Genomic DNA, 50,167 nt, shown 5'->3' with positions numbered 1-50,167 from the left:
GGCTCCGCCTCCGCCCGGACGCCGGACGCGCCGGCTCCGCCGCGGGTGCGTCGGCGCTGCGCAACGCCCCCAGCAGCGTGCGCAGCTGGTCGAGCGACGAGCGGCATTGGCCCTCGATCAGTTCCAGTTCGCGACGCAGCGACTCGCGCGAGATGGTTCCGTCGGACGCCGCCTCGGCCTGCGCGGTGATCCGGTCGAGACCCGCGGTGACCACCGCCTCGACGTCGTCGGCGATGCGGTTCCGCACGTCCGCGCGCTGCCGCGCCGACGCGTCCCGCACCGAGCGTTCCCGCTCCCGTCGCCGCTGGGCCGTGCGCAGGAATCGGCGGGCGATCAGGCCGATCCCGAGGCACACCGCCGTCAGGCCGATCAGGGTGGCGAACACCAGCAGCCCCCAGCCGGCCTCGAAACTCTCGGCCCGCAGCGAGAAGACGACCGAGTAGCCGACCAGGATCGCGACGGTCAGCCGCAGCCACAGCCCGGACTCGTGAGCGCCGGCCAGAATGCCGGCCACGATGATCAGCCACGGCTCGTATCCGGAGCCGCCGAATGCCACCGCGAGCACCCCGGCGGCGGCGCCGCAGACGATCGTGGCCGCCGCCCGGCGCCACAGCAGGGCGGCGATGCCGGCGGTGATGACGGCGAACTGCACGATGGTGATCAGGCCGTACCAGCCGCTCCGGGCGAGGCCCTCCGGCCAGGACAGCAGGCCGTTGGCGCACTCGATGGCCAACAGGGCGAGCACAGCCGGACGGAGCGAGGCGAGCAGCGCAGGGGCCTCCTCTGCGGGGGCCGCGGGTGCCTGGGTCATCGTTGTCGCCTTTCAGCCGGACCCCGCAAACGACGTCCGTCTCGGGCTCACCTTAACCGCGGTCGCGGCGAAGTCCGGGGCATCTCGGTGGTGGCCCCCGGCGTCCGGAACCCGAGGCCGGGACGATCGGCGCCCGCCCCGAGCTTTCATGTCAAGCATCCTTGACTGTAAAGCGACCTTGTCTGTACAGTTACCTTTACATCACGCCGAGATGTAAAGGAGCCATCATGAATCACGCGACGACGCCCCGCCGCCCCCGCAGCCGTTGGGGGCGTGCTCGCTTCGGTGGGGGCAGCGCCATGCTGCTGACCGTCAGCCTGCTGCTCGGTGGGCTGCTGGCGGCGGGCATCGGAGGGCTGCTCGCCACGTTCGGAGGCCAGGAGAACTGGCTGTCGGGGTTCGTCATCGGTGCCGTGGTCACGCTGCCGACGGCCTCGGCGCTCGCCTGGGCGGTGCTCGTCGACCGATCGACTCTTCGCGGTGCCGTCGATCGGCCTGAGGAGTCTGTAGAGAACACCTGGTACGACCAGGCGGCGTCGGGCGCGTTCAACGATCTGATCATGGTGATCGGGCTGGGTGCGGGCGCATTCTCGATCTTCCGTGTCGGCATAGCGGCATCCGCGGTGCTGATGGTGCTGGCCTTGCTCGCCGCGGCCGACTTCGGTCTGCGGTACTGGGTGGCGTCGAGGGCGGGGCGCTGATGCGCAACTCACTCGCGGAGCGGCGTCAGGAGAAGGGCTGGTCGCAGCAGCGGTTGGCCGAGGAGCTCGGCGTCTCGCGCCAGACGGTGATCTCGATCGAGAAGGGCCGGTTCGACCCCTCGTTGCCGCTGGCGTTCCGGCTCGCCGCCACCTTCCGCTGCCAGATCGAGGACCTGTTCACCCCGGACGCCGTGGAGCCGTCCGACGGCTGAGTGGCTCTCCAGCTGGTCAGCCGGGAGGGGCGGCCGTCGACCGGGTCGCCGTTGAGGCGTTGACCAGCGGTCAGTGCACGACCCGTCCGCCCAACTCCTTCAGCGCCTGCACATAGCGGTTGGTGTGGGCGAAGTGGATGTCGTGGGAACTGCGCAGCCGGATGGTGTGGTTGTCGGGCAGCAGGCTCTCCACCCGGTGCAGATCGTCGTCGCTCAGCGCGGCGAGCAGGATGCCCTGGCGGTCGTAGCGGGTGGTGGCCTTCAGGAACGCGGTCGGGCAGCCGATCGCCGCCAGCGTGGCTGCCTGGTCGAAGCCGGCGAACCAGCTGTTGTCGATGAAAGTGCTGGTGAAACGCAGGTCGTAGGGGTGGCTGATCGACTCCCAGATGCGGTTGATCGAGATCGACACCCACCGCACCACCGGAACGCACTGCGGGTCGGCTCGTCGTTGCCGGACCACGCTGCGGGTGAGCAGCGGCCAGATCGGGCCGAGCAGGCCTTTCCAGTAGCTGAACCGCATGTACCAGCACACCCAGTCGGTTTCGTCGTGCTGGGCCAGGAACGTCGTCACTGCGACGTTCGCGTCGACGGCGACGTAGGTCCGGGCCACCCGGTCGGGCTCGGTGGCGAAGAACGGCGGATCCTCGAAGAGCGCGGCCCGGACTCGGTCGGGACGAGTGGCGGCCATCCGGGCGGCGATCAGGCCGCCCGAGGAGTGCCCGGCGATCACCACCGGCGTGCCGAACACCTCGTCGACGACGCGGGACAGGTCGTCGGCGATCTGGGCGCAGGTGTAGTCGTCGGTGTTCCAGCTGCTTCGACCGTGCCCGTGGACGTCGACGGCCAGCACGTGGAAGGTGTCGGTCAGTTCGGGGATCGCCTTGGCGTACTCCTGCCAGATGCTGCCCTGACCCGGGATGAGCAGCAGCGGGATGCCGCCGGCCGGGCCCTCGGCCACGTTCAGCCAGGTGTGCTCGCGCAGCGCGATCCGGCGCTCCCGGAACCCGAGGGCTTCGACCCGGCGGACGTGCTTGTCGAAGTAGTCCCTGGTGGTGACATACGCGATCAGGACGCGGATTCCGAAGACCGCGACGATGCCGACAACCGCCAGGCCGAGGTTGAACAACACCACCGACCAGACGTCAGGCATCGCCGGGCCGCCGCGGGGGAGGGCCGAGCGTCTTGTCGATGACCTCGGCGTACTCGGACGGATCGACCAGGGCGATGCCTCGCTCCCGGTCGGCCATCAGCAGCAGGACGTCGCCCGGCCCGATGCCGAACAGCTCGCGAACCTCCTTCGGAATCACGATCTGTGACTTCGGGCCGAGCCGGACCATGCTGATCCAGCGACCCTCGGGATAGGGGCTGTCTGGCATGACTCCATGGTAACTGAAGTTGGAAAAGTAATACGGAGTTGCGACTGATCCGGCCGAGGCTCGTCCGTGAGGGCCGCAGCAGAGTCTCCGGATGGGGAGGATTCCCGACGGCATTCGTGACTTTCACGAGCGGCTCGACGCTGAGGCGCGGCCGATCTGCGATCTCCTCCGGGTGACCATCGAACGCGAGTTGCTGGACGCCGACCGGAAGGTGTGGCAACCGTGATCGTGGTCACCGACCACGGCCACGTCGATTCCGGCGGGCACGGCGGGGAGTCGGACGCCGAGCGCACCGCCTGGATCGCGGCGTCGGGACCGGGGATTCCCGAAAACTCCGCACTCGATGCCGAAAAGGTGGGCGACACGCCGGTGAAGAACAATCGAGTGGGAGATTTTCGGGTTCGCCCGGGACGACTGGAGCAGGCCGATGTCTGCTGTGCCCAGCGCACCACGCGATCGCCTATCGGCTGGCGGCGACGGAGGTGCCGGTGCGGATCAGTAGGTCTGGTTCTTCGACGGCTCCCCGGTCGTCGGTTACAGCCGGCTGAAGGCGTCCGTGACGGCCGCAGTAGGGGCTTCCGTTTCGCGAACCCGGACTGACTCCCAGCGGGCCGTCGAAGCTGCCGACGCCCGGTATAACCCCTCCGGACGAGGTCGACGTCGAGTCGCTGGAGCGCGGCTCGCTGAAGCGCGCGAGATCCAGTGGAATATGGGGGCATCCGCCGGAAATGGAGGGCTGGTCCCACTGCGTGGCGTGGCGACGGAGACGTAGGTTGGGGCCATGGCTGAGGAGACCATCGCTTCCCCGATCTGAGTCTGATCGAGCAGGTCGAGGCGCTGCTGGCTACCCTCGACCTTCCCCGCGCTCCGGAACACGCCCGACGTGGTGTTGATGGACATCCAGATGCCCGGCGGTGACGGACTCGACGCCACCCAAACCATCCTGGCCACCTGTCCCAACACACGGGTGTTGATCCTGACCACCTTCGACCTCGACGAGTACGTCTACCGGGCCCTTCGAGCCGGCGCCTCCGGGTTCCTGCTGAAAACTGCGTCCCCGGCCGAACTCGTCCGGGCCGTCCCGCAATGCGCAGCAGGTGACCGACTACTGGCGCCCTCGGTCACTGACCGGCTGATCGAACGCTTCATTCAGCACCCGCCGCCAGGTGGTGCGGTAGGTCAGCGGCTCGCCGGTCTGACCCCACGCGAGCTCGACGTGCTGCGAGCCGTCGCCCGCCGCCTCTCCAACGCCGAGGTGGGCGCCAGCCTCTACCTCAGCGAAGCGACCGTGAAGACGCACATGACCCGGATTCTCGCCAAACTCGGCCTGCGCGACCGACTCCAAGCCGTCGTCGTCGCCTACGAAACCGGCCTCGCCGACCCCGCCTCGCCGGACGGTCGGCCGCCCACGGACACTCGGACGCGCTGACTTCGGTCGACAGATCACACCCGACCCGCTGGGTGCCTGCGGCTGCTACTGGTCGCTGGACTCGTCCACGGCTGGCATGATCTGCCTACGGGCGATTCGCTCCCGGGCCTCCCGATAGATCTTCCTGATCTTGGCCTCAAGCTCGGCCTTAGGAGGGAGGGCCGTCCAGTACTCGGCGACAACGATTCCGTCCTTGTGCATCTCCAGCAGTTCGATCTGTTCCCGGCTCGCCTCGGTGCACAGGATGAGTCCGATAGGCGGGTTCTCGTCTGCTTGCCGTTCGAACCGGTTGAGCCACTTGAGGTAGAAGTTCATCTGGCCCTCGTAGCTTGGCTTGAACTTTCCGATCTTCAGCTCCACCGCGATCAGGCGGCGCAATGGTCGGGAGAAGAACAGGAGATCAAGGTGGTAGTCGTCTCCGTCGAAGCTGATGCGCTTCTGGCGTTCGATGAAAGCCCATCCCTGCCCGACCTCCAACAGCACTGGTTCCAGTGCTCTGACGATGGCTTCCTCGAGCTCGCCTTCTCGGAAGGAGTCGTGGAGCCCGAGCATGTCCAGGAGCATCGGGTCCCGGAACGTGTCGAGGGGGACCGCCGATCCTTCTGGGATCTGTGAGTCGGCGATCTCACGGCGCTCGAACGACTTGCGCTCGATCGCGCGACGTAACTCTCGAACGCTCAGGTTGCGCACGACGGCCTCGTTCGCGTAAAAAGGTCCGGGCCTCGGCCAGCGGCAGCGCGATGATCTCCCGGAAGTGCGACCAACTCAATCGTGGCGACAGTGTCGCCACAGTCTCGATGTCCGGGAAGGCCTGAGAGAACTTGATCATCCGGTACAGGCTCGACTTGTCGAACCCCCGCCCGAACCTCCCCGTCAAATGTGGCGACAGCGTCGCCACAATCTCCTGGTCGTACCCAGCGCGTCGCTCCTTGAGGATCTCGATGTCGATCATGCGGCCGATGTGCCAGTTCATCAGCGTCAATGCGGCGTTGGCTTGCGCGGCGACACCGTGCCGGGTCTGCTCGATCAGCGCCGAAACCCGATCAACGAGCTGGTCGGATGACGTCGCCCAGCTTGTTGCGCCAGCGACGCAAGGGTGCGAGACCGTCGGGGTTGACCGGGGTGATCGGCGGGCTTGATGACGTCCTCGTTCGCGCGAACTGGGGCGGCGGCGTCGCCAGAACCTGAAGGGTCACTCGATGTGACACTCTGCGCAGACGCCGAGCGCCAGGCTCCCGGGGTTGGTGAACAGCTTGCCGCAGGCGACGCATCGGACACCGCGAAATGTCAGCCGCGGAGTGCGTCGTCCTGCCGCCGTGGACGGCTCAACGGGGTAGGCCGCCCTCATGCGTTGGGCGAGGAGCGGGAGGAGGTCGCCTGTCTCGACACGATGTATCTCTTCGGCCGTGCACGGTTGGCGCGTGCGTGCCTTGGCCAGGCGACCGAGCACATTGCGGTAGGTATCGATGCTGAGTTGGTTGGCCAGGAAGAGGTCTGGATGGGCGGCCGACATCTGCAACCGGGACAGGTCTCGGGCTCCGAAGTCCTTGATGTTCTCCGTGATGATGAAGCTCGCTCCCGCGAGTGACGCTGCGGAAAGGATGGGCTTGTCCAGATAGACCAGGATCATCTGGTCTCAGAAGTCGTCGGCGAGTGCGCTGGCCATCTCGTCGAGGTATGCCTCTCGGAAGCGTTCGAACTCGGTGACGGGGATGCGGTTCCGGTTGCCGACCTTGATCACCTTCAGGTCTCCGGCCTTGATGCGGCGAGAGATGGTCGGGCGTGACACGCCGAGTTGCTTAGCCACCTCTTCCGGTGTCAGGAACGGCGCGTCTGCGGTTATCTCCACCGACGCTCCCGCCATCTCGGCCTGGCGCAGGAACGCAAGGACCGACTCGGCGGCGCGTTCGCGGTCAGCCAGGTCCGCCGGACTGAGGCGAAGTGCGAGACTCATGCGCCAAGCGTACCGCGTCGGTGAACACTTGGAGTTCCATCTGTTCATGGCGGACTGGGTCGCTCCTGAGATCCGCGCAAGCCGCGGTCGCGGACGGAGCCAGCATCCGCGCCCACCTGTGTGAGCAGTCACCATCGCGCACCACTCGCGAAACTACGTCTGGCCAGGGGCTATGTTGGGGGAAGCAACGGCCCGATCCAAGAATCTGGGCCGTTGCATCAGGGTGAGTAACGGGACTCGAACCCGCGACATCCTGGACCACAACCAGGTGCTCTACCAGCTGAGCTATACCCACCATGTCGTGGCGGTCGGGCGCCACGGCTAGGACAGTCTAGGTCACAGGCGTCGCGCTGCGCCAATCGCGACGCCTCGCTCACGCGCCGCCCATCGCGGGCGGCCCGCCCGGCGCGGTCCGGCGTCCGAGATCTCAGTCGTTGTCGTCGTCCTCCACCACGGGCTGGCTCAGCGCACCCTGGTGGGCGGCGGCGATCTTGCGCAGTTCGGCGGTGGACGGCCCGGGCTGGGGCACGAAGACCGCGTCGCGGTAGTAGCGCAGCTCCTCGATCGACTCGCGGATGTCGGCCAGGGCACGGTGGTTCCCCGACTTGGCCGGCGTGTTGTAGTAGGCCCGCGGGTACCAGCGGCGGGCCAGCTCCTTGATGCTGGAGACGTCCACGTTGCGGTAGTGCACGTACTGCTCGAGTTCGGGCATGTCGCGAGCCAGGAAGGCGCGGTCGGTGCCGATGGTGTTGCCGGCCAGCGGCGCGGTCCGGGCGCTGGGCACCTGGCTGCGGATGTAGTCGAGCACCTGCTGCTCGGCGGTCTCGATGTCCACCCCGGATTCCAGCAGCGGCAGCAGCCCCGACTTGGCGTGCATCTCGCGGACGAAGTCGCTCATCTGGGCGAGCGCCGCGTCGGACGGCTTGACCACCACGTCCACGCCGTCGCCGAGCACGTTGAGCTCGCCGTCGGTGACGAGTGCGGCGACTTCGATCAGGACGTCCCTGGTGAGGTCGAGCCCGGTCATCTCACAATCGATCCACACCAGAAGGTCAGCCACGGCGAACACTCTAGTGGCCCGTCGATGTTGCCCACGTGTCTAAGCGGCAGAGCACTGGGACCGGGCGTCCGAAACCAATAGGCTTGCCTTCCAGCCGAGGTGGGAGGACAGATGACGACGGACCTGGACGAGCTCCAGCCCGATGCCGACGACAACCTGCGTGAGTTCATCGACAAGCTGATCGCCGCCGGGTACACGGTGGCCGACAGCGAAGGGCCTGACCCCGAACTGATCGATCCGGGCGGCCGCGCCGTCGAGACCTGGCGCGAGGACTACCCCTACGACGAGCTGATGAGCCGCGACGAGTACGAGCAGGAGAAGTATCTGCTGCAGATCGAGTTGCTCAAATTCCAGTACCACGGCCAGGACCACGGGCTGAAGCACATCATCGTCTTCGAAGGACGCGACGCCGCCGGCAAGGGCGGCACGATCAAGCGGTTCATCGAGCACCTCAACCCGCGGGCCGCCCGCGTGGTGGCGCTGACCAAGCCGTCCAGCGACGAACTCGGCCAGTGGTACTTCCAGCGCTACATCCGGCACTTCCCGACCAGCGGCGAGATCGTGCTGTTCGACCGGTCCTGGTATAACCGGGCCGGCGTCGAGCGGGTGATGGGCTTCTGCAGCAACGACCAGTACGAGACGTTCATGCAGCATGCCCCGAAGTTCGAGCGGATGCTGCAGGAATCGGGCATCCACATCACCAAATTCTGGTTCTCGGTGACCCGTCGGGAGCAGCGCACCCGGTTCGCGATCCGGCAGATCGACCCGGTGCGGCGCTGGAAGCTGTCGCCGATGGACCTGGAGTCGCTGGACAAGTGGGACGCCTACTCGGCGGCCAAGGAGGCGATGTTCGCCCGCACCGACACCAAGCATGCGCCCTGGACGACGATCCGCAGCAACGACAAGAAGCGGGCCCGGATCAACGCCATGCGCGCTTTCCTGAACCAGTTCGACTACGAGGGCAAGGACCATTCCGTGGTCTACGACCCCGATCCGCTGATCGTGCGGCGCGGACGCGAATCCTCCGACGACTGAGGATTCGCGCCCGGTCGGCTGAGCGGTTCGGTCTACTTGACCGAACCGCTCATCAGTCCGCTGATGAAGTAGCGGCCCAGCGCGATGTAGACGATCAGGGTCGGCAGCGACGCCACCAGGACGCCGGCCATGATCGACGGATAGTCGGGATTCTGGCCGCCGGCGAGTTCCTGCAGCGCATAGGTGACCGGGCCGTTGCGCGGTGAGGTCAGGAACAGCGCGAACAGGAAGTCGTTCCAAGCCGAGGTGAACTGCCAGATCAAGGTCACCACGAATCCGGGAATGGAGACCGGCAGCACGATCGAGCCGTAGATGCGCAGCATGCCGGCGCCGTCCACCCGGGCCGCCTCGAGAATCTCGGTGGGTACCGCGGTCGCGTAGTAATTGCGGAAGATCAGCGTGCAGATCGGGATGCCGTAGATGGTGTGCACCAGGATCAGCTTCGGAATGCCGTCCAGCCAGCCGAAGCCGTGGGTCTGCAGTTCCAGCAGCATCTTCTGCAGCGGGATCATCACCGCCTGGTAGGGGATGAACATGCCGAACAGGAAGGCGGTGAACACCGCGTCCGCACCGGGGAACCTCCACTTGGCGAAGACGTAGCCGTTCAGCGAGCCCAGGATGGACGACAGCACGGCCGCGGCCAGGGCCAGGATCAGCGAGCGGCCCAGCGCGGGCGCCAACCGGGTGATCGCCGACGACCATCCCTCGGTGGAGAAGATGTGCGGCAGATCCCAGGCGGTGGCGGACGAGACGTCCGCGCCACCCTTGAAACTGGTCACCAGCACCACGTACAGCGGAATGAGCACGATGATCGCGAACAGCAGCAGCAACACGAACTGCACCGTCTTCATCGGGGTGATCCGGCGCTTGCGGCCGGGCAGTTGCGCCGAGGGCGTCTCCAGGGTCTCGATCGCGGCGGTCATGCCCGGCCGTCCTTCTCGGTCCGGTTGGTGTAGATCAGGTACGGAATGACCACCACGGCGACGATCGCCAGGATGATCGTGGCGTTGGCGGCCGCGCCGGTCGGATTCGACTGCGGGAACAGCTGGATCCACATGAAGGTGGCCGGAACCTCGGCGGTGTAGGAGTTGGCGCCGGCGATCGAGTAGATCAGGTCGAACATCTTCATCGACATGTGGCCGAGAATGATCAGCGCAGACAATGCCACCGGCGACACCTGCGGGAACAGGACGTGCCGGTACAGCTGCCATTCAGTGGCACCGTCCACCCGGGCCGCCTCGCGCTGGTCGTCGGAGATGCCGCGGAAACCGGCCAGGAACAACGCCATGATGTAGCCGGACAGCTGCCAGATCGCCGGAATCGCCATCGCCGCCATGTTGAAGGGTCCGGAATCCGACCACCAGCTGCTCTGCAGCCAGGGCATGCCCAGCTTGAGGAACAACTGGTTGAGCCCGATCGCCTGGTCGGCGCCCTGCGCCGGTGACAGCAGCCAGCGCCAGGCGACGCCGGCGGCGACGAACGATATCGCCATCGGGAACAGGTAGATGGAACGGAATACGCCCTCGCCAGTGACGCCGCGTTCCAGCAGCACCGCCCACAACAGGCCGAAGACCATGGTGCCGGCCATGAACACCACGGTCAGCACGAGCAGATTCCACAGCGCGTGCTGGTATCGGTCGTCACCCAGCAGGTTCGCGTAATTGGCGAAGCCGCCCGGATTGGTCACCCGTCCGGTGATCCGGTCCTTGGTCTGGGCCAGCGAGGTCTGCACGTTCACGCCGATCAGGCCGTAGACGAAGATGCCGACCAGAATGATCGAAGGGCTGACCAGCAGCAGGCCCGGGCCCCAGGTACGCAGCCGACGCATCCGGCCTCCTCACGTTCTGCGGGGTGCGTCCGGAACGAAACCGGACGCACCCCTATCGGAAACAGCGGTCAGGCCGCGTTCTTCTTGGCCGCGGCGGCGAGGTCGGAGACCAGGGTCGCCTGGTTCTTCGAACCGTAGAACTTCGAGATGGCCGAACTGATGTCGGAGTTCCAGGCCTGGCTCACGGCCGCGCCATGGGCGATCGACGGGGCGATCTTGTCCGACTTGAACGACGCCATCGCCGACTGCTGGTAGGCCGGGAAGTCGCTGGAGGGGACGTCGGTGCGGGCCGGGATCGAACCCTTGGCCAGGTTGAACGCCTTCTGGCCTTCGGCCGAGCCGATCAGCGCCAGCCAATCCTTGGCGCCGCCGGGATTCTTGGCGTTCTTGGGCAGGGTGAACGAATCGGCCAGGAAGTCGAAGACGCCCTTGGTCCCGGGCACCGGGAAGTAGGTGTAGTCCTCGCCGTCCTTCTTGTTCTTCGAGGTGAACTCGGCCACCGCCCAGTCGCCCATCACGTTGTAGGCGGCCTTGCCGTCGATCACCGCATCGGTCGCACCCGGCCAGTCATCGCCGTCGGAGGCGGTGTTGGCGTAGCTGAGCAGCTTGGCGTAGTGCGCGACAGCCTTCTTGACGCCATCGGATTCCCAGTTGGCGCTGGCCGCGAACAGCTTGTTGTACTCGTCCACGCCGAGGTCGGCGATCAGCACCGTCTCGAACAGCTGCACCTGGGTCCAGGTGCCGGCCACGCTCAGCGGCGCGGAGACCCCGGCGGCCTTCAGCTTGCCCAGATCGGCGATCCAGGCGTCCAGGTCGGCCGGCTCGGCGGTGATGCCGGCCTTCTTCAGCACGGCCGGGTTCACCCACACCACGTTGGCGCGGTGGATGTTGGACGGAACCGAGTAGATGTTGCCCTGCACGGTGAGCCGGTCGAGCAGGCTCTGCGGGAACACGCTCGACCCGCCGAGGGCGGTGATGATGTCGTTGACCGGTTCGATCTGATCGGCCCGGATGTAGTCCTGGAGCTCGGCGCCGGCATGCCCCTGGAAGGAGTCCGGCGGATTGCCGTTCTGCAGATCGGCGGCCAGTTTCGCCTTCGCGTTGGAGCCCGCCCCGCCGGCGACGGCCAGGTTCACGAAGGTGTCGTTGGCGTACTTCTCCTTGAACAGCTTCTCCAGGGCGTCCAGGCCGACCTTCTCCGAACCGTCGGCCCACCAGGTGAAGACGCCGACATCGCCACCGGCGCCGCCGGCGGGCGCGGTCGATGCGCCGGAACTTGCGGATGGGCTTGCCGCCGGTGTGCCGGAACTGCAGCCGACCAGCGAGAGTGCGGCCGCAAATGCCACGGCCACCAGTGCTTGAGCACGCATGGGGATCCTCCATTGGATCGCTCGAGGGAGCCTCGGTCGATGGGCTCCTGTGGGCACAAGCTATGGCTGCGACACAGCCCCGTCAAGACGAATTCCCCTTGTCGTTGCAGGGTCGTTATCGAACGGGTGAACCCCCGGAGAGGACGCCGTCAGCGCGGCTGAGCGGCCGGCTCGCGGACCCATCGCCACAGCCAGCCGGCACCGGTCAATCCGATCGCGCCGATGGTCAGCGCGGCCACGCCGAGCGGTGCGACGGCGGCGATCGCGGTGATCAACAACGGCCCGGCGGCCTGCCCGATCCCGGTGGTGAGCCGCCAGCCGGCCAGGAACTGGGGACGCCCGATCGCGGGGGAGGCGTCCGAACCGATGGTCATCACCACGCCCGCCGAGATGCCGTTGCCGAGCCCGAGGATGGCGGCGAACAGGGCCACCGCCAGGACGGAATGCGCCAACGGCAGCACTGCGAAACACGCCCCCATGATCACCATCGCCGGGACCGACACCCAGCGACGTCCGAACCGGTCCATCACCGAACCGCCGAGATAGAACAGGGTCATGTCGATGCCGGACGAGAGGGCGAAGACCAAGCTGGTCGCGGTGGCGTCCAACCCGATCTGCTCGCACCACAACGGCAGCAGGGCGTCGCGTGAGGTGCGCACCAGCATCAGCGCGGCGGCGCCGACACCGGCCGTGGCGTAGGTGTGCGCGTGCTGCCGCAGCACCTGCATCATTCGGACCGGCTGATCAGGCTCGTGTTCGGGCATCGGCAGGTCGGGCAGCGCCATGGTGACCGAGGCCGCCAGCAGACTGGTGCCGGCGGCCACCAGATAGGCGGCCTGCAGTCCCCACAGGCTGACCACCGCGGCACCCATCAGCGGTCCGAGCAGGGATCCGATCCGGAACACGCCGCCGAGTGTGGAAAGGGCTCGTGCCCGGTGTGTCAGCGGGACGGCCACGGTGAGGTAGGACTGCCGGGCCAGGCTCAGCATCGCCCCGGACAGGCCGGTGACGAAGACGGCTCCGGCCAGCACCCAGGTGTTCGGTGCGAAGGCGCAGACCAGCAGGCAGCTGACGTCGACGAACAGCGCGCCGACCAGCGACTTCTTCTCGCCGAACCGGTCGGCGATGACCCCGGCCGGCAGCGCGCCGACGAAGCCGCCGATGCCCATCAGCGCCACCACCAGGGCCGCCTCGGCGACCGAGGCGCCCAGCGCCCGAGCGGTCAGCGGAACCAGCGGGACGATGGCGCCGAAGCCGATGAACGACACCGCCGTCGGCAGGTAGATGGCGGTGGTCAGGCTGCGCCAGGGCGCACCGCTTCCACCGTCCGAACTCACCCGAGCAACCTATACGCTGATGTTCGGGCGGGCGCCCGTAGCTCAGTGGATAGAGCAGGAGCCTTCTAATCTCTTGGTCGCAGGTTCGAATCCTGCCGGGCGCGCGAGTCAGTTGCTCCTTCTGATTGCCCGGACGCCGACCAGCAGGCCGACGACGGCGAGGGCGAGAGCGGCGACCCAGCCCCACAGCACCGCCGCAGCGCCGAGGTCACCGGCCAGCAAAGCCCGCTGCGCCTGCACCACCCAGTTGATCGGGTTGACGGTGGACGCCGCAGCCATCCAGGCCGGCGCCGTGTCCAGCGGCAGCAGCATCCCCGACAGGATCAGCAGCGGGAAGATCAGCGTCTGCTGCACGCCCCAGAACAGCCATTCCCGATCCTTCGTGACGAGCGCGAGCGTGTAGGAGAGCGCGCCCAACCCGACTCCGAACACGGCCAGCAGTGCGAGCCCGACGACCAGGCCGGGCAGGTTGACCCGGAAGCCGAACGGCCAGGCGATCAGCACGATGATCACCGCCTGAGCCACGATCGGAACGATCTCCTTGAGAGCGCGGCCGATCAGCAGCGACGAACGGGAGAGCGGCGCGACCAGGGTGCGTTCGTGTGAGCCGGTCATCATCTCGTACTGCAGATTCGACCCGGTGGCGCCGGTGCCGAACAGCACGATCATCACCAGCACGCCGGGCACGAACCACTGCAGCGTCTCGCCCGGCGGCAGGCCCGCCGAGCCGACCAGCAGTGGCGCGAACAACCCGAGGAAGACCAGCGGCTGGACCAGGCTGAAGACCAGCGAGAACGGGTCGCGCACCACCGGCTTCAGTTCCCGGATCAGCACGTTCCAGGTGTCCCGTACCGGGTTGGGCCGCACCGCCGTGTCGGGTCGGGTCTTGCTGTGCGTGATCGTCATCGGTTCGCTCCTGTCTGCTCGACCGCCGGCTGGGTGGTTCCGGACGCGGCGGCCGGCGCGTCCGTCTCGTCGGTGCTTTCGCCCTGGTCGGCCTCGCGCAAGGTGCGTCCGGTCAGCGCCAGGAAGACGTCGTCGAGGGTGGGTGGGACGGCGGCGGCGCTGCGCACCCGGACGCCGGCGGCGTCCAGGGCACGGACCATCGCGGGCAGCAGCAGCTCGCCCTCCGGCGCGGTGACGACGACGGACGTCCCGTCCGGCCGGCGCACCTCCCGGTCGACGAGACGCCGGACGACGGGGACGGCGGCCGCGGCGTCCGTCTCGTCCCCGAACCCCAATGTGACCAGGTCGCCGGCGAGGTTCGCCTTCAACCGGGACGCGGTGTCGTCGGCGACGATCCGGCCCTTGTCCATCACCATCACCCGTTCGGCGTAGTGGTCGGCCTCTTCCAGGTAGTGCGTAGTGAGGAAGATCGTGGTGCCGTACCGTTCCCGCAGCTCGAGGATGTGCTGCCACAGGTTGGCCCGGCTCTGCGGGTCGAGCCCGGTCGACGGCTCGTCGAGGAACAACAACGGCGGCGCGTGCATCAGCCCGAGGGCGACGTCCAGCCGGCGTTTCTGTCCGCCGGAGAGCTGCTGCACGGAGCGATGGGCGAAGCCGGCCAGGTCGAGGGACTCGATGAGCTCGTCGGCCCGGGCTGTCGCCGCCGGTTTCGGCATGCCGTAGAACGCGCCCTGGCTGAGCAGTTCGTCGCGGGCCCGCTGGGCGAAGCTGCCGCTGGTCAGCTGCCCGACGTAGCCGATCCGGGCGCGCACCGCCGCCGGCTGCCGGAGGATGTCGAAGCCGACGACGCGGGCGGTGCCCGAGGTGGGCGGGATGAGGGTGGTCAGCATTCGCAGGCTGGTGGATTTGCCGGCGCCGTTGGGCCCCAGAAACGCGACGAGTTCGCCCCGCGCGACTCCGAAGCTGAGGTCGGTGACCGCCTCGACGGTCTTCTTCCGGACGGTGAAGCGCTTGGTCAGGCCCTGCGCCTCGATGATCGTTTCGGTCGCCATGGAGGAACGGTAGAAACCGACGCGGACAGATCCGGTCCGCATCGGCGGGCAGTCTTGGAAGCATGTCCGACACCACCACCCGTGCGCTGTCGCTGCTCAACCTGTTGCAGACGCATCGGCATTGGCCCGGCCGCGAGCTCGCGGAACGGCTCGGCGTCACCGAGCGCACGGTGCGGCGCGACGTCGAGCGGCTGCGCGACCTCGGCTACCGGATCGAGTCCACGCCCGGCATCGCGGGCGGGTACCGGCTCGAGGCGGGCAGCGCGGTGCCGCCGCTGCTGCTCACCGACGACGAGGCGGTGGCGATGGCGATCGGGTTGCGGGTGGCGGCGTCCCAGCGCCTGGTGAGCGGCCCCGAGACCACCGTGACCGCCTTGGCGAAGCTCGAACAGGTGCTGCCCACGCGCCTGCGCCGACGGGTCAAGGCGCTGGCCGAGACCGTGCAACCGGCCGGCATCCACGCCGGCGCGGCGGTGTCGAGCGATGTGCTGGGCGAGTTGGCGTTGGCCACCCGCGACCACGAGCGGGTGCGCTTCCACTACACCGCGGCGTCCGGCGCGCAGACCCGGCGCCGGGTCGAACCGTACGCCCTGGCGCCCGCCGATCGGCACTGGTACCTGCTCTGCTGGGACCTGGACAAGGACGACTGGCGCACCTTCCGGGTGGACCGGCTCGCCGGCGTCGAGCACACCCTGGTGCTGTTCACGCCGAAGCCGCTCACCCCCGAAGAGATCGAGGAGTTCATCTTCGTCGCCCGCTCGTGGGGACGGCAGGCGGTCGAGGCGGACGCCGTGATGGCGTTGCCGCTCGCCGACATGCGGGACTACTTCGGCCAATGGGGGCAGGCCGCCGAGGCCGAGGACGAGTCGCACACCCGCTGGGGCGTGGGCGGCGGCGACTTCCGCGAGGCCATGTATGCGCTGTCCTGGATCCCCACCGGCGTCGAGTACCGCACCGATCTGGCCGACCCGACCCGCGCCGAACTGCGCGAGACGGTGGAACGCATGCTGCGGGCCCTGGACGCCCCGCCGCCGGCGCCCCGGACGACTGGGGACCCGATCAGGTCAGATGATCCCCTTCGGCAGTGACGGCATGACTTGATCGGAGTTATCCACAGATTGGGCAAGACCTCGTCGTTGCCAACTCGTCCCGTGCCAGACTGACGCCGACGTCAGGGAGGAATCTGATGCGACGACTGTGTGGGTCGGCTGTGTTGCTGGCCGTGATGATTGCGGGGTGTACGCCGACTTCGACGCCCACCGCGTCCGGGTCGGCATCGTCGGTGGTTCCATCGGCGAGTCCGTCCCCGACATGCTCGCCGGCTGGTGGGACGCCGCGGCCCTGCACCCAGCAGGAGTACGACCAGACCCAGGAGCAGAACAGGCTGATCGAGCAGGCCGAAGCCGTGTACCGGGCGTACTGGAAGGAGAACGTCCGGCTGTATCGCTCCGGCGGCACGTCGACAGCTACGGCTGTGTTGAAGGACACCCTGGTGGGTCAGGCACTCGACGGAGTGATGAAGCTCTACCGTCAGTTGAAGACACGAGGATCGAAGGCTAAAGGTGGCACTTTCGACATCGTTGCCGTCACGCCGACCCCGGACGTCACGAAGGATGGCTCTGCGGTGTCCTTGGACGTCTGCTGGCGAACGAAGGGCGTCAAACTCGAAACGGGCAATACAAGGGCGCCAGTCGATGCAACTGTCCTGGAGGCTTCGTATTACCGGATCTCGAACGGAAAGCTCAAGATCTTCGCCTTTGCCAGCAAACAGGTGGGATCGTGCTGAGGGTGGGGGCGCGTGCCGTTCTCGCCACGGTAGCGGGGATTGCTGTTGCCGTCGCGAACAGCGCTCCCACAGTCGCCGACCCAGCCATCAGTGACGATGGTGATCGCATTGTCGGAACCATCGACCTGAGCAAGATTGCGAAGTCAGCGGGCAAGAAACGAGTCGAGTTCTACTACCAAGGCAAGTGGCTGACGTACAGCGAGTACTGGGCAGCGATCGCGAAGTGCCAGGCCAGTGGCGCCAGCGGCTGCGACGACGGGGACGTCTTCCGGGTTCGGGAGGCGCGGGAGAACATCGCCATCCGCTTGGTCGCACGGCTCCGGCTACCCGACGCCACGCCCCAGTTCGGGCCCGATCCCAGCGTCAACGAGTGGAAGATGTTGGCCGTCGGCTTCCCGATCTGGCTGTGGACGTCCGGTCCGGCGCAGCTGACCACCTCGGTGAGCGAGGCGGGGGAGACGTTCACCCTGACCGCCCGCCGGAGTTCGGTGAACTTCGCGATGGGCGACGGACGCACCGTGACCTGCACCTCGATGGCGTCCTACAACCGGGCGGTCGAGCCCGGCGCACCGTCCCTGGATTGTGGGCACCGCTACAGCCGGCCGTCCCTTCCGAAGGGCAGCTACACGGTTCGGACCACGGTCAACTGGCAGGTGTCCTGGTCGGTGGCCGGCCAATCAGGGGTGCTTCCGACGACCCGGAGCGGTTCGCGGGCGCTGCCGATCGGAGAGCTCGTCGCACTCAACCGCTGAGCTGGTTGCGGGTGGCCGAAGAGCCGCCCCGGACGCCCGGTAGTCTTGCCGGCATGTCGACGGACACGATCGCCCGGCACAGCCGGTTGCTCAACGGCATTCCGTCACAGTCGGACCTGTCCGCGCCGCTGCCGAAGCGGATCCTGACCAACCCGTGGACCTGGATCGGCATCGTCTTCACCCTGATCTACGCCGCCTGCCTGTGGTCGCAGTACGCGATGATGACGGCCGACACCCCGGTCCGCGACGGCGTGGTGCCCGGGATCAACCACTCGGCGATCCGGGATTCGTTCTGGTATGCGATGCCGACGCTGATCTTCTGGATCGTGCTGTTCGTGATCGCCGACCGGTTCCGGCCGCAGCGGCTGCTGGTGTGGTACTTGACGCTGGGCTGGGGCGCGTCGGTCGCCACCTTCGTGTCGCTGCACATCAACACCTGGGCGTCCGAACAGCTGTCCATCGTGGTGGAAGGCACCCAGGCCGACCCGACGACCGGGGCCCGGGCGGCGATCTACATCGCGCCGTTCGTGGAGGAGGCCGCCAAAGCTACGGTGCTGTTCTGGATCGCGATGCTGGTGCGCTATCAACTGGTCACCAAACTGAACGGGGTGGCGCTCGCCGGGCTCTCCGCGGCCGGCTTCGCGTTCACCGAGAACATCATCTATTACTCCCGCGCGATCATGTACTCCAGTTCCCAGATCAACACCGGGAACGCCGAGGCGGCGGTGCGTGAACTGGTCTGGCTGCGCGGCTTCTGGACGGCGTTCGGGCATCCGCTGTTCACCATGATGACCGGGCTTGGCCTGCTGGTGGCGCTGCGCACCCACAGCAAGGTGGTGCGGGTGCTGGCGCCGCTGATCGGCTATCTGCTGGCCGCGCTGCTGCACATGATGTTCAACTCCCAGGCCACCTTCGCCCAGGGCGTGATGCGCTACGTGATCTACTTCGCGGTGGCGCTGCCGCTGGTGGCGTCCGTGGCGGTCTACGTGGTGCGGCAGCTGTTCACCGAGAGCCGCAAGATTCGCGCCCGGCTGACCGACTACGTCCGGATGGGTTGGCTGTCGCCGGTCGATCCTGAGATCACCTCGCGGGTCCGCCGCCGGGCCTGGGCGCTGATGGTGGCCGCCACCCGGGGCTGGTCGGTGCTGCGCGCGACACTCAGCCTGCAACGGACGCTGACCGAGCTCGCCTACCTGCGAGACGCCGAGGTGAAGGGCGTGATCGACGCCGCCGGGCAGGCCCGCGCCACCGAGTTGCTGTACCAGACCCGGTCGCTGCGCGGCCTGGCCATCGACGATCCGCGGGGCCAGCGGCTCAGCCTGCCGACACTGCGCAAGCCCAAGCCGGTGGACTATCCGCCGCCCAGCTATCCCGGCCCGGCCGGATTGGGCGGGAACTGGCCGGCAGGTCCCGGCTCGGCACCACTAGGATCGCAGCTGTATTCCAGGGTGGACCCGAAATGGGGGCCGCCCCCCGGGTGAGGAGACGCATGAGCGCTGGCCAACTGGCGAGTTCGCTCAGGCTGCTCGCGGACGCCCTCGACCGGTCCCGGCTGCCGCTCGACCTGCCCGGACGCACGGTCGCGGCCACGCTGCGGCACGACCTGACCGCGCAGCTGAACGACTACCTGCTGCCCCGGCTGGAGCGGCTGGACGCCCCGCTGCTGGCCGTCGTGGGCGGCTCCACCGGGGCCGGCAAGTCGACCCTGGTGAACTCGATGATCGGACGCACGGTGAGCCGTCCGGGGGTGATCCGGCCGACCACCCGCTCGCCGGTGCTGGTGCACCATCCCGATGACGCGCACTGGTTCGGACCGGACCGCATCCTGCCCGGCCTGGCCCGCAGCCTGGACGCCGCCGACGACACCCGCACCCTGCAGTTGGTCGCCGAGGCGTCCCTGCCGCAGGGCCTGGCCATCCTGGACGCCCCCGACATCGACTCTGTGGTGGCCGAGAACCGGGCGCTGGCCGCGCAGCTGCTGGCCGCCGCCGACCTGTGGCTGTTCGTCACCACCGCCGCCCGCTACGCCGACGCCGTGCCCTGGGACTACCTGAGCGCCGCCGCCGAGCGCAGTGCCGCGGTCGCGGTGGTGCTGCAGCGGGTCCCGCCGGCGGCGATGACCGAGGTGCCGGCGCACCTGGGGCAGTTGATGGCCGACCGCGGGCTGGGCGACTCGCCGCTGTTCGCGGTCCCCGAGACGGTCACCGACGCCGAGGGGCTGCTGCCGGACGTCGCGGTGGCCCCGATCCGAGAGTGGTTGGCCTCGCTGGCCGCCGACAGCCAGGTGCGGGCGTCGGTGGTGCTGCAGACCCTGGACGGCGCGATCGCCGCCCAGTGCCGGACGGCGCCCACCGTGGCACAGGCGGTCGACTCCCAGGCGGCCGCCGTCACCCAGCTGCGCGCCGACGCCGAGGGCTCCTACCGGGAGGCGATGCGCACCATCGGCGTCCAGACCGCGGACGGCAGCCTGCTGCGCGGCGAGGTGCTGGCCCGCTGGCAGGATTTCGTCGGCACCGGGGAGTTCTTCCGCGCCGTCGAGCAGAAGATCGGCTGGCTGCGGGACCGGCTGGTGGCGTCCCTGCGCGGTGAGCCGAAGCAGGTCAACGACGTCAAGCTGGCGGTGGAGTCCGGCATGGAGGTGCTGATCCGGGAAGAGGGTGAGGCGGCCGCGGAGCGTACCGAGGCGGCCTGGGCCAACGATCCGGCCGGGCGCCAGCTGCTGGCGGCGTCCACCGCCGAGCTCGGACGCGCGTCCGACGACTTCCCGGCCCAGGTGGCGCTGGCGATCCGTAATTGGCAGGCCGACGTGCTGGAACTGGTCAGCGGCGAGGGCAGCTCCAAGAAGTCCCGGGCCCGGTTCCTGGCGCTGGGCACCAACGGAGTCGGCATCGCGCTGATGATGGTGGTCTTCTCCACCACCGGCGGGATCACCGGCGCCGAGGTCGGCGTGGCCGGCGGCACCGCGGTGCTCGCCCAGCGAGTGTTGGAGGCGGTCTTCGGTGAGGACGCCGTCCGCCGGCTGGCCAAGCGCGCCAAGCAGGACCTGGACGCCCGGGTCGAGGCGCTGCTGGCCGGCGAGCTGGCCCGCTACGAGATCGCCCTCGACCAGGCCGGCGTCCGGGCCGAGACCGCGGAGGCGATTCGGGCGGCGGTGGCGGCGGTGAACGAGGCCCGCCGCGGCGACGATCGGCTCACCCCGCCGTCGGCGGCGGAGCTGGAGGCTTTCAAGGGCGCCGTCCGGCAGCTGTCCAGCGGGCCGGCGCGTCCGGCGGCGGAAGAGATCGTGGAGGCCGAGCTGGTCGGCGACGAGGACGGTGACCGCGGATGAGCCGGACGCTGGCGCAACGCCTGCAGGCGCTCGACGAGGCGGTGGAACTGAGCCGGGACCGGTCCTCCGCCGCGGTGGTGGACCGGGCGGCCGCGGTGGTGAAGCGGGCCGGGGAGCGCGGCGCCTTCTCCGGCGATCACACCGTGGTGGCGCTGGCCGGCGCGACCGGGTCGGGCAAGTCGACCTCCTTCAACGCGATCAGCGGCACCGAATTCGCGACCACCGGGGTCCGTCGGCCCACCACGTCCACGGCGATGGCGGTGGCCTGGGGCACCGAACTGCCCGGCGAGCTGCTGGACTGGCTCGACGTGCCCCGGCGGCACCTGGTGCCGGCGCGCCGCAGCGCGTTCGCCAACCTGGTGCTGCTGGACCTGCCCGACCACGACTCCACCGAGGCGGCGCACCGGATGACGGTCGACCGGCTGGTGCCGCTGGTGGACATGCTGATCTGGGTGGTCGACCCACAGAAGTATGCCGACGCGGCGCTGCACGACCGGTACCTGCGGCCGCTGGCGCCGTACGCCGAGGTGATGATCGTGGTGCTCAACCAGTCCGACCGGCTGCAGCCCGACGATCTGGCGGACGCGATGGCCGACCTGCGCCGACTGCTGGACGCCGAAGGGCTGGCGGCGGCCCGGCTGATCTCGATGTCGGCGCTGGACGGGACCGGGGTGCCCGAGTTGCGGCAGCTGCTGGCCCAGGCGGTCGCCGACAAGGCGGTGGTCAGCCGTCGGATCGCCGCCGACGTCACGGTGGCCGCCGAGGAACTGGCTGCCGAACTGGGCACGGCGCCGACCCCGACGCTGGACCGCAAACGCCGTGAGCCGCTGGTCCAGGCACTGGCCGAGGCCAGTGGGGTCGGGATCGCGGTCGACGGCGTCCGGGACGCCTGGAAGCTGCGCGGCGGGGTGGCCACCGGCTGGCCCTTCGTGACCTGGCTGGCCCGGCTGAAGCCCGATCCGTTGCGGGCGCTGCGGCTCGACCAGAGCGATCGGCGGCTGGCGCCGACCGCGGTCAGCCGGACGTCGCTGCCGGGCGCCAGCTCGGTGCAACGGGCCCGGCTCGACCGCGGGCTGCGCGAACTGGTGGACGCGGCATCGACCGGCCTGCCCCGGGGCTGGGCGGCGGCGGTGCGCTCGGCCGCCCGGGGTCGTGAGGCACTGCTGATGGATCGCCTCGACACCGCGATCGCCGGCGCCGACCTGGAACTGGACCGCGGCACCGGCTGGTGGTCGGTGGTGCGGCTGCTGCAGTGGCTGCTGATGGTCGCCGTGGTGGTGGGCGGGTTGTGGACGCTGTTCATGATGCTGGCCCCCGCCCTGGGCCTGGCCGGCATACCCACCGTGTACTGGTGGGGCTGGCCGGCGCAGTTCATTCTGCTCGCCGGCGGTGTGCTGGGCGGCCTGCTGCTGGCCGGGCTGTCCTCGCTGGGCGTATCGGTCAGTGCCCGCGCCAAGGCGCACCGGGCCGAACGGGTGTTGCACCGGGCCATCGGCCAGGTCACCGACGCCGAGCTGATCGCGCCCGTCGAGGACGAGCTGGACCGCCACCGCCGGGCCGTCCAAGCGGTGCGCAACGCCCGCTGACGCTGCCCGTCCGGGCTTGGTGGGACGCTGGGGACGGTTCTTTTCGTCCCACTGCTGACTGGGTCTGGTGGGACGCTGGGGACGGTTCCTTTCGTCCCACTGCTGACTGGGCTTGTCGGAGCCCTCTCCGACGATTGTGAACACTTTTCGCCGGTGGTGCCCACACTGAGGATGACGAATCCCTCAGCCTCAGGAGGCAAGCATGGACGCCACCATCACGGTGACCGGCAATGTCGGCAGCGACATCGATGTGCGCACCGACGACACCAACGAATGGGCCTACGCCGCCTTCCGGCTGGCCTGCACCCCGCGGTTCGTCCGCAACGGCACCTGGCGTGACGGCGAGACCACCTGGCTGAACGTGAACTGCCGCAACCGCCAGTTGTCGCTGAACGTGCAGGCCAGTGTCAGCAAGGGCGATCCGCTGATCGTCACCGGCCGGCTCACCACCTGGAGTTGGACCAACGCCGAAACCGGCGAGGTCCGCGAGCGGCTGGTGCTCGACGCGCTCGCCGTGGGCCACGACCTGGGCCGCGGCACCAGCACGTTCCGGCGAGCCGAGCGGACGATGCCGCAGCCTCCGCCCGCCGAAGACCCGTCGGTCTTCGGCGAACTGGAGGAGTCCACGGCGCCCGGGCCCGACGAGGAGAAGCCGGCAGCTTGAGCTGCCGCGGGTTCCGGCGGCCCAGGGTCTTCCCCCGGCCTTGGTGCCGCCGGAATCCGACTCCCGCCGTCCGGCGGATGGCTGTGATTCGGCCGATCGGTTGTGGGCCCGGCGGATCGGTGTCCGTCCGACCGATGGGCGATGCGGGTCAGTCGCGGGTCAGCCGCCGGTGCTTGCTGGCGTGCGGACGAGCCGCCTCGGCACCCAGCCGGGCGATCTTGTTGGTCTCGTAGTCGGCGAAGTTGCCCTCGAACCAGAACCAGTCGGCCTCGTCGTCGGCGGTGCCCTCCCAGGCCAGGATGTGGGTGGCCACCCGGTCCAGGAACCAGCGGTCGTGGGAGATCACCACGGCGCAGCCCGGGAACTCCAGCAGGGCGTCCTCCAGCGACTGCAGGGTCTCCACGTCCAGGTCGTTGGTCGGCTCGTCGAGCAGCAGCAGGTTGCCGCCCATCTTCAGCGTCAGCGCCAGGTTCAGCCGGTTGCGCTCACCACCCGACAGCACTCCGGCCAGCTTCTGCTGGTCGGGCCCTTTGAACCCGAAGGAGGCGACATAGGCACGCGACGGCATCTCGAAACTGCCGACCTTGATGTGATCCAGGCCGTCGGAGACGACTTCCCAGACGTTCTTCGACGAGTCGATCCCGCCGCGCGACTGGTCGACGTACGAGATCTGCACGGTCTTGCCGACGTCCAGCGCACCCGAGTCGGGCTGCTCCTCACCGACGATCATCTTGAACAGCGTGGTCTTGCCGACGCCGTTCGGGCCGATGATGCCGACGATGCCGGCCCGGGGCAGGCTGAACGACAGGTCCTCGATCAGGATCCGGTCACCGAAACCCTTGGTCAGCTTCTTGGCGTCCAGCACGTCGGAGCCGAGCCGGGGGCCGGGCGGGATGTTGATCTCGGTGAGGTCGATCTGGCGGTTCCGCTCCGCCTCGGTGGCCAGTTCCTCGTAGCGGGCCAGGCGGGCCTTGTTCTTCGCCTGCCGGGCCTTCGGGTTGGCCCGCACCCACTCGAGCTCCTTCTCCAGGATCTTGGCCCGCTTGGCGTCCTTCTTGCCCTCGATCTGCAGCCGCTGGCGTTTGGTCTCCAGATAGGTGGAGTAGTTGCCCTCGTAGGGGTGCAGCCGGCCGCGGTCGATCTCGCAGATCCACTCCGCCACGTTGTCCAGGAAGTAGCGGTCGTGGGTGACCGCCAGCACCGCGCCCGGGTAGGTCTTCAGGTGACCTTCCAGCCAGTTCACGCTCTCGGCGTCCAGGTGGTTGGTCGGCTCGTCGAGCAGCAGCAGGTCGGGCTGCTGCAGCAGCAGCTTGCACAGCGCCACCCGGCGCCGCTCGCCGCCGGACAGCACGTCCACCACGGTGTCGCCGGGCGGGCACTGCAGGGCGTCCATCGCCTGCTCCAGCTGCGATTCCAGATCCCAGGCCTGCCGATGGTCGAGCTCGGTCTGCAGATTGCCCATCTCTTCCATCAGGGCGTCGAAATCGGCATCCGGCTCGGCCATCTCCATGCCGATCTCGTTGAACCGGTCCACCATCGCCTTGGTCTCGGCGACCGCTTCCTCGATGTTCTCCAGCACCGTCTTGCCCTCGGTGAGCGGCGGCTCCTGCAGCAGGATGCCGACCGTCGCCTCCTTCTTCAGGAAGACGTCGCCGTTGTCGGGCTGGATCAACCCGGCCATCAGCTTGAGCATGGTCGACTTGCCGGCGCCGTTGGGTCCGACGACGCCGATCTTGGCGCCCTCGAAGAACGACATCGTGACGTTGTCGAGCACCAGCTTCTCGCCCAGCTTCTTGCGGACGTTGTGCATGGTGAACACGAACTCGGGCATACGGAACCTCGTCGGAGAAGGGGGATCGGAACAGAGCGCCCCCGAGTATATCGACCCGGCGCACGGGCACCTCCACGCCGGCCCGGCCCTACCGGCAGCCTTCCCGGGTCAGCGGGAGTCAGACGTCCAGCAGTTCGGCCAAGGTGAGCGCCCGGCGTCCGGTCAGGTCGGCGAGCTGGGTCCGGCAGGAGAAGCCGTCGGCCAAGGCGATCGCGTCCGCTGGGGCGGCGTCCAGGGCGGGCAGCAGGTGTAGCCCGGCGACGGCGACCGAGACGTCGTAGTGGCCCCGCTCGACACCGAAGTTGCCGGCCAGGCCGCAGCAGCCGGTCACCGTCACCAACGTGGCGCCGGTGCTTCGCAGCAGAGCGGCGTCCGCGTCCCAACCCAGGACGGCGCTGTGGTGACAGTGCGGCTGGGCCACGACGGTCAGCCCGGAAAGCTCCGGCGGTCGCCAGCCGGGGGTCCGGCCGAGCAGCTCGGCCAGAGTGACCAAATGGTCCGCCACCTGGGTAACCCGCGGATCGTCGACGAGCTTGCCGGCCTCGTCGCGCCACACCGCCAGGCAGGAGGGTTCCAGCCCGACGATGGGCACGCCGGCCACGGCCAGCGGCGACAGCACATCCAGCGCTCGGCGGATCCTGGCCGCTGCCGCATCGAGTTGCCCGGTGGTGATCCAGGTCAGCCCGCAGCAGGCGTCCGGGCCGATCAGTTCGGGGCGGTAGCCGGCAGCGCTCAGCACCCGCAGGGTGGCCGGCAGCTGACCGCCGGCGAACCCGCGGCTGAACGAGTCGACCCAGACCGCCACCGGGCCGAGGCGGCCCGGCTCGGCGGCGACGCGTCTGGGACCGGTGGGGTCGGCGCGGAGAAGGTCGGTGGGGACGGGGTTGGTGGAGCCGGAGTTGGTCGGGACGGGTTCGGTGGGGCCAGGGGCGTCGCGGAGAAGATCGGTGGCGCCAGGATCGGTGGGGACGGGTTCCCGACCGGCGATGTCGGCCGGTGCGAACCGACCGGTGCGGAAGGTCGGCACTTGGCGCCGGGCGTCCACCCCGGCCAGGGCGAGCAACAGCCGGCGCAGCCCGGGCGTCCGGAGCGCGCCGTTGGCCAGCGCCGCCAGCCCGGGAACCGCGGTGACCAGCCGGGTCCAGCGCGGCAGCCAGCCCAGCGTGTAGTGGGCCAGCGGGCGGAGGCGTCCGGCATGGGCTCGATGGAGCGTCCGGGCCTTGTCCCAGGCCAGATCCACCCCGGTGGGACATTCGCTGGCGCAGGCCTTGCAGGCCAGGCACAGGTCGAGCGCCGCGGTCACCTCCGGCGAGCGCGGCGAGGCGAGCAGCGAGCCGTTCTCCAGTTCCTGCAGCACCCGGGCCCGACCGCGGGTGGAGTCCTGCTCCCGCCGGGTGACCTGGAACGACGGGCACATCGCGTCCGCCGCGCCGGCGGCGACGCAGCGACCGACCCCGGTGCAGCGGTGCACGTCGGCGGCCAGGCCGGTCAGCGGGTGCGACACCTGGGCCAGCCGCAGGTCGGCGTCCAGCGGTGCCGGGTCGACCAGCACCCCGGGGTTGAGCAGATTGTCCGGATCGAACAGCCGCTTGACGGCCGCGAACAGGCGCAGCGCCGCCGGCGAGTACATCCGCGGCAGCAGCTCCGAGCGGGCCCGGCCGTCGCCGTGCTCGCCGGACATCGAGCCACCGTGCGCCGCGACCAGATCGGCGGCCTCCTCAATGAACCGGCGGTAGGCGGCGGTGCCGCCCGGCGTCCCGAGCGGGAAATCGATCCGGCAGTGCACGCAGCCCTCCCCGAAGTGCCCGTAGGGCAGCCCGTGCAGTCCGTGCCGGGCGAGCAACGCCTCGAACGCACGCAGGTAGTCGCCCAGCCGTTCCGGAGGCACCGCGGCGTCCTCCCAGCCGGCGTGCGCCGAACGGTCCAGCGCCACTCCCGCGTAGCCGGCGGCGTCGGCCCGCAGCCGCCACCACGCGGCGGCCGTGGACGGGTCGTCGGCGACCACGGCCCCGAGGGCAGCCGGCAGCGCCGCGAGCTCGGACGCCTCGGCACGCAGCGATGCGGCGTCCGCACCGGCCAGTTCGACGAACAGCCAGCCCCGTCCGGGTGGCAGCGCAGGCACGGCCGCGCCGGGTCGCCGCAGCGCCCCTGCATCGCGGCGCTCCAGCACCGGGGCGACGATCCGGGCGTCCAGCCCCTCGCAGGCCCGCGGTCGATGGCGCAGCACCTCCGGCATCGCGTCGGCGGCATCGGCCAGCGACTCGAAGCCCAACGCCACCAGCACGGTGTGCGGCGGATCCTCGGCGAGCCGCACCCAGGCCCGCCGCACCACCGCGAGGGTGCCCTCGGAGCCGACCAGGAACCGGGCCACGTCGAAGCCGTTCTCGGGCAGCAGATGCTCCAGCGAATAGCCGGACACCTGGCGTCCGAACCGGCCGAACTCGGTCCGGATCACGCCCAGGTTGGCGGCCACCAGCTCGCGCAGCGCCCTCAGCATCGGCGACCGATGGGTGCGCAGGTCGGCGCCCGGACGCAGCTCCAGCCGCTCACCGGTGCCGGTGATCAGGTCCAGCCCCTCGACCACGTCACTGGTCCGGCCATAGCCGAGTGCGCGCGGGCCGCAGGCGTTGTTGCCGATCATGCCGCCCACCGTGCAGCGGGACGCGGTGGACGGATCGGGCCCGAACCGCAGCCCGTGTGGACGCCCGGCCGCGGTCAGCTCGGCCTGCACCACCCCGGGCAACACCACGGCCAGCCCGGACGCCGCGTCCAGCGACTCGATCCGGTTCAGCCGGCGGGTGTCGATCACCAGTCCGGGACCGACCGCGTTGCCGGCGCATGACGTCCCGGCGCCTCGCAGGGTGATCGGCAGCCGGCTCGCCAGCGCGGTGTCCACGGCCTGGTCCAGGCCCGGCAGGTCGTCGGGGACGCAGACCGCCTCGGGCACCACTCGGTAGAGCGAGGCGTCGGAGGTGTAGAGCGCGCGGCTCAGTGGGGAGCGGTCAAAGGCGGGACGGCCCACCCGCTCAGTCTGCCACCTCGAGCACGGCGTTCATGGCGCGACCGAGCGCCTCGTAGTCGGCCGGATCGACGACGTCCACCAGGACCTCGCGGACCGAGGCGACATGGTTCGGGGCCGCCGTCTTGAGCAGGTTCAAGCCGTTGGCGGTGAGCACCGCGATCACGCCGCGGCGATCGTCCGGGCAGCTCTTCCGCAGGATCAGGCCCTTGGCCTCCATCCGCGCCACGGTGTGGGTGAGCCGGGAGCGGGACTGCCGCACCCGGTCGGCCAGTTCGGACATCCGCATCTCGAGCTGATCAGCCTCGGACAGGTTGACCAGGATCTCGTACTCGCCCAGATCGAGACCGAACGGGCGCAATTCGGCGTCCAGCCGATCGTTGATCCGACTCACCCCGGCGAGGTAGGAACGCCACACCACCTGCTGGTCGGCGGTCAGCCATCGAACGGTGTCGGTCGTCGCGGTCACGTTCCACAGCCTAACATCGCTCGTTGAACGGTAAACGGAATCTTCGCAAAACCCTCATCGCAGTGAAACTGACTAGGGGAGACCCCGGTGCTTGTCGAGTACCGCAGTTGTCCCGAGGCCGCGGCCCCGCCTGCTGCCGCCGGGCTCCGGCGTCCCCGTAGAATGGCGGGAATTCGGCACCGACGCCGTGGTTGAGACAGGAGTGACATGAACACCCAGGCCGAAGCCATCCTGCACGGTAAACCCACCTCGGTCGGCGCGCTGCTGGACTGGCGAGCCGAACAGACTCCGCATTCCGAAGCCTTCCGCTATCCCGAAAGCGACGACACCTGGCAGTCGCTGACCTGGTCGCAGACCCGGCAGCGGGTCCGCGAACTCGCCGCCGGCCTGCTGACCCTGGACGTGGGCCAGGAGCAGCGGGTGGCGATCGCGTCCACCACCCGGCTGGAGTGGATCCTGGCCGATCTGGCGATCAGCGCGATCGGAGCCGCGACCACCACCATCTACCCGAACACCGCCCCCGACGACTTCCAGTACATCGTCGAACACTCCGCCTCCCAGGTGCTGGTGGCCGAGAACGCGGATCAGGCCGCCAAGCTCTCCGGCGCCGACCAGGTACGCGTCGTCGTGCTGATCGACGGCGAGGGCGACGGCGACCGGACGGTGTCCTGGGCCCAGCTGATCGCGCGCGGCAAGCAGCTGCTCAGCGAGCGGCCGGACTGCGTGGAGGCGGCCCGGGACGGGATCGGCCTGGACAACCTGGCCACCCTGATCTACACCTCGGGCACCACCGGACGCCCCAAGGGCGTGGAACTGACCCACCGCAACTGGATCTACGAAGGCTTCGCCGTCGAACGGCTGGAGATCATCAGCTTCGACGACCTGCAGTACCTGTGGCTGCCGCTGTCGCACGTGTTCGGCAAATGCCTGCTGGCGATCCAGGTGGCGATCGGGTTCAGTTCGGCGGTGGACGGCCGGGTCGACCGCATCGTGCACAACCTGGGCATCACCAAGCCGACCTTCATGTGTGGCGCGCCCCGGATCTTCGAGAAGGTGCGGGCGACGGTGCTGTCGTCCAACGCGATCGGCCTCAAGGGCAGCATCTCGCGCTGGGCGTTCGGCGTCGGCCGGGAGAGCCGCTCCTACCGGCTGGCCGGACGCCGGCTGCCGCTGCTGCTCGCGCTGCAGTACCAGGTGGCCGACCGGCTGGTCTTCAGCAAGCTGCGGGACCGGCTGGGTGGCCGGATGAAGTTCATGGTGTCCGGCTCGGCGAAGCTCAACGCCAAGGTGCAGGGCTGGTTCTACTCCGCCGGATTGCTCATCGTCGAGGGCTACGGGCTCACCGAGACCACCGCGTTCTCGTTCGTGAACCTGCCCGCCGAACCCCGCTTCGGCAGCGTCGGCAAGGTGGCGCCCGGCTCCGAGGTGCGGATCGCCGAGGACGGTGAGGTGCTGCTCCGGGGCCCGGGCGTGATGCGCGGCTACCACCACGCCCCCGAGCTCACCGAAGAGGCGATCGTCGACGGCTGGTTCCACACCGGCGACCTGGGCGAACTCGACGCCGCCGGCAACCTGACCCTGACCGACCGCAAGAAGGACCTGATGAAGACCTCGGGCGGCAAGTACGTGGCGCCGCAGAAGGTGGAGGGTGCGCTGGTGGCCGCCATCCCGTTCGCCAGCCAGGCGGTCGCGGTGGGGGACGGGCGCAAGTACATCTCGGCGCTGCTCACGCTGGACGCCGACAACCTCAAGCGCTGGGCCGCGATCAACGACATGGCGGACGCCGACTACGCCGAGATCGCCTCCAGCGAGAAGCTCCGCGAGGCCGTCCAGCCGCTGGTCGACCGGGCCAACGCCGGCCTGGAGCGCTGGGAGACGGTGAAGAAATTCGTCATCCTGCCGCAGGAGTTCAGCGTGGACGACGGCGAGGTGACGCCGAGCATGAAGGTGCGCCGGTCGGCCATCGTGCGGCACTTCGCCGACGAGATCGACTCGATGTACGAGCGCGAGCCGGACGACGAGTGAAGCCCGCCGCGGTCGTCCAGGTCCCGCTGCGCTGGGTGGATCTCGATGCGCAGGGGCACGTCAACAACGCGTTGATCGCCGACTATCTGCAGGAGGCGCGGGTCCGCTTCCTGCTGGAGGGCGAGAACGCCGCGCTGCTCGGCAACGGCACCCTGGTGGTGGGTCACCAGGTGGAATACCGGGCGCCGGTGGAGTTCCGCAACGATCCGGTCGAGGTGCGGCTCTGGGTCGGCGACGTCGGCGCGTCCCGGTTCACCATCGGCTACCAGGTGGTGCAGGGCGAGGTGGTCGCCGCGCAGGCCCGGACGGTGCTGTGCATCTTCGACTTCGCCACCGGACGCCCGCGCCGGATGACGCCGCAGGAACGCGGCTGGTTCGCCGCGCGCAGTTCGGAGCTGGCGCCGCTGCGCCCGCTGGGCCGGTGGCGTCCCGGTCCGGCCGCCTACACCGCGCCGCTGACCGTGCGCTGGACCGACCTGGACTCCTACGGGCACGTCAACAACGTCCGCTTCTTCGACTTCGTCGCCGAGGCCCGGGTGCAGATGTCCGGGGACGCCGACCCGGCCGGCAACCGGATGTCGGCGGCCGTCGAAGCCGGTTACCTGTGGATGGTGGTCCGCCAGGACGTCGACTATCTGGCCCAGCTGGACCACCGGCTGGAGCCTTATCAGACCCGGGTGGCGGTCGTCGAGATCGGCCGGACGTCGATGACGCTGGTCGCCGAGGTCACCGACCCGCTGGCTGGCACCGTCCATGCCCGGGCCCGGACCGTGCTGGTCTGCGGGGATCGCGCCGGGCGTCCGATCCCGGTGCCGGAGGAATTGCGGCACGGTCTGGAGACCTGGCCCGCCGAACCGGCCGGCCGCGGCTGAGCCCGCTGTGTCCGCCCCCGACCAGGGCGTTCACTACAATCCGGCCATGCAGCGGAAAGCCACCTCCAAGGATGTCGCCGACCTTGCCGGGGTGTCGCGGACCGCGGTCTCCCTGGTGCTCAACGGGCACGGCGAGGGCAACATCGCGCCGGAGAAGCAGGCCCTGATCAGGGCCGCGGCGCGCACGCTGAACTACGCGCCGCACGCGGTGGCGGTCAGCCTGCAGAGCCGGCGCAGTTCGATGATCGGCGTGATCACCGACCAGATCGCCACCAGCGCGCACGCCGGCATGCTGCTGCGCGGGGCCTCGGACGCCGCGGTCGCGGCCGGCTACCTGCTGCTGGTGATCGACACCCAGCGCGACCCGGACCAGGAGGTCCGCGCCTACGACGTGCTGCGGAACCAGCAGGTCGACGGTCTGCTGTTCGCCGCGATGAGCCTGCGGCCCTACGCGCCGCCGTCGCTGGTGCCCGGCGGGCCGGCCGTCCTCGCCAATTGCTACGACCCGGACGACCGGGTGCCGGCCTTCGTTCCCGACGAGATCGGCGGCAGCCGGGCGGTGACCAACCATCTGATCGAGTTCGGCCATCGCGACATCGCGATGATCAGCGGCTCGCACGACGCGGTCGCCGCGGAACTGCGCGAGCAGGGCTTCCGGGAGGCGATGACCGCTGCCGGGCTGAGTCCGCGGGCCCCGATGCTGGCCGGCTGGGAGATCGACAAGGGCTATGCGGCGGCGATGCAGGTGCTCACCGGGCCCGGCCCGCTGCCCACCGCGATCGTCTGCGCGAACGACCGGGCGGCGGTCGGCGTGATGCTGGCGGCCGGGGCGTTGGGGCTGTCGGTGCCGCGCGACCTGTCGGTGGTCGGCTACGACGACGATGACAACGTGGCGCCCTACCTGGTGCCGGCCCTGACCACGGTGCGGCTGCCGCACCGCGAGATGGGGGAGGAGGCCATGCGGGTGGTGCTGCACGCGGTCGCGGAGGGCGGCGGCTCCGGCCGTCCCGGGGAGCCGGCCGGCGCAGAGCCGGCGACGGTCGAGTCAGCCGCCGGGCCGGACGGCGACCCGGAGCGGGTGCCGCGCACCCTGCTGGAGTGCCCGCTGGTGGTCCGGGACTCGGTGGCCCCGCCGCGCTGACCGGCCCCGCCGCGCTGACCGGCTCCCCGCGCTGACCGGCTCTCGGCGGATCAGCCGAGAGCCCAGACCTGGCAGTCCGCGGCGGAGCGGAGCTCCCAGTGGCTGGTGGCGGTGGGGTAGTGCCGCGAGGTCAGCGACGGGCCGGTGCCGAACACCTCCACGATCGAACCGTCGACGAACAGCCGAGCGGCGCCGGTGGTCTGGGCGACCACCACTCGGGTGCCCTGTTCCGGGTCGGCCAGGGCCAGTTCGACCGGGCCGTCCGCGACCACCTCGAAGGCGTTCGCGGCGATCACGCCGTCGGCTCCCGGCAGCAGGCGCCCGGTGCGGAGCCCGGCGAGTTCGGCGGCGGGACGGCTGACCAGCCGGTCGTCCGCCAGCCCGAGCTCGCGTGGGAAGGTCAGCGTGCCGGCCCAGCCGGCCGCCTCGATCGCGGACGCGGAGCGGTCCAGGCCCTCCCAGGCCCAGCCCCAGAGCAGCACCCGGCCCGGCTCCACCAGCACCTGCGGGGCGTAGAAGGTGGCGCCGTCGTCCACGCTGCCGCCGCCGCGGGTGACGAAGCGCAGGCCGTCGCCGGCCGGAACCAGGTCGCCGATCAGGTAGCGCACCCCGCAGAGCTGGTGGAAGCCGGACGCGTCGCGCCACAGCGACAGGATGATCACCCAGCGTTCGCCCAGCCGGAACAGGTTCGGGCACTCCCAGATGTTGGCTGGCGCCACCTCGGCGGCGATCGGATCGTCGTAGGTCAGCAGCGGGCCGAGGAACGTCCAGGAGTCGAGGTCGTCACAGGAGTAGAGCAGCAACTGCGGAGAACCGGTCGGCTGCCCGGCCCCCTGGACGGCGTAGCGCCGGCCGTCCAGGGTGAACACGAACGGGTCGCGCACCTGGGACACCCCGGGGTCGTCCGGGTTGCCGATCTTGCCGACCGGGTCGGCGGTCCAGGTGCGCAGCGTGCGGTCGCTGCGGGCCAACCCGACCACGGCGTTGTCCGGGCCGTCGTGCACCGCGGTGTAGACCGCGGTCGGGACGCCGGCGTCATCGACCACGCAACCCGACCAGCAGCCCTGCTGGTTGATCGTGCCGGCCTCCGGCGCCAGCGCGATCGGCTCCTCGCTCCAGCGGATCAGGTCGGAGGAGGAGACGTGCGCCCAGTGGATGTTGGTGTGCCGCGGGCCGTCCGGATTGTGCTGGTAGAAGACGTGATAGCGGCCGTCGATCCGGGACAGGCCGTTGGGGTCGTTCAGCCAGCCGTGCCGGGGATGAATGTGCAGCCACGGCCGGATCGACTGATCGGACGGCGGTGCGGCGTCGTGCTGCTGCGTCATTGTGCTCACTTCGGTGGACGGGACCGGGCGGTCGTGGCGGGGAAGGGGCGGTGCGGCGGTGTCGTCGGGGCCCCGCGCCGCTCGGCGTGGAGCGACACTGCTGCGGTTGCCGCAAGGGGAGATTAGCGAATCGGGAGCGGGCCGCCCGACCCGGTGGTGGGGACGAGATGGTCGGGAACGGAGTAGGCCCGCCGGCGCCGGGATCGTGGAGACGAGACGATCGCGCGGCGCCGACGGGCTGACCGGGAACTGCTACTTGCCGGCGCCTGCGGTGAGGCCCTCGCGCAGCGGCTTCTGGCCGAAGATGAAGACCAGCAGTGCCGGGATCATCGAGATGATCACGCCGGCCAGCACGGTGGCGACCGAGCCGCTGCCGAGCTTGCCCTGCAGCGACACCAGGCCCAGCGGCAGGGTGAAGTTCTGCTCGCTGATGGTCATGATCAATGGCCGGAAGAACTCATTCCAGTGGTAGTTGAACGCCAGGATTCCGACGATCGCCAGACCGGGTGCCGACAACGGCAGGTAGATGCTGAAGAACGTCTTCCACGGACCGGCGCCGTCGATCTCGGCGGCCTCGCCGAGCTCGGCCGGCAGGCCCATGAAGTACTGCCGCATCAGGAAGGTGCCGAATGCCGTCGGCAGTGCCGGAATGATCAGCGCCAGCAGCGTGTCGGCCAGGCCCATGCCACGGATCAGCATGAACACCGGGACGATCGTCACCTGCATCGGCACCATCATGGTGGCCAGGATGACCGCGAACAGGCCGTTCTTTCCCCGGAACTCGAACCGGGCGAACACGTAGCCGGCCATCGCCGCGCTGATCATCTGGCCGGCGGCGGCCAGCAGGGTGACCAGGGCGGTGTTCCACAGGTAGAGCCAGACCGGGATCTTGGTGAACACGTCGGCGAATGCCGACAATCCGGGCGTGACCTCGTGGGTGACCGGATCCTGCGGGTTGAGCGCGGTGATCAGGGTCCACACCACCGGGCCGATGGTCAGGAAGACGCCGATGGCGAGCACCAGGTACTTGGCGAACGCTCCGAGACCGGCAAGCGGTGAACGGGTTGTGACTGCATCGATGTTGCTCATGAAAACCTCACCCGTAGAAGACGTAGCGCTTGCTGAGCTGGAACTGGAGCGCGGTGACCAGCATGATCACCAGCGTCAGGACGATGCCGATCGCCGATGCTCCACCGAAGTCGAGCTGCCGGAACGCCGACTCGTAGATCACCATCACGGCCGTCCGGGTCTCGTCGCCGGGGCCGCCACGGGCCAGCACCCAGGGCTGGTCGAAGATCTGCAGCGCGTTGATGATCGCCATCACCGAGGCCACCAGCATGGTCGGGCTGATCAGCGGAATGGTGATGTGCCGGAACTGCGCCCAGCCGACGACGCCGTCGATGGAGGACGCCTCGTACACCTCCTTCGGAATGCCGGCGATGCCGCCGATGAACATCAGGAAGGTGAAGCCGAAGTTCTGCCACACGTAGACGATCAGGACGACCACCTTGGCGCCGAAGCCGGTGGTCAGCCAGCCCACCTTGCCGACGCCGATCAGGGTGAGGAACTGGTTGACCAGGCCGAACTCGTAGTTGAACAGGTAGGCCATGATCAGCGACACCGAGGCCGCCGACAGGATCAGCGGGAAGAACAGTGCCGAGCGGAAGAACGTCCGCAGCCAGGTGGGCATCTTGGACTGCACCAGGATGGCCAGGCCCAGGGCGATCGCCAACTGCACGATCACCGCGGCGACGACGAAGCCCAGGGTGTTGAGGAAGGACACCCGGATCGTCGGGTTGGCCCCCATCTGGACGAAGTTGTCGAAGGCGACGAACTGCGGCGGGGTGATGATGTCCCAGCGGAAGAACGCCAGTACGACGGAGCCGATGATCGGCACCACGCTGAACAGGCCCAGCCCGATCACCGTGGGTGCCAGGAAGGTCCAGATCAGCGCCTGGTTCTTCTTGCGCGGATTGCCGCCGGTCGCTGCCGGAGCGGCTTTCTTGGTCGATGCGGTGGTGGACATTAGCGTCCCTTCAGTGCGAGTTCGAGGTCACGCTGCATCAGCTCCAGGCCCGGCTTGACGCCGTTCGGCCCGTTCATGATGGTGCTGACCACGTTCTTGAGCAGCGCGGATTCGACCGCCGCCTGCTGCGGCGGGGCAGGCATCGGTCCGGTGGTCGGGAATTTGACCAGCGTGTCGTAGAAGACGTTCCAATGCGCCGGGCCGGTCCCCGCGCCGTAGAGCTTGTCGTTCAACGAGCGACGCGGCAGCGACGAATCCGGCTTGTTGTGGGCGATCGACATGCCCTCGATCGACACGCAGTACTTCAGCCATTCCCAGGCCTCGTCCTTGCGCTCGGACACGTCCATGATGGCGTAGCCGCCGGCGCCGAACTGGTGGCGCTGGCCGTTCATCGCCGGGAAGAAGGTGACGTCGTAGGCGTCGTTGGCGACACCGGCCTCCTTCAGGCCCTGCACCCAGTACCCGCCGGCCGGGGTCATCCCGACCGCGCCGGTGGAGAACAGCGCGACCAGCTCGTTGCCGCCGCCCTGGGCCGGGTTGGCGGCCAGGCCTTCGCTGACCAGCCGCTGCAGCACCGAGAAGCTCTCCACCGTGGCGTCGTTGAGGGCGTCCGCGTTCTCCCACAGGTAGCCGCCGCCCCGCGGCGTCTCCTTGGGATAGAACTTCTGCCAGAACCAGTCGCCGCCGGGCGCCTTCTCCTCGGTGAGGAAGCTGGTCTTGTTGACGTACAGCCACGGCACCACGCCGCCCCACAACCGGTTGTTCCAGAAGTAGGGCAGGAAGCTGCCCTGGCCGCTGGCCTTCATCTTCCGGGCGACGGTGAAGAAGTCGTCGACCGTCCAGTTGTCGTTGGGCCGTTCCAGACCGGCCCGCTGCAACGCGGAGGTGTTGTAGAACACGTTCGCGGCGTTGAAGTTGTCCGGCAGCTGGAAGAGGCTGCCCTTGTAGAGGAACGACTCGATCAGCGAGGGATGGACGTCGTCGAAGTACTCCTGCATCTCCGCGGCGTCGCGTTGCACGAACTCGTCGAGGGGATGGGCCATCCGGGAGGCGAACAGCTGGGTGCCCTCGGTAGCCACGGTGACCACGTCCGGCGGGGTGCCGGCCGCGATCATGGTGAGGATTTTCGCGAAGTACTCGCTCCAGTCCTGCCCCTGGATCGCCACGATCCGGACCGGGATGTCGGGGTGTTTGCGCTGGAACCCGTTGATCAGGTCCTGGCGCTGGAGGGCGTCCTGCTCGGTTCCGAAGAGTGCGATGGTGAGGGCGCTCTTGCCGCGCCCGGGGATGTCGGCACCGGTCAGTCGGGGGAACGAGAGAGCGGTGCCGACGACGCCCAGACCGATCGCCCCGAGCACAGCTCTTCGTGTCAGATCAACCATGTTTTTCTCCTTCTTTGGAGACCTAACTCGTATTAGGTAGGCCAATCGTCATCGCTGTCGCAGCCGATGTCAACAGTTCGGCAGGTCGTATCCGGCCTGGTGGCGCGTCGGAAGGGGAGGCTCTAATTCTTTTCTTTTCTGTACAAAGAAAAAGGACGTGTTGTGCCGGTTGGCTCCCCGCCCGGTGGCCCCCGGAACAAGCGGACGGCCGCCGAGTCCGAAGCCGGAAGCCTCGGACGCGGCGGCCGCGTCCAATCAGATCGACATCAGTGGGTGTCTTCGGCCTCCACCTCGGAGTGGTCGCCCGACCACAGGGTGTGGAAGGTGCCCGGCTTGTCGATGCGCCGGTAGGTGTGCGAGCCGAAGAAGTCGCGCAGGCCCTGGGTGAGTGCGGCGTTGGTGCGCTCGGCGCGGACCAGGTCGTAGTAGGACAGCGCGGAGCTGAAGCCCGGGATCGGCACCCCGGCCTCGGTGGCGCGGGCCACCACCCGGCGCCAGGCGTCGTTGGACGCCGCTAGCTCGGCGCGGATCGAGGGCGCCTCCAGCAGCGTCTCCAGGTTGTTGGCCGCGTACTCGTTGGAGATCCGGTCGAGCAGCTTGGCCCGGATGATGCAGCCGGCGCGCCAGATCCGGGCGCAGGCGGCCACGTCGATGTCCCAGCCGTACTCCTCGCCGCCGACCTTGATCAGGTGCAGGCCCTGGGCGTAGGCGATCACCTTGGCGCACCACAGCGCCTGCCGGACGTCGGCGATGAACGCCTCCCGGTCGTCGACCTTGATGCTGCCGTCCGGGCCCTCCAGCGCGGCCTGCGCGGCGGTGCGCAGCGACGGGCTGCTGGACGCCGCCCGGGCGAACACCGCCTCGGCGATCGCGGCGGCCGGCACGCCCAGGTTGAGCGACTCCTGCACCGTCCAGGTGCCGGTGCCCTTCATCCCGGCGGCGTCCACGATCACGTCGATCAGCGGCTTGCCGGTGGCGGCGTCCACCGCGCGCAGCACCTCGGCGGTGATCTCGATCAGGTACGAGTCCAGGTCGCCGGTGTTCCACTGGGCGAACACGTCGGCGGCCTCGGCGGCCGACAGGCCAGCGCCCTTGAGCAGGTCGTAGGCCTCGCCGATGAACTGCATGTCGGCGTACTCGATGCCGTTGTGCACCATCTTGACGAAGTGGCCGGCGCCGTCCGGTCCGATCCAGGTGCAGCAGGGCTCGCCGTCGTACTGGGCCGACACCTTCTCCAGGATCGGGCCGATGTGGGCGTAGGAGTCCTTCGGCCCGCCCGGCATCATCGCCGGGCCGAGCAGGGCGCCGGTCTCGCCGCCGGAGATGCCGCAGCCGATGAAGTTGAAGCCGAACTCGGAGATCCGCTTCTCCCGGCGCCGGGTGTCCGGGAAGTGGGTGTTGCCGCCGTCCACGATGATGTCGCCCTGGTCCAGGTGCGGCAGCAGCGAGTCGATGGTGGCGTCGGTGGCGGCGCCGGCCTTGACCATGATCAGGATCCGGCGCGGCTTCTCCAGCGAGTCGACGAACTCCGCGACGGTCTCGGACGCGATGAAGTTCGCCTCCGGATGTGCCGCCAGCACGGCCTCGGTCTTGGCGTAGGTGCGGTTGAAGATCGCCGTCTTGAAACCCTTACTGGCGAAATTGCGGGCCAGGTTCGACCCCATCACCGCCATGCCCACCACGCCGATCTGCGCGCTGCCCGTCTTGTCGCTCATCTGCATCCTCACTGCTCGGGAGTCCTTGGTAAGCCGCTTACCTAGCGATCATTTCACCAGAACCACCGCCCGCGCTGGGTTGAGCGGGTGTCGTCGTGGACAGCTTGCTGCCGGCCGGGCGTCCGGTGGACCGATGGGGACGGTTCTTTTCGTACCACGCCTGGCGAGCGTCGGGGTCAGAGCGGGCTGGGCGCGGTGGGCGGCGCCCCGGCCCGCCGGACCGCGGAGGGCAGCAGGCTGATCTTGGTCCAGATCTTCACCGACAGCTGGTTGGTCAGATCCTCGATGCCGGCGATGGTGCTCAAGGTGGTGCGGTCGTCGGTGTCCTCGCCGAACAGCGCGGCGGTCTTGCCCACCATCGACAGCAGCTCCGAGCAGTAGTCGAGGTAGTTGGCCAGCTCGATGGAGGTCATCCGCAGCGGAACCGTGGCGGTGGTGGTGTGGAAGTCCGGACGGAGCCGCTCGGGATCCTTGGTGAGCTGGTGCATGTCGACCACGTGGGCCAGCGAACGCAGCCGTTGCAGGGTGGCCAGGTCGCCGTGCCGCTGCAGCCGCTCGGGCAGCGCCCAGAGGAAGTAGATCGCCACGCCGGCGAAGATCGCGTCGTTGACCAGCGACTCGAAGACGCTCAGCCAGTCCCAGCCGCTGGGGCCGGCGCCGGGTGCGGACTGGCTGACGATCACCGCCAGCGCCGCCAGCAGTCCCGCGACCGCCACCGCGATCAGCAGCCGGCAGGACAGCGTCAGCCAGCGCCGCCGGATTCGCCAGGCGTCCTGGCGCTGCTGCAGATGATCGATCACCTGGATCAGCTGGCCGGGCAGGAAGCGGAGATTCCGGGTCGGGAAGCGGGTCCGGATCCGATGGTCCAGCCGCACCACCGTGGCCCGGACCGACGCGGCGTCCAGATGCTGCGGGTCGGCCGGCATGGTCGGATCGGACACGGCGCTCACCCTACCCTCGGGCGGTTCGGGGCGATGAAACCGCTCCCGCCGTCCGGCGGGAGACTCCGCCGGACGGCAACAGGCTCTAGGCTCGGCAGTCCGGCCAACAGAAAGGCAGGCATCGTGGCCCGTCGGCTCACCCGGTCCCGGGACGGACGTCCCGCGCCCGGCGTCCGCATCGTCCATCTCGGGCTAGGCAACTTCTTCCGCGCCCACCAGGCCTGGTACACCGACCGCGCCGGCGACGCCGACCAGTGGGGCATCGCCGCCTTCTCCGGACGCTCGGTGGGCATCGGCTCGGAGCTGGCCCGGCAGGAGAACCTGTACACGCTGGTCACCGTGGGCGCCGAGGGCAACGAGTACCGGGTGATCAGCTCGATCGCCGCCGTGCACAGCGGCGGCGACGTGGACGCCCTGCTCGGCTACCTGGTCGACCCGCAGGTCAGCGTGCTGACCATGACGGTCACCGAGGCCGGCTACCGGCGCAACGACAAGGGCCGGCTCGACCTGGACGACCCGGACGTCGCAGCCGACATCGAGGCGATCGCCGCCGGCAACCTGCACGCCGTCCGCACCGCGCCCGGCAAGCTGGTCGCCGGACTGGCCGCACGCCGGCAGGCCGGGGCCGGGCCGATCAGCCTGGTCTGCTGCGACAAGCTGCCCGACAACGGCGTGATGCTGGCCGGCGTGCTGGGCGACCTGGCCGGACGCGCCGCCCCCGATCTGGTCGGCTACCTGAGCAGCGAGGTGGGGTTCATCACCACCCTGGTCGACCGGGTCACGCCGCGGGCCACGGACGCCACCCTGACGGCGGTGCGGGACGAACGCGGCGTCGACGACCAGGCCGCGCTGGCCACCGAGCCGTTCAGCGAATGGGTGCTGGCCGGTGAGTTCACCGGCCCGCGTCCGGACTGGGAGGCCGCCGGCGCCGAGTTCGTCGACGATCTGGTTCCCTACGAGCTGCGCAAGCTCTGGCTGCTCAACGGTGCCCGCTCGCTGCTCGCCTACGCCGCGACCATCCGGGGCCACCGGACAGCCTCCGAAGCCGTCGCCGACCCGATCGTCCGGGGCTGGCTGGACGAATGGTGGGACGTCGGGCAACGCCAGCTGCCGCTGCCCGACGACGCCGTCCGGCCCTATCGGGCGGCGCTCCTGGACCGGCTCGGCAACCCGCGGATGCGCGACCGGCTGAGCCGGTTGGCCGCGGATGGGTCGCAGAAGATCCCGGTCCGGATCGTCCCGGCCCTGGTCGCGGACCGCAAGGCCGGGAACAGCCCGCTCGGCGCCGAGCGGGTGGTCGCCGCCTGGACGCTGCACCTGCGCGGACGGGGCGCCCCGTTCAACGACGCCCGGGCCGACACCGTCCGGGCCCTCGGCGAGGGCAGCCTGGCGGAGTCGGTGGGCAAGGTCTGCGACTTCCTGGAGATCGCCGATCGGGATTCCCGGGCCAGCATCCTGGCCCTGGCCGCGAGACTGGAGGGCTGAGAGAGATGGCACAGGCACCCCACGATGCCCAGGTGGTGATCGGGCTCGACGTCGGCACCACCGCGGCCAAGGTGTCCGCGTTCGCGCTGGGCGGCCGCTGGCGGGTCAGCGCGGGCAACGAGTACCCGTTGCAGCAGCCGCAGACCGGCTGGGAGGTGCAGGAGCCCGAGGTGATGTGGCGGGCCCTGCGCGAGGGCCTGGTCGAGATCGCCGCCGAGGTCGGCGCGGCCGAGGTGATCGGCATCGGCGTCTCCACCGCGATGCACGGGCTGATCGGCCTGGACGCCGACCAGCGCCCGGTGACCCCGCTGCTCACCTGGGCCGACTCCCGTGCCGCCGAGCAGGCGATGCGGCTGCGGGACACCGAGCTCGGACGCCGGCTGCACCGGACCTCGGGCACCCCGATCCATTCGATGTCGCAGCTGACCAAGCTGCGCTGGTTCGCCGAGAACGATCCGGAGACGGCGTCCGCGGTGCGCTGGTGGGTGGGGCTGAAGGACTTCGTCCTGCTGCAGCTCACCGGACGGCTGGTCACCGAGGTGTCCAACGCGTCCGGGACCGGGCTGCTCGATCTGGCCGCCCGGGACTGGAGCGACGAGGCGCTGGAGGTGGCCGGCGTCCGGCGCGAGCAGCTGCCGCCGGTGCTGCCCACCACCGAGGCGCTGCTGCTGCGTCCGGAACTGGCCGCCGACCTGGGGCTGCCCGGCGAGGTTCGGGTGGTGTTGGGTGCCGGTGACGGCCCGCTCGGCAACCTGGGCGTCGGTGCCCTGGAGCCGGGGGTGGTCGGGCTCTCGCTGGGCACCTCGGGCGCGGTCCGGATGGTCACCGACCGGCCCTACGTGGACGAGCGCGGCACCCTGTTCTGCTACAACCTGGCCGACGACGCCTGGGTGATCGGCGGCGCGATCAGCAACGGCGGCATCGTGGTGCGCTGGGGCGGTGACGTGTTCGGCGTCGACTTCGCCGACGAACCGGGCGGCAACCCAGACGGGATGCTGCTGGAACTGGCCCGCGACGTCCCGATCGGGGCCGACGGGCTGATCGCGCTGCCGTTCCTGATGGCTGAGCGGGCACCGCTGTGGAATCCCACTATTCCGGGTGCGTTCCTCGGCGTCCGGCGTAGTCACACGCGGGAGTACTTCGTCAGGGCGGCCGTCGAAGGGGTGGCCCTGATGCTCTCCACCGTGGTCGACGAGCTGGACCGGGTGAGCCCGATCCGGCAGATCCGGGCCACCGGGGGAGTGTTCCGCTCGACGCTGTGGCGCGACGTGCTGGCCGCCGCGCTGGGTCGGCCGCTGGTGGTCACCGACGGTGCCGAGGGCACCGCGCTGGGCGCTGCGGCGTTGACCTTGTACGGCCTGGGCCGGTCGGCGTCCCTGCGGGACGCGTTGATCATGCTGGGTGCCGACCCCGATGCGGGTTCGGACGAGTTGGTGCCCGACCCCGCCGACGTGGCCGCCTACCGCGCCGTCCGCGCCGGCATCCCGGCCCTGCTGGCCCGCTACGACGAGGTGCGCACCCTGTTCTCCTGACCCCCGACCCGAACGCTCGGTGGGTGGGCATCCGGTCGGGTTAGGGGAGCAGGTCCCAGTACTTCCGGCGAGCTGGCATGGCGTGGATGACCAGTTCATCACCGCCGCTGAAAACCAGAACGATCGTCTCGAGCAGGCGTGCGCGGGTGTCGAAGCCGAGTCGTAGTTCACGGCTGGGCTCGTCGTCATCCAAGGGTTCGACCCACAGCGGCCACTCGGCGGCTTGGACGACATCGTCAGCCGGAACGCCGTGCTTGAGTGCGCTGGAATGGACTTTCACGCTGCGTAGTGGCTCAGCGCGGCCCTGATCGCCTCCGAACGGCTCAACTGGTGGCGGGCGGCCGCGGCGTCCAGCGCCTGCAACTCGTCAGCCGTGAGCCGCACCGCGACGACTTGCATCGGCTCGGCCCCACGACCCGGACGTCCGCGCCCGCGACGCTTCAACTCGGCAACGTCATAACCGGCCTCGGCCTCGTCGGCCCACTTCTGAATCTGTTCCTCACTCACCACAGGAAAAGTGTATAACGAAAATTGCCGCTGTCGCTCGACTCACCTGGTCCAAGTCAACAGACCGTCAGCGCTTTCCCAATCCAGGCAGGCCGCCCGAGACTATCGAGCGCACGCCGAACAAGCGCCGGCGGTCTGCGGCGAGGATGGCCTTGATGACTGTTTGGCGGTGACGGACTGCCTTGTTGACGAGTGGCTCTGGGATCAGGGGCGAGTTTCCGCGCGGTCTTCCTCAGTGCGCGAGGGCTCTGGCTCCCATATCGTCGCCACAGACCCTGTTCCGAGGCTGGCCTGCGGGCGTCCACGACAAAAGCTACCGTGAGCTCAGACTGGCGGGCGCGGAGAGTGGATTCGACATGCTGTGCCCCGTTGGTTCCACCAGCCATTGATCGAGTGCCCTAGCGGCGGTAGGTGGGGCGTCCGGCCCAGAGGGTTGCGATCACCGGGTCGGGGAGATCGCGGCCGTGGTACGGGTTGTTGCGCGACTTGGACGCCGAGGCGTCCCGGTCGACGACCGAACGGGCGGCGGGGTCGACCAGCACCAGGTTGGCCGGCTCGCCGACGGCGATCGGACGTCCCTGGGTGGACGTCCGGGAGAGCCGGGCCGGTGCGTAGGACATCCGCTCCACCAGGGTGGGCCAGTCCAGGCGTCCGGCGTTGATCATCACTTCGAGCACCACCGCCAGCGACTGCTCCAGGCCGAGCATGCCGGGCAGCGCGATGTCGAAGGGATGGTCCTTGTCCTGCCGGGCGTGCGGGGCGTGGTCGGTGCCGACCATGTCGATGGTGCCGTCGACCAGCGCCTCGCGGACCGCCTCGATGTGCTCGTCGGTGCGCAGCGGCGGGTTCACCTTGAAGGTGGTGTCGTAGCTCTCCACCTCGCGGGTGGCCAGGTACAGGTGGTGCGGGGTCACCTCGGCGGTCACGTTCACCCCGCGCGACTTGGCCCAGCGGATCACCTCGACGCCCTCGGCGGTGGAGACGTGGCAGACGTGCAGCCGTCCGCCGGCGAGCTGTGCCAGTTCGACGTCGCGGGCGATGATCGCCGATTCGGCCTGCGCCGGCCAGCCCGGCAGGCCCAGGCGTCCGGAGATCTCCGATTCGTGGCAGCAGGCCCCGGTCCCGGCCAGCCGGGTGTCCTGGGCGTGCTGCGCGATCACCCCGTCGAAGGTCTTGGCGTAGGTGAGCGCGCGGCGCATCACCAGTGAGTCCATCACGCACTTGCCGTCGTCGGAGAACATCCGGACGCCGGCCGCCGAGCGGTTCATCAGCCCCATCTCGGAGATTTCCTCGCCGGCCAGGCCCTTGGTCACCGAGCCGACAACGATCACCTCGGCGCTCGCGGTGCGCCCGGCCAGCGCCTTCAGGTACTCGGCCGCCTCGGCTGAATCGGTCACCGGATCCAGGTTCGCCATGGCGTGGACGGCGGTGTAGCCACCGCGTGCCGCGGCCAGGGTGCCGGTCGCGATGGTCTCGGCGTCCTCGCGTCCCGGCTCGCGCAGATGGGTGTGCGAATCGACCAGGCCGGGCAGCGCCAGCAGCCCGTCGGCGTCGATCCGCTCGGCGTCGGTCACGTCGGCGGCCGGCACGAACACCCCGCCGCGGACGCCCAGGTCGCCGCGGCTGCCGTCGGTCAGCGCAGCACCGGTGATCAGCAGGTCTCTCATTCGGGGCTTCCTCCCAGCAGGTGGTACAGCACGCTCATCCTCACCGACACGCCCGCGGTGACCTGGTCGAGGATCAGCGAGTTGGCGGCGTCGGCGGCCTCGGACGAGATCTCCAGACCGCGGTTCATCGGGCCCGGGTGACAGATCGCCGCACCCGGCCGTAGCCGGGCCAGCCGCTCCGGCGTCAGCCCGTACAGCTCGGTGTACTCCCTCGCCGTGGGGAAGAATCCGCCCTGCATGCGTTCCCGCTGCACCCGCAGCATCATCACGATGTCGGACGCCTCCAGCGCCGCGTCGAAGTCGCTGGTCACCTCGCAACCCCACTGCTCGACACCGGTCGGCAGCAGCGTCGGGGGAGCGACCAGGATCACCTTCGAGCCCAGGGTGCGTTGCAGCAGCACATTCGAGCGCACCACCCGGCTGTGCAGCAGGTCGCCGACGATGGCGATGGTCTTGCCCTCGAAGCCGTTGTCTCCAGGCTCCATCGTCCTGCTCTGCCCACCCTCCGCGGAGCGGAAGTGCCGCCGCATAGCGAAGGCGTCCAGCAGCGCCTGGGTCGGGTGCTCGTGGGTGCCGTCGCCGGCGTTCACCACGTGCGCCTTCACCCAACCCGCCGCCTGCGCGACCGCCCCGGAGGAGCCGTGCCGGATCACGAAGCAGTCGGTGCCCATCGCGTCCAGGGTGAGCATGGTGTCCCGCAGCGACTCGCCCTTGGACGTCGATGAGCCCTTGCCGGTGACGTTGATGGTGTCGGCGGACATCCATTTGCCGGCCATCTCGAAGCTGGTCCGGGTGCGGGTGGAGTCCTCGAAGAACATGTTGATCACGGTGCGGCCGCGCAACGTCGGCAGCTTCTTGATCGGCCGGCCCTGAATGGTGTGCATCTCTTCGGCGATGTTCAGGATCGAGGTGATCTCGGCCAGGCTCAGATCGCCGGCGCTCAGCAGATGTCGCATCAGACCTCCGTCAGACTGATCGTGACGGCGTCGGCCTCGTCGATCTCGGCGAGCCGGACGTTGACCCGGGCATCGGGTGGCACCTGCACCTGTTTGCCGACGTGGTCGGCCTGGATCGGCAGCTGCCGGTGACCGCGGTCGATCAGCACCGCCAGCTGGACGATGCGGGGGCGTCCGACGTCCTTCAACGCGTCCAGGGACGCCGCGATGGTGCGTCCGGTGAACAGCACGTCGTCGACCAGCACCACGGTCAGGTCGTCGATCGAGCGCGGGATCGAGGTGCGGCCCACCGCCCGGGTGGGCTGCCGGCGCAGGTCGTCGCGGTACATGGTGATGTCCAGTTCGCCGACGCCGACCTCGGTGCCCTCGATGCTGCGGATCGCGTCGGCCAGCCGACGGGCCAGCAGCACGCCGCGGGTCGGGATGCCGAGCAGCAGCAGGTCGTCGCTGCCGGCGTTGGCCTCGACGATCTGGTGTGCCATCCGGGCCACGGCGCGCGCGATGTGATGGCCGTCCCACGCGAAGTGGGCGGGTTTCTTGGTCACGCGGTTGCTCCTGTAAGGGTTGGCAGCGGACCGGTTCGGACGTCGAAACGGCCCGCGGCACACTCTATCGAGAGCGCGGAGGGCACCTCGACACCACATTGCCCTGCTTCGGCGTCCTTCACCGGGTTCAAACCGAGTGAAGGACGCCGAACGAGGGCAATGTCGGGACGGGTTGCGGCAGTGCGGGGTCGTGACGTAGCGCACGCCGTGCAATACCCTGTGACCCATGTTCGGACTGATCCCGCTCGAGACCCTCCCGGGTTGGCCCGAGGCCCCCGATCCCACCGCGATCGAGACGCTGACCGTGCTGCTCGGTATTCCCGCCGCCATCGCGGCCGTCGTGCTGCTGCTCGGCATGGCGCCCAGCTGGTTCGGCGGCGGCAAGACCAAGTAGTCCCGCTGGACCCGGAGCCCGTCTGTCGGCGGGCTCATTCGGTCGCCTCCGGAGGACGGTGTCGCCTCCGGACGCCGGCTCAGCCGGCCGCCTCCTGGCAGCGCAGCGCCCGCTCCACGTCGTCGCGCCGTTCGCTGACCATCCGTCGCACCGAATCGGTGAGGTCGGTGCTGGCCACCCACGCGTCGATCCGGGCCAGCAGCGCCCGGTCGCCGAAGGGCCGCGGGAAGAGCAGCTCGCCGACGTTCTTCCGGATCGCCAGCGAGCGCTGCCCCCAGCCGTTGCGCTGGGCGGAGATGTCGGCCATCACCGCGAACCAGGCGTCCACGTAGGGCGCCAGCACCGCGTCCTGATCCAGCGCCCAGAAATTCGCGCAGATCTGGGTGTGGGTGGCGTTGGGCACCGTGACGTCCTCGATGGCCAGCCGCCAGGCCTCGGCCTTGGCAGCCGCGTCCGGACGCGCCGCGCGGGCCCCGGCCGCCTTCTCGGCACCGGTGGCGGTGTTGTCCCGGGCCAGCTCGGCGTCGATCCCGGCCTCGTCCAGGCCGCCCAGCCGGGCCAGTTCGGCGACGAACCGCCAGCGCAGGTCGGCGTCCACGATCAGCCCCTCCGGCACCTCCTCGCCGGCCAGCCAGGCCCGCAGCAGCTCCGCGCCGGCCGGTGTGGTCAGTGAACCGGACAGCGCCCGGACCAGCGCCAGCTGATGGTCGGAGCCCGGCTCCACCTGCTTGAGCAGCCGGACCAGACCGGCCGTCCAGCGGGTCGCCAGCGCGGGCCGCGCAGCCGGCGGGGTGTAGTAGCGCACCGCGGTCTCGGCCTGTGCCAGCACCGCGGTGACCGCGGTCAGGTCGGTCTCCACGGCGATCCCGCGGGAGACCAGGTCGACGTAGTCGGCGGCGCTCAGCTGGGCGTCCCGGCACATGTCCCAGGTGGCGCCCCAGAGCAGCGCCCGGGCGACCGGATCCCGGAACTCGTGCATCCGGGCGACCACCACGTCCAGGCCCAGGTCGACCCGGATCTTGGCGTAGGACAGGTCGCCGTCGTTGAGCAGCACCACCGCCGGCGCCGGGACGCCGACCAGGGCGTCCACCTCGGTGCGGGCGCCGTCGATGTCCAGCTCGACCCGGTGCACCCGCTCGATGCCGTCGTCGGTCGGGTCGTAGCAGCCGATCCCGATCCGGTGCCGGCGCAGCGTCGGCCACTGCTCGGGCGCCTGCTGGACGACGGTGAACCGGGAGAACCGTCCCTGATCGTCCAGCTCGTACTCGCTGGTCAGGGTGTTCACCCCGGCGGTCTGCAGCCACTGCCCGGTGAAGAAGGCCAGGTCGCGTCCGGACGACTCCTGCAGCGCCCGCAGCAGGTCGGTCAGCTGGGTGTTGCCCCAGGCGTGCCGGGCGAAGTACGTCCGGACGCCGGCGAGGAACGGCTCCAGCCCGACGAAGGCGACCAGCTGGCGCAGCGCCGAGGCGCCCTTGGCGTAGGTGATGCCGTCGAAGTTGAGCTCGACCGCCTCCAGATCGACCATGTCGGCGGCGATCGGATGGGTGGACGGCAACTGGTCCTGGCGGTACGCCCAGGTCTTGCGCTGGTTGCAGAAGGTGGCCCACGGGTCCTCGCCGCCGTGCCGCTTGCGGATCTCGTCCTGGGCGAAGTGGGACGCCCATTCGGCGAACGACTCGTTGAGCCACAGGTCGTCCCACCAGGTCATGGTGACCAGGTCGCCGAACCACATGTGCGCCAGCTCGTGCAGGATCGTGTTGTCCCGGGACTCGTAGGCGGCCGAAGTCACCCGCGACCGGTACAGGTACTCGTCGCGGATGGTGACGCAGCCGGCGTTCTCCATCGCGCCGGCGTTGAACTCGGGCACGAACACCTGGGCGTAGTCGGTGAACGGGTAGGGCTCGCCGAAGTGTTCCTCGAAGACGTCGAAGCCGCGCGCGGTGGTGGCGAACAGCCGCTCGGTGTCCAGGTGCGGCGCCATCGAGGCCCGGCAGGACAGCGAGAACGGGATCTCGGCCTCCCGTCCGGTATAGCTGCTGCGCACCGTGTGGTACTCGCCGGCGATCAGGGCGGTGATGTAGGTCGAGATCGGCGGCGTCGGCGCGAACTCCCAGCGGCCCAGGTCGCCGGCCACCACCGGCTGCACCTCGGGCGAGTTGGACAGCACCGTCCAGTGCGCCGGCGCGATCACCGAGAAGGCGAAGGACGCCTTCAGGTCGGGCTGGTCGAAGCAGGCGTAGACGCGACGAGCGTCCGCCACCTCCAGCTGGGTGTAGCAGTACACCCGCGAATCGACCGGGTCGACGAAGCGGTGCAGCCCCTCGCCGGTGTTGCTGTAGCGGCAGACGGCGGTGATCGCCAGCACGTGCTCGCCCTCGCCGACCTCGAAGGACAGTCGTTCGCCGTTGAAGCTTGTGGTGTCCAGCGGTGCGTCGTCCAGAGTGGCGGTGACGATCGAGTCGGCGATCAGGTCGACGAAGCTGCTGCCCGCGGTCGAGTCGAACGCGATGGTGGAGGTCGAGGTGAAGGTGGTCGGCGATCCGGTCAGATCGACCGTGACCTGATAGCGGTGTGTGGTCAGCAGTCGCGACCGGGCATTCGCCTCGTCGCGGGTGATGTTGGCCGGGTACATGGTCCTCCAGGTTGGGAGAGTCGGGCCAGGCGGTCACAGGTTGGGAGTGGGGCCAGGCGGTCACAGTACTCCAGCGGGTCAGCCGGGGGCATGCCTCCCAAAGGCTACTTCCGCCCCTGCCGGGGGCTCGCCGAGGGCGCAGCGGACGAAGCCGGCCAGCCGCGCGGCGTAGCGCTCGGCCAGGCCGGCGATGGGTTCGACCGGTGTGCCGGGCAGGACGGCGGCCTCGGCGAGCCCGGCCCGGTGTGCGGCGAGCAGGGCGGCGCCGACCGCGACCGGTTCGGACGCGGTGGTCAGGGTGGTCGGGACGCCGGCCAGGGTGGCCCGGATCCGCGGCCACAGCGGGGCCCGGTGCAGCGGATGCCCGCTCAGGCTGAGGCCGGTGGGACGCCGGCCGGCCAGCCCGGCTTGAACGTCGATCACCCACTGCGCCTGGTAGCCGAGCGCTTCCAGGGCGGCCACGCCGAGGTCGGGCGGGTCGCCGATGCTGCGGACGCCGGCTGCCGGGGCGGGCTG

The 50,167-nt window shown here is 69.5% G+C and carries 48 protein-coding genes and 2 tRNA genes; 19 read left to right on the top strand and 31 right to left on the bottom strand.

Annotated elements, in window-relative coordinates; genetic code table 11:
• Positions 1-811, bottom strand: an 811-nt coding sequence (locus QM582_RS14980) for a hypothetical protein (protein ID WP_415085710.1), incomplete at its 3' end; no start/stop codon positions are given.
• 299 nt (positions 812-1,110) lie between these two features.
• Here QM582_RS14980 and QM582_RS14975 point away from each other — a divergent pair.
• Together QM582_RS14975 and QM582_RS14970 are read left to right on the top strand one after the other, a co-directional pair.
• Entirely contained in the window at positions 1,111-1,512 is a 402-nt protein-coding gene (locus QM582_RS14975; RefSeq protein ID WP_415085709.1) for a hypothetical protein, read from the top strand.
• Positions 1,512-1,724 (top strand): helix-turn-helix transcriptional regulator, encoded by a 213-nt coding sequence (locus QM582_RS14970; RefSeq protein WP_415085707.1) that lies wholly within the window; start codon positions 1,512-1,514, stop codon positions 1,722-1,724. Before QM582_RS14975 ends, QM582_RS14970 begins: the two co-directional genes overlap by 1 nt.
• A 70-nt stretch (positions 1,725-1,794) precedes the next feature.
• On the opposite strand, the gene QM582_RS14965 is transcribed toward QM582_RS14970, so the two are convergent.
• Complete coding sequence (locus QM582_RS14965) at positions 1,795-2,874, bottom strand: alpha/beta fold hydrolase (RefSeq protein ID WP_415085705.1); 1,080 nt, start codon at positions 2,872-2,874, stop codon at positions 1,795-1,797.
• The gene (locus QM582_RS14960) at positions 2,867-3,100 is read right to left on the bottom strand and encodes an AbrB/MazE/SpoVT family DNA-binding domain-containing protein (protein WP_415085703.1); all 234 of its coding nucleotides are present in this window, start codon (positions 3,098-3,100) and stop codon (positions 2,867-2,869) included. Before QM582_RS14960 ends, QM582_RS14965 begins: the two co-directional genes overlap by 8 nt.
• A gap of 91 nt (positions 3,101-3,191) precedes the next feature.
• On the opposite strand from QM582_RS14960, the gene QM582_RS14955 reads away from it, so the two are divergent.
• Positions 3,192-3,326, top strand: a complete 135-nt coding sequence (locus tag QM582_RS14955; protein ID WP_415085701.1) for a hypothetical protein — start codon at positions 3,192-3,194, stop codon at positions 3,324-3,326.
• Between the two features lie 657 nt (positions 3,327-3,983).
• Positions 3,984-4,529, top strand: coding sequence for a LuxR C-terminal-related transcriptional regulator (locus QM582_RS14950; RefSeq protein WP_415085700.1), 546 nt, complete (start codon positions 3,984-3,986; stop codon positions 4,527-4,529).
• A gap of 45 nt (positions 4,530-4,574) precedes the next feature.
• Here the strand turns inward: QM582_RS14950 and QM582_RS14945 are convergent, their stop codons facing one another.
• The 6 genes from QM582_RS14945 to orn all read right to left on the bottom strand — a co-directional run bounded on the left by QM582_RS14945 (position 4,575) and on the right by orn (position 7,543).
• Positions 4,575-5,219, bottom strand: a complete 645-nt coding sequence (locus QM582_RS14945) for a PDDEXK nuclease domain-containing protein (protein ID WP_415085699.1) — start codon at positions 5,217-5,219, stop codon at positions 4,575-4,577.
• Positions 5,155-5,511, bottom strand: coding sequence for a DUF1016 N-terminal domain-containing protein (locus tag QM582_RS14940; RefSeq protein ID WP_415085698.1), 357 nt, complete (start codon positions 5,509-5,511; stop codon positions 5,155-5,157). The genes QM582_RS14945 and QM582_RS14940 overlap by 65 nt, the downstream gene beginning before the upstream one ends.
• Before the next feature lie 210 nt (positions 5,512-5,721).
• A complete protein-coding gene (locus tag QM582_RS14935) occupies positions 5,722-6,159 on the bottom strand; it encodes a hypothetical protein (protein ID WP_415085697.1) in 438 nt (145 codons plus the stop codon).
• 6 nt (positions 6,160-6,165) lie between these two features.
• Entirely contained in the window at positions 6,166-6,483 is a 318-nt protein-coding gene (locus QM582_RS14930) for a helix-turn-helix domain-containing protein (RefSeq protein WP_415085696.1), read from the bottom strand.
• 222 nt (positions 6,484-6,705) lie between these two features.
• A tRNA-His gene (locus QM582_RS14925) sits at positions 6,706-6,778 on the bottom strand.
• Positions 6,779-6,910: 132 nt separating this feature from the next.
• Positions 6,911-7,543: an oligoribonuclease gene (gene orn, locus QM582_RS14920; RefSeq protein WP_415085695.1), complete on the bottom strand. Its 633-nt coding sequence runs from the start codon at positions 7,541-7,543 to the stop codon at positions 6,911-6,913.
• Between the two features lie 111 nt (positions 7,544-7,654).
• Between orn and ppk2 the strand changes: the two genes are divergently transcribed.
• Positions 7,655-8,578, top strand: a complete 924-nt coding sequence (gene ppk2 / locus QM582_RS14915) for a polyphosphate kinase 2 (protein ID WP_415085694.1) — start codon at positions 7,655-7,657, stop codon at positions 8,576-8,578.
• Between the two features lie 32 nt (positions 8,579-8,610).
• Here ppk2 and QM582_RS14910 read toward each other — a convergent pair whose 3' ends face one another.
• The 4 genes from QM582_RS14910 to QM582_RS14895 all read right to left on the bottom strand — a co-directional run bounded on the left by QM582_RS14910 (position 8,611) and on the right by QM582_RS14895 (position 13,113).
• Entirely contained in the window at positions 8,611-9,501 is an 891-nt protein-coding gene (locus QM582_RS14910) for a carbohydrate ABC transporter permease (protein ID WP_415085693.1), read from the bottom strand.
• Entirely contained in the window at positions 9,498-10,406 is a 909-nt protein-coding gene (locus QM582_RS14905) for a carbohydrate ABC transporter permease (protein WP_415085691.1), read from the bottom strand. Before QM582_RS14905 ends, QM582_RS14910 begins: the two co-directional genes overlap by 4 nt.
• A gap of 68 nt (positions 10,407-10,474) precedes the next feature.
• Positions 10,475-11,776 carry an ABC transporter substrate-binding protein gene (locus QM582_RS14900; protein WP_415085690.1) on the bottom strand — a complete coding sequence of 434 codons (1,302 nt, stop codon included), beginning with the start codon at positions 11,774-11,776 and terminating at the stop codon, positions 10,475-10,477.
• A gap of 149 nt (positions 11,777-11,925) precedes the next feature.
• A complete protein-coding gene (locus QM582_RS14895) occupies positions 11,926-13,113 on the bottom strand; it encodes an MFS transporter (RefSeq protein WP_415085688.1) in 1,188 nt (395 codons plus the stop codon).
• Positions 13,114-13,144: 31 nt separating this feature from the next.
• Between QM582_RS14895 and QM582_RS14890 the strand changes: the two genes are divergently transcribed.
• Positions 13,145-13,217 (top strand) — tRNA-Arg (locus tag QM582_RS14890).
• A gap of 4 nt (positions 13,218-13,221) precedes the next feature.
• On the opposite strand, the gene QM582_RS14885 is transcribed toward QM582_RS14890, so the two are convergent.
• Both QM582_RS14885 and QM582_RS14880 read right to left on the bottom strand, forming a co-directional pair.
• Positions 13,222-14,019: an ABC transporter permease gene (locus tag QM582_RS14885; protein WP_415085686.1), complete on the bottom strand. Its 798-nt coding sequence runs from the start codon at positions 14,017-14,019 to the stop codon at positions 13,222-13,224.
• Complete coding sequence (locus QM582_RS14880) at positions 14,016-15,071, bottom strand: ATP-binding cassette domain-containing protein (RefSeq protein WP_415085684.1); 1,056 nt, start codon at positions 15,069-15,071, stop codon at positions 14,016-14,018. Before QM582_RS14880 ends, QM582_RS14885 begins: the two co-directional genes overlap by 4 nt.
• Positions 15,072-15,133: 62 nt before the next feature.
• Between QM582_RS14880 and QM582_RS14875 the strand changes: the two genes are divergently transcribed.
• From QM582_RS14875 to QM582_RS14845, 7 genes are all read left to right on the top strand, one after another.
• Positions 15,134-16,159 (top strand): helix-turn-helix transcriptional regulator, encoded by a 1,026-nt coding sequence (locus QM582_RS14875; RefSeq protein ID WP_415085682.1) that lies wholly within the window; start codon positions 15,134-15,136, stop codon positions 16,157-16,159.
• Positions 16,160-16,281: 122 nt separating this feature from the next.
• Entirely contained in the window at positions 16,282-16,857 is a 576-nt protein-coding gene (locus QM582_RS14870) for a hypothetical protein (RefSeq protein WP_415085681.1), read from the top strand.
• Positions 16,851-17,609 carry a hypothetical protein gene (locus QM582_RS14865; protein WP_415085679.1) on the top strand — a complete coding sequence of 253 codons (759 nt, stop codon included), beginning with the start codon at positions 16,851-16,853 and terminating at the stop codon, positions 17,607-17,609. Before QM582_RS14870 ends, QM582_RS14865 begins: the two co-directional genes overlap by 7 nt.
• A gap of 53 nt (positions 17,610-17,662) precedes the next feature.
• Positions 17,663-19,090, top strand: coding sequence for a PrsW family intramembrane metalloprotease (locus QM582_RS14860; RefSeq protein WP_415085677.1), 1,428 nt, complete (start codon positions 17,663-17,665; stop codon positions 19,088-19,090).
• Between the two features lie 8 nt (positions 19,091-19,098).
• Complete coding sequence (locus tag QM582_RS14855; protein WP_415085675.1) at positions 19,099-20,937, top strand: GTPase domain-containing protein; 1,839 nt, start codon at positions 19,099-19,101, stop codon at positions 20,935-20,937.
• Positions 20,934-22,523 (top strand): GTPase, encoded by a 1,590-nt coding sequence (locus tag QM582_RS14850; protein WP_415085673.1) that lies wholly within the window; start codon positions 20,934-20,936, stop codon positions 22,521-22,523. The genes QM582_RS14855 and QM582_RS14850 overlap by 4 nt, the downstream gene beginning before the upstream one ends.
• Before the next feature lie 202 nt (positions 22,524-22,725).
• The gene (locus QM582_RS14845; protein ID WP_415085671.1) at positions 22,726-23,187 is read left to right on the top strand and encodes a single-stranded DNA-binding protein; all 462 of its coding nucleotides are present in this window, start codon (positions 22,726-22,728) and stop codon (positions 23,185-23,187) included.
• Between the two features lie 148 nt (positions 23,188-23,335).
• Here the strand turns inward: QM582_RS14845 and ettA are convergent, their stop codons facing one another.
• The 3 genes from ettA to QM582_RS14830 all read right to left on the bottom strand — a co-directional run bounded on the left by ettA (position 23,336) and on the right by QM582_RS14830 (position 28,506).
• Entirely contained in the window at positions 23,336-25,018 is a 1,683-nt protein-coding gene (gene ettA, locus QM582_RS14840) for an energy-dependent translational throttle protein EttA (protein WP_415085669.1), read from the bottom strand.
• 118 nt (positions 25,019-25,136) lie between these two features.
• Entirely contained in the window at positions 25,137-28,040 is a 2,904-nt protein-coding gene (locus QM582_RS14835) for an FAD-binding and (Fe-S)-binding domain-containing protein (RefSeq protein WP_415085667.1), read from the bottom strand.
• Between the two features lie 4 nt (positions 28,041-28,044).
• Complete coding sequence (locus QM582_RS14830; RefSeq protein ID WP_415085666.1) at positions 28,045-28,506, bottom strand: MarR family winged helix-turn-helix transcriptional regulator; 462 nt, start codon at positions 28,504-28,506, stop codon at positions 28,045-28,047.
• A gap of 207 nt (positions 28,507-28,713) precedes the next feature.
• Between QM582_RS14830 and QM582_RS14825 the strand changes: the two genes are divergently transcribed.
• Genes QM582_RS14825 through QM582_RS14815 form a run of 3 tightly spaced genes read left to right on the top strand, consistent with a single transcriptional unit; the run spans position 28,714 to position 32,544 of the window.
• Entirely contained in the window at positions 28,714-30,531 is a 1,818-nt protein-coding gene (locus tag QM582_RS14825; RefSeq protein WP_415085664.1) for an AMP-dependent synthetase/ligase, read from the top strand.
• On the top strand, positions 30,528-31,403 hold the full coding sequence (locus QM582_RS14820; protein WP_415085662.1) for an acyl-CoA thioesterase: 876 nt from the start codon (positions 30,528-30,530) through the stop codon (positions 31,401-31,403). Before QM582_RS14825 ends, QM582_RS14820 begins: the two co-directional genes overlap by 4 nt.
• Positions 31,404-31,449: 46 nt before the next feature.
• Positions 31,450-32,544: a LacI family DNA-binding transcriptional regulator gene (locus QM582_RS14815; RefSeq protein WP_415085660.1), complete on the top strand. Its 1,095-nt coding sequence runs from the start codon at positions 31,450-31,452 to the stop codon at positions 32,542-32,544.
• Positions 32,545-32,594: 50 nt separating this feature from the next.
• On the opposite strand, the gene QM582_RS14810 is transcribed toward QM582_RS14815, so the two are convergent.
• From QM582_RS14810 to QM582_RS14785, 6 genes are all read right to left on the bottom strand, one after another.
• Positions 32,595-33,869, bottom strand: coding sequence for a glycoside hydrolase family 32 protein (locus QM582_RS14810; RefSeq protein ID WP_415085658.1), 1,275 nt, complete (start codon positions 33,867-33,869; stop codon positions 32,595-32,597).
• A gap of 252 nt (positions 33,870-34,121) precedes the next feature.
• Complete coding sequence (locus tag QM582_RS14805; RefSeq protein WP_415085656.1) at positions 34,122-34,958, bottom strand: carbohydrate ABC transporter permease; 837 nt, start codon at positions 34,956-34,958, stop codon at positions 34,122-34,124.
• Between the two features lie 7 nt (positions 34,959-34,965).
• On the bottom strand, positions 34,966-35,895 hold the full coding sequence (locus tag QM582_RS14800) for a carbohydrate ABC transporter permease (protein WP_415085654.1): 930 nt from the start codon (positions 35,893-35,895) through the stop codon (positions 34,966-34,968).
• Entirely contained in the window at positions 35,895-37,277 is a 1,383-nt protein-coding gene (locus QM582_RS14795) for an extracellular solute-binding protein (protein ID WP_415085653.1), read from the bottom strand. Before QM582_RS14795 ends, QM582_RS14800 begins: the two co-directional genes overlap by 1 nt.
• Before the next feature lie 266 nt (positions 37,278-37,543).
• Positions 37,544-38,992 carry an NADP-dependent phosphogluconate dehydrogenase gene (gene gndA, locus QM582_RS14790; protein ID WP_415085651.1) on the bottom strand — a complete coding sequence of 483 codons (1,449 nt, stop codon included), beginning with the start codon at positions 38,990-38,992 and terminating at the stop codon, positions 37,544-37,546.
• A gap of 176 nt (positions 38,993-39,168) precedes the next feature.
• On the bottom strand, positions 39,169-39,933 hold the full coding sequence (locus tag QM582_RS14785; protein ID WP_415085649.1) for a hypothetical protein: 765 nt from the start codon (positions 39,931-39,933) through the stop codon (positions 39,169-39,171).
• 123 nt (positions 39,934-40,056) lie between these two features.
• Here QM582_RS14785 and QM582_RS14780 point away from each other — a divergent pair, with 123 nt between their 5' ends.
• Both QM582_RS14780 and QM582_RS14775 read left to right on the top strand, forming a co-directional pair.
• Complete coding sequence (locus QM582_RS14780) at positions 40,057-41,418, top strand: mannitol dehydrogenase family protein (RefSeq protein ID WP_415085648.1); 1,362 nt, start codon at positions 40,057-40,059, stop codon at positions 41,416-41,418.
• A 5-nt stretch (positions 41,419-41,423) separates the two neighbouring features.
• Complete coding sequence (locus QM582_RS14775) at positions 41,424-42,950, top strand: gluconokinase (RefSeq protein ID WP_415085646.1); 1,527 nt, start codon at positions 41,424-41,426, stop codon at positions 42,948-42,950.
• 40 nt (positions 42,951-42,990) lie between these two features.
• On the opposite strand, the gene QM582_RS14770 is transcribed toward QM582_RS14775, so the two are convergent.
• The 5 genes from QM582_RS14770 to pyrR all read right to left on the bottom strand — a co-directional run bounded on the left by QM582_RS14770 (position 42,991) and on the right by pyrR (position 46,625).
• Complete coding sequence (locus QM582_RS14770) at positions 42,991-43,230, bottom strand: hypothetical protein (protein WP_415085644.1); 240 nt, start codon at positions 43,228-43,230, stop codon at positions 42,991-42,993.
• Complete coding sequence (locus QM582_RS14765; protein WP_415085643.1) at positions 43,227-43,457, bottom strand: ribbon-helix-helix protein, CopG family; 231 nt, start codon at positions 43,455-43,457, stop codon at positions 43,227-43,229. Before QM582_RS14765 ends, QM582_RS14770 begins: the two co-directional genes overlap by 4 nt.
• Positions 43,458-43,855: 398 nt before the next feature.
• On the bottom strand, positions 43,856-45,124 hold the full coding sequence (locus QM582_RS14760; RefSeq protein WP_415085642.1) for a dihydroorotase: 1,269 nt from the start codon (positions 45,122-45,124) through the stop codon (positions 43,856-43,858).
• The gene (locus QM582_RS14755) at positions 45,121-46,080 is read right to left on the bottom strand and encodes an aspartate carbamoyltransferase catalytic subunit (protein WP_415085640.1); all 960 of its coding nucleotides are present in this window, start codon (positions 46,078-46,080) and stop codon (positions 45,121-45,123) included. Before QM582_RS14755 ends, QM582_RS14760 begins: the two co-directional genes overlap by 4 nt.
• A complete protein-coding gene (pyrR, locus tag QM582_RS14750) occupies positions 46,080-46,625 on the bottom strand; it encodes a bifunctional pyr operon transcriptional regulator/uracil phosphoribosyltransferase PyrR (protein ID WP_415085638.1) in 546 nt (181 codons plus the stop codon). The genes QM582_RS14755 and pyrR overlap by 1 nt, the downstream gene beginning before the upstream one ends.
• 226 nt (positions 46,626-46,851) lie before the next feature.
• Here pyrR and QM582_RS14745 point away from each other — a divergent pair, with 226 nt between their 5' ends.
• Complete coding sequence (locus QM582_RS14745; RefSeq protein ID WP_415085637.1) at positions 46,852-47,019, top strand: hypothetical protein; 168 nt, start codon at positions 46,852-46,854, stop codon at positions 47,017-47,019.
• Between the two features lie 79 nt (positions 47,020-47,098).
• Here the strand turns inward: QM582_RS14745 and pepN are convergent, their stop codons facing one another.
• Together pepN and QM582_RS14735 are read right to left on the bottom strand one after the other, a co-directional pair.
• The gene (gene pepN, locus QM582_RS14740; protein ID WP_415085635.1) at positions 47,099-49,651 is read right to left on the bottom strand and encodes an aminopeptidase N; all 2,553 of its coding nucleotides are present in this window, start codon (positions 49,649-49,651) and stop codon (positions 47,099-47,101) included.
• 78 nt (positions 49,652-49,729) lie between these two features.
• A partial coding sequence (locus tag QM582_RS14735) for an FGGY-family carbohydrate kinase (protein ID WP_415085634.1) occupies positions 49,730-50,167 on the bottom strand: 438 nt, incomplete at its 5' end.

It is taken from the genome of Micropruina sp. (assembly GCF_047607385.1).
Classification (GTDB): Bacteria; Actinomycetota; Actinomycetes; order Propionibacteriales; family Propionibacteriaceae; genus Micropruina.
The sequence above is the reverse complement of the archived record's forward strand: the minus strand, read 5'-3'. Positions and strand labels throughout refer to the sequence as shown.

Excerpts from the sequence above, each read along its gene's own strand:
- QM582_RS14975 (WP_415085709.1), top strand. The coding sequence starts at position 1,111 with ATGCTGCTGACCGTCAGCCTGCTGCTCGGTGGGCTGCTGGCGGCGGGC.
- QM582_RS14970 (WP_415085707.1), top strand. The coding sequence starts at position 1,512 with ATGCGCAACTCACTCGCGGAGCGGCGTCAGGAGAAGGGCTGGTCGCAG.
- QM582_RS14965 (WP_415085705.1), bottom strand. The coding sequence starts at position 2,874 with ATGCCTGACGTCTGGTCGGTGGTGTTGTTCAACCTCGGCCTGGCGGTT.
- QM582_RS14960 (WP_415085703.1), bottom strand. The coding sequence starts at position 3,100 with ATGCCAGACAGCCCCTATCCCGAGGGTCGCTGGATCAGCATGGTCCGG.
- QM582_RS14955 (WP_415085701.1), top strand. The coding sequence starts at position 3,192 with ATGGGGAGGATTCCCGACGGCATTCGTGACTTTCACGAGCGGCTCGAC.
- QM582_RS14935 (WP_415085697.1), bottom strand. The coding sequence starts at position 6,159 with ATGATCCTGGTCTATCTGGACAAGCCCATCCTTTCCGCAGCGTCACTC.
- QM582_RS14930 (WP_415085696.1), bottom strand. The coding sequence starts at position 6,483 with ATGAGTCTCGCACTTCGCCTCAGTCCGGCGGACCTGGCTGACCGCGAA.
- ppk2 (WP_415085694.1), top strand. The coding sequence starts at position 7,655 with ATGACGACGGACCTGGACGAGCTCCAGCCCGATGCCGACGACAACCTG.
- QM582_RS14910 (WP_415085693.1), bottom strand. The coding sequence starts at position 9,501 with ATGACCGCCGCGATCGAGACCCTGGAGACGCCCTCGGCGCAACTGCCC.
- QM582_RS14905 (WP_415085691.1), bottom strand. The coding sequence starts at position 10,406 with ATGCGTCGGCTGCGTACCTGGGGCCCGGGCCTGCTGCTGGTCAGCCCT.
- QM582_RS14900 (WP_415085690.1), bottom strand. The coding sequence starts at position 11,776 with ATGCGTGCTCAAGCACTGGTGGCCGTGGCATTTGCGGCCGCACTCTCG.
- QM582_RS14885 (WP_415085686.1), bottom strand. The coding sequence starts at position 14,019 with ATGACGATCACGCACAGCAAGACCCGACCCGACACGGCGGTGCGGCCC.
- QM582_RS14880 (WP_415085684.1), bottom strand. The coding sequence starts at position 15,071 with ATGGCGACCGAAACGATCATCGAGGCGCAGGGCCTGACCAAGCGCTTC.
- QM582_RS14875 (WP_415085682.1), top strand. The coding sequence starts at position 15,134 with ATGTCCGACACCACCACCCGTGCGCTGTCGCTGCTCAACCTGTTGCAG.
- QM582_RS14860 (WP_415085677.1), top strand. The coding sequence starts at position 17,663 with ATGTCGACGGACACGATCGCCCGGCACAGCCGGTTGCTCAACGGCATT.
- QM582_RS14855 (WP_415085675.1), top strand. The coding sequence starts at position 19,099 with ATGAGCGCTGGCCAACTGGCGAGTTCGCTCAGGCTGCTCGCGGACGCC.
- QM582_RS14850 (WP_415085673.1), top strand. The coding sequence starts at position 20,934 with ATGAGCCGGACGCTGGCGCAACGCCTGCAGGCGCTCGACGAGGCGGTG.
- QM582_RS14845 (WP_415085671.1), top strand. The coding sequence starts at position 22,726 with ATGGACGCCACCATCACGGTGACCGGCAATGTCGGCAGCGACATCGAT.
- ettA (WP_415085669.1), bottom strand. The coding sequence starts at position 25,018 with ATGCCCGAGTTCGTGTTCACCATGCACAACGTCCGCAAGAAGCTGGGC.
- QM582_RS14825 (WP_415085664.1), top strand. The coding sequence starts at position 28,714 with ATGAACACCCAGGCCGAAGCCATCCTGCACGGTAAACCCACCTCGGTC.
- QM582_RS14815 (WP_415085660.1), top strand. The coding sequence starts at position 31,450 with ATGCAGCGGAAAGCCACCTCCAAGGATGTCGCCGACCTTGCCGGGGTG.
- QM582_RS14810 (WP_415085658.1), bottom strand. The coding sequence starts at position 33,869 with ATGACGCAGCAGCACGACGCCGCACCGCCGTCCGATCAGTCGATCCGG.
- QM582_RS14805 (WP_415085656.1), bottom strand. The coding sequence starts at position 34,958 with ATGAGCAACATCGATGCAGTCACAACCCGTTCACCGCTTGCCGGTCTC.
- QM582_RS14800 (WP_415085654.1), bottom strand. The coding sequence starts at position 35,895 with ATGTCCACCACCGCATCGACCAAGAAAGCCGCTCCGGCAGCGACCGGC.
- QM582_RS14795 (WP_415085653.1), bottom strand. The coding sequence starts at position 37,277 with ATGGTTGATCTGACACGAAGAGCTGTGCTCGGGGCGATCGGTCTGGGC.
- gndA (WP_415085651.1), bottom strand. The coding sequence starts at position 38,992 with ATGAGCGACAAGACGGGCAGCGCGCAGATCGGCGTGGTGGGCATGGCG.
- QM582_RS14775 (WP_415085646.1), top strand. The coding sequence starts at position 41,424 with ATGGCACAGGCACCCCACGATGCCCAGGTGGTGATCGGGCTCGACGTC.
- QM582_RS14760 (WP_415085642.1), bottom strand. The coding sequence starts at position 45,124 with ATGAGAGACCTGCTGATCACCGGTGCTGCGCTGACCGACGGCAGCCGC.
- QM582_RS14755 (WP_415085640.1), bottom strand. The coding sequence starts at position 46,080 with ATGCGACATCTGCTGAGCGCCGGCGATCTGAGCCTGGCCGAGATCACC.
- QM582_RS14745 (WP_415085637.1), top strand. The coding sequence starts at position 46,852 with ATGTTCGGACTGATCCCGCTCGAGACCCTCCCGGGTTGGCCCGAGGCC.
- pepN (WP_415085635.1), bottom strand. The coding sequence starts at position 49,651 with ATGTACCCGGCCAACATCACCCGCGACGAGGCGAATGCCCGGTCGCGA.